45 protein-coding genes and 2 pseudogenes (2 of these 47 running past the window's edge) are annotated in these 57671 nt (G+C 70.1%); 21 read left to right on the forward strand and 26 right to left on the reverse strand.

Going from position 1 to position 57671, the window contains the following annotated elements:
- A protein-coding gene (locus tag ACFY1U_RS10865) for a TerD family protein (protein WP_390693781.1) crosses the window boundary here: on the reverse strand, window positions 1-117 show its 5' portion. The gene continues 459 nt to the left of window position 1, outside the view; the window shows 117 of its 576 coding nt (coding positions 1-117); its start codon is at window positions 115-117; its stop codon lies off the left edge, out of view.
- 154 nt (window positions 118-271) lie between these two features.
- Between ACFY1U_RS10865 and ACFY1U_RS10870 the strand changes: the two genes are divergently transcribed.
- From ACFY1U_RS10870 to ACFY1U_RS10880, 3 genes are all read left to right on the forward strand, one after another.
- On the forward strand, window positions 272-685 hold the full coding sequence (locus ACFY1U_RS10870; RefSeq protein WP_390693782.1) for a sec-independent translocase: 414 nt from the start codon (window positions 272-274) through the stop codon (window positions 683-685).
- A gap of 10 nt (window positions 686-695) precedes the next feature.
- Window positions 696-926 carry a hypothetical protein gene (locus ACFY1U_RS10875; RefSeq protein ID WP_390693783.1) on the forward strand — a complete coding sequence of 77 codons (231 nt, stop codon included), beginning with the start codon at window positions 696-698 and terminating at the stop codon, window positions 924-926.
- Between the two features lie 217 nt (window positions 927-1143).
- A complete protein-coding gene (locus tag ACFY1U_RS10880) occupies window positions 1144-1803 on the forward strand; it encodes a zinc ribbon domain-containing protein (protein ID WP_390693784.1) in 660 nt (219 codons plus the stop codon).
- Window positions 1804-1860: 57 nt separating this feature from the next.
- On the opposite strand, the gene ACFY1U_RS10885 is transcribed toward ACFY1U_RS10880, so the two are convergent.
- The 5 genes from ACFY1U_RS10885 to ACFY1U_RS10905 form a co-directional block, all read right to left on the reverse strand.
- Window positions 1861-3567: an LCP family protein gene (locus ACFY1U_RS10885; protein ID WP_390693785.1), complete on the reverse strand. Its 1707-nt coding sequence runs from the start codon at window positions 3565-3567 to the stop codon at window positions 1861-1863.
- An 89-nt stretch (window positions 3568-3656) separates the two neighbouring features.
- Window positions 3657-3848: a hypothetical protein gene (locus ACFY1U_RS10890; protein WP_390693786.1), complete on the reverse strand. Its 192-nt coding sequence runs from the start codon at window positions 3846-3848 to the stop codon at window positions 3657-3659.
- A gap of 154 nt (window positions 3849-4002) precedes the next feature.
- The gene (locus tag ACFY1U_RS10895; protein WP_390693787.1) at window positions 4003-4674 is read right to left on the reverse strand and encodes a transglycosylase SLT domain-containing protein; all 672 of its coding nucleotides are present in this window, start codon (window positions 4672-4674) and stop codon (window positions 4003-4005) included.
- A 136-nt stretch (window positions 4675-4810) separates the two neighbouring features.
- Complete coding sequence (locus ACFY1U_RS10900) at window positions 4811-5173, reverse strand: ArsR/SmtB family transcription factor (protein WP_390693788.1); 363 nt, start codon at window positions 5171-5173, stop codon at window positions 4811-4813.
- 135 nt (window positions 5174-5308) lie between these two features.
- Window positions 5309-6403 (reverse strand): TerD family protein, encoded by a 1095-nt coding sequence (locus ACFY1U_RS10905; RefSeq protein ID WP_390693789.1) that lies wholly within the window; start codon window positions 6401-6403, stop codon window positions 5309-5311.
- Between the two features lie 246 nt (window positions 6404-6649).
- Here ACFY1U_RS10905 and ACFY1U_RS10910 point away from each other — a divergent pair, with 246 nt between their 5' ends.
- The 8 genes from ACFY1U_RS10910 to pstB all read left to right on the forward strand — a co-directional run bounded on the left by ACFY1U_RS10910 (window position 6650) and on the right by pstB (window position 17538).
- Window positions 6650-6916, forward strand: coding sequence for a GlsB/YeaQ/YmgE family stress response membrane protein (locus ACFY1U_RS10910; protein ID WP_390693790.1), 267 nt, complete (start codon window positions 6650-6652; stop codon window positions 6914-6916).
- A gap of 187 nt (window positions 6917-7103) precedes the next feature.
- On the forward strand, window positions 7104-8153 hold the full coding sequence (gene pstC, locus ACFY1U_RS10915) for a phosphate ABC transporter permease subunit PstC (protein WP_390693791.1): 1050 nt from the start codon (window positions 7104-7106) through the stop codon (window positions 8151-8153).
- 1 nt (window position 8154) lies between these two features.
- Window positions 8155-9387 carry a phosphate ABC transporter permease PstA gene (gene pstA, locus ACFY1U_RS10920; RefSeq protein ID WP_390693792.1) on the forward strand — a complete coding sequence of 411 codons (1233 nt, stop codon included), beginning with the start codon at window positions 8155-8157 and terminating at the stop codon, window positions 9385-9387.
- Entirely contained in the window at window positions 9387-11039 is a 1653-nt protein-coding gene (gene pstS / locus ACFY1U_RS10925) for a phosphate ABC transporter substrate-binding protein PstS (RefSeq protein ID WP_390693793.1), read from the forward strand. Before pstA ends, pstS begins: the two co-directional genes overlap by 1 nt.
- A complete protein-coding gene (locus tag ACFY1U_RS10930; RefSeq protein ID WP_390693794.1) occupies window positions 11036-13642 on the forward strand; it encodes a hypothetical protein in 2607 nt (868 codons plus the stop codon). The genes pstS and ACFY1U_RS10930 overlap by 4 nt, the downstream gene beginning before the upstream one ends.
- Window positions 13643-13758: 116 nt before the next feature.
- A complete protein-coding gene (locus ACFY1U_RS10935) occupies window positions 13759-15741 on the forward strand; it encodes an Ig-like domain repeat protein (RefSeq protein WP_390693795.1) in 1983 nt (660 codons plus the stop codon).
- 80 nt (window positions 15742-15821) lie between these two features.
- Window positions 15822-16712 carry a sortase gene (locus ACFY1U_RS10940; protein ID WP_390693796.1) on the forward strand — a complete coding sequence of 297 codons (891 nt, stop codon included), beginning with the start codon at window positions 15822-15824 and terminating at the stop codon, window positions 16710-16712.
- Window positions 16713-16749: 37 nt separating this feature from the next.
- On the forward strand, window positions 16750-17538 hold the full coding sequence (gene pstB, locus ACFY1U_RS10945) for a phosphate ABC transporter ATP-binding protein PstB (protein ID WP_390694505.1): 789 nt from the start codon (window positions 16750-16752) through the stop codon (window positions 17536-17538).
- Between the two features lie 77 nt (window positions 17539-17615).
- Here the strand turns inward: pstB and ACFY1U_RS10950 are convergent, their stop codons facing one another.
- The 3 genes from ACFY1U_RS10950 to ACFY1U_RS10960 form a co-directional block, all read right to left on the reverse strand.
- The gene (locus ACFY1U_RS10950) at window positions 17616-19406 is read right to left on the reverse strand and encodes an ABC transporter ATP-binding protein (protein WP_390693797.1); all 1791 of its coding nucleotides are present in this window, start codon (window positions 19404-19406) and stop codon (window positions 17616-17618) included.
- Between the two features lie 79 nt (window positions 19407-19485).
- Window positions 19486-19659 carry a hypothetical protein gene (locus ACFY1U_RS10955; protein WP_365844067.1) on the reverse strand — a complete coding sequence of 58 codons (174 nt, stop codon included), beginning with the start codon at window positions 19657-19659 and terminating at the stop codon, window positions 19486-19488.
- 45 nt (window positions 19660-19704) lie between these two features.
- The gene (locus ACFY1U_RS10960; RefSeq protein WP_390693798.1) at window positions 19705-20937 is read right to left on the reverse strand and encodes a cupin domain-containing protein; all 1233 of its coding nucleotides are present in this window, start codon (window positions 20935-20937) and stop codon (window positions 19705-19707) included.
- A 235-nt stretch (window positions 20938-21172) separates the two neighbouring features.
- Here ACFY1U_RS10960 and ACFY1U_RS10965 point away from each other — a divergent pair, with 235 nt between their 5' ends.
- Window positions 21173-23065: a propionyl-CoA synthetase gene (locus ACFY1U_RS10965; RefSeq protein WP_390693799.1), complete on the forward strand. Its 1893-nt coding sequence runs from the start codon at window positions 21173-21175 to the stop codon at window positions 23063-23065.
- Between the two features lie 69 nt (window positions 23066-23134).
- On the opposite strand, the gene ACFY1U_RS10970 is transcribed toward ACFY1U_RS10965, so the two are convergent.
- The 4 genes from ACFY1U_RS10970 to ACFY1U_RS10985 all read right to left on the reverse strand — a co-directional run bounded on the left by ACFY1U_RS10970 (window position 23135) and on the right by ACFY1U_RS10985 (window position 28751).
- Window positions 23135-24031: an intradiol ring-cleavage dioxygenase gene (locus ACFY1U_RS10970; protein ID WP_390693800.1), complete on the reverse strand. Its 897-nt coding sequence runs from the start codon at window positions 24029-24031 to the stop codon at window positions 23135-23137.
- The gene (locus ACFY1U_RS10975; RefSeq protein ID WP_390693801.1) at window positions 24028-25083 is read right to left on the reverse strand and encodes a maleylacetate reductase; all 1056 of its coding nucleotides are present in this window, start codon (window positions 25081-25083) and stop codon (window positions 24028-24030) included. The genes ACFY1U_RS10970 and ACFY1U_RS10975 overlap by 4 nt, the downstream gene beginning before the upstream one ends.
- A 2-nt stretch (window positions 25084-25085) precedes the next feature.
- Entirely contained in the window at window positions 25086-26876 is a 1791-nt protein-coding gene (locus ACFY1U_RS10980) for an FAD-dependent oxidoreductase (RefSeq protein WP_390693802.1), read from the reverse strand.
- 924 nt (window positions 26877-27800) lie between these two features.
- The gene (locus tag ACFY1U_RS10985; protein ID WP_390693803.1) at window positions 27801-28751 is read right to left on the reverse strand and encodes a helix-turn-helix domain-containing protein; all 951 of its coding nucleotides are present in this window, start codon (window positions 28749-28751) and stop codon (window positions 27801-27803) included.
- Between the two features lie 344 nt (window positions 28752-29095).
- Here ACFY1U_RS10985 and ACFY1U_RS10990 point away from each other — a divergent pair, with 344 nt between their 5' ends.
- Window positions 29096-31756: an RICIN domain-containing protein gene (locus tag ACFY1U_RS10990; protein WP_390693804.1), complete on the forward strand. Its 2661-nt coding sequence runs from the start codon at window positions 29096-29098 to the stop codon at window positions 31754-31756.
- 194 nt (window positions 31757-31950) lie between these two features.
- Here the strand turns inward: ACFY1U_RS10990 and ACFY1U_RS10995 are convergent, their stop codons facing one another.
- On the reverse strand, window positions 31951-32352 hold the full coding sequence (locus ACFY1U_RS10995; protein WP_390693805.1) for a hypothetical protein: 402 nt from the start codon (window positions 32350-32352) through the stop codon (window positions 31951-31953).
- A gap of 254 nt (window positions 32353-32606) precedes the next feature.
- On the opposite strand from ACFY1U_RS10995, the gene ACFY1U_RS11000 reads away from it, so the two are divergent.
- Window positions 32607-35060: a SpoIIE family protein phosphatase gene (locus tag ACFY1U_RS11000; RefSeq protein ID WP_390694506.1), complete on the forward strand. Its 2454-nt coding sequence runs from the start codon at window positions 32607-32609 to the stop codon at window positions 35058-35060.
- Window positions 35061-35127: 67 nt separating this feature from the next.
- Here ACFY1U_RS11000 and ACFY1U_RS11005 read toward each other — a convergent pair whose 3' ends face one another.
- Both ACFY1U_RS11005 and ACFY1U_RS11010 read right to left on the reverse strand, forming a co-directional pair.
- Window positions 35128-35403: a hypothetical protein gene (locus ACFY1U_RS11005; protein ID WP_390693806.1), complete on the reverse strand. Its 276-nt coding sequence runs from the start codon at window positions 35401-35403 to the stop codon at window positions 35128-35130.
- Window positions 35400-36221 carry a phytanoyl-CoA dioxygenase family protein gene (locus ACFY1U_RS11010; RefSeq protein WP_390693807.1) on the reverse strand — a complete coding sequence of 274 codons (822 nt, stop codon included), beginning with the start codon at window positions 36219-36221 and terminating at the stop codon, window positions 35400-35402. Before ACFY1U_RS11010 ends, ACFY1U_RS11005 begins: the two co-directional genes overlap by 4 nt.
- An 82-nt stretch (window positions 36222-36303) precedes the next feature.
- Between ACFY1U_RS11010 and ACFY1U_RS11015 the strand changes: the two genes are divergently transcribed.
- A complete protein-coding gene (locus tag ACFY1U_RS11015; RefSeq protein ID WP_390693808.1) occupies window positions 36304-37119 on the forward strand; it encodes a helix-turn-helix domain-containing protein in 816 nt (271 codons plus the stop codon).
- Here the strand turns inward: ACFY1U_RS11015 and ACFY1U_RS11020 are convergent.
- Window positions 37103-38844: pseudogene (locus tag ACFY1U_RS11020) on the reverse strand (alpha-L-fucosidase). The gene ACFY1U_RS11015 and the pseudogene ACFY1U_RS11020 sit on opposite strands and share 17 nt — an antisense overlap.
- 515 nt (window positions 38845-39359) lie before the next feature.
- Between ACFY1U_RS11020 and ACFY1U_RS11025 the strand changes: the two are divergent.
- The gene (locus ACFY1U_RS11025) at window positions 39360-40580 is read left to right on the forward strand and encodes a peptidase S8 (protein WP_390693809.1); all 1221 of its coding nucleotides are present in this window, start codon (window positions 39360-39362) and stop codon (window positions 40578-40580) included.
- Between the two features lie 339 nt (window positions 40581-40919).
- On the opposite strand, the pseudogene ACFY1U_RS11030 reads toward ACFY1U_RS11025, so the two are convergent.
- A pseudogene (locus tag ACFY1U_RS11030) lies at window positions 40920-41317 on the reverse strand (Lrp/AsnC family transcriptional regulator); the annotation flags it as partial.
- A 724-nt stretch (window positions 41318-42041) separates the two neighbouring features.
- On the opposite strand from ACFY1U_RS11030, the gene ACFY1U_RS11035 reads away from it, so the two are divergent.
- The gene (locus ACFY1U_RS11035; RefSeq protein ID WP_390693810.1) at window positions 42042-43031 is read left to right on the forward strand and encodes a LysR substrate-binding domain-containing protein; all 990 of its coding nucleotides are present in this window, start codon (window positions 42042-42044) and stop codon (window positions 43029-43031) included.
- 181 nt (window positions 43032-43212) lie between these two features.
- Entirely contained in the window at window positions 43213-44391 is a 1179-nt protein-coding gene (locus ACFY1U_RS11040; protein WP_390693811.1) for a S1 family peptidase, read from the forward strand.
- Between the two features lie 554 nt (window positions 44392-44945).
- Here the strand turns inward: ACFY1U_RS11040 and ACFY1U_RS11045 are convergent.
- The 6 genes from ACFY1U_RS11045 to ACFY1U_RS11070 all read right to left on the reverse strand — a co-directional run bounded on the left by ACFY1U_RS11045 (window position 44946) and on the right by ACFY1U_RS11070 (window position 51310).
- The gene (locus ACFY1U_RS11045) at window positions 44946-45119 is read right to left on the reverse strand and encodes a hypothetical protein (protein WP_390693812.1); all 174 of its coding nucleotides are present in this window, start codon (window positions 45117-45119) and stop codon (window positions 44946-44948) included.
- 395 nt (window positions 45120-45514) lie between these two features.
- Window positions 45515-46273, reverse strand: coding sequence for an NDP-sugar synthase (locus ACFY1U_RS11050; RefSeq protein WP_390693813.1), 759 nt, complete (start codon window positions 46271-46273; stop codon window positions 45515-45517).
- Window positions 46274-46309: 36 nt separating this feature from the next.
- Window positions 46310-47200: a polysaccharide lyase gene (locus tag ACFY1U_RS11055; RefSeq protein WP_390693814.1), complete on the reverse strand. Its 891-nt coding sequence runs from the start codon at window positions 47198-47200 to the stop codon at window positions 46310-46312.
- 27 nt (window positions 47201-47227) lie between these two features.
- Window positions 47228-49006 (reverse strand): right-handed parallel beta-helix repeat-containing protein, encoded by a 1779-nt coding sequence (locus ACFY1U_RS11060; RefSeq protein WP_390693815.1) that lies wholly within the window; start codon window positions 49004-49006, stop codon window positions 47228-47230.
- Complete coding sequence (locus tag ACFY1U_RS11065; protein ID WP_390693816.1) at window positions 49003-50244, reverse strand: glycosyltransferase; 1242 nt, start codon at window positions 50242-50244, stop codon at window positions 49003-49005. The genes ACFY1U_RS11060 and ACFY1U_RS11065 overlap by 4 nt, the downstream gene beginning before the upstream one ends.
- A 169-nt stretch (window positions 50245-50413) precedes the next feature.
- A complete protein-coding gene (locus tag ACFY1U_RS11070; RefSeq protein ID WP_390693817.1) occupies window positions 50414-51310 on the reverse strand; it encodes a nucleotide sugar dehydrogenase in 897 nt (298 codons plus the stop codon).
- Window positions 51311-51727: 417 nt separating this feature from the next.
- Here ACFY1U_RS11070 and ACFY1U_RS11075 point away from each other — a divergent pair, with 417 nt between their 5' ends.
- Both ACFY1U_RS11075 and ACFY1U_RS11080 read left to right on the forward strand, forming a co-directional pair.
- Window positions 51728-52402 (forward strand): response regulator transcription factor, encoded by a 675-nt coding sequence (locus tag ACFY1U_RS11075; protein ID WP_390693818.1) that lies wholly within the window; start codon window positions 51728-51730, stop codon window positions 52400-52402.
- Entirely contained in the window at window positions 52399-53676 is a 1278-nt protein-coding gene (locus ACFY1U_RS11080; protein WP_390693819.1) for a sensor histidine kinase, read from the forward strand. Before ACFY1U_RS11075 ends, ACFY1U_RS11080 begins: the two co-directional genes overlap by 4 nt.
- Before the next feature lie 334 nt (window positions 53677-54010).
- Here ACFY1U_RS11080 and ACFY1U_RS11085 read toward each other — a convergent pair whose 3' ends face one another.
- Entirely contained in the window at window positions 54011-55480 is a 1470-nt protein-coding gene (locus tag ACFY1U_RS11085; RefSeq protein ID WP_390693820.1) for a multicopper oxidase family protein, read from the reverse strand.
- Between the two features lie 190 nt (window positions 55481-55670).
- Window positions 55671-56462, reverse strand: a complete 792-nt coding sequence (locus ACFY1U_RS11090) for a DUF4158 domain-containing protein (RefSeq protein WP_390693821.1) — start codon at window positions 56460-56462, stop codon at window positions 55671-55673.
- Between ACFY1U_RS11090 and ACFY1U_RS11095 the strand changes: the two genes are divergently transcribed.
- Window positions 56401-57671, forward strand: partial view of an amidase gene (locus tag ACFY1U_RS11095; protein WP_390693822.1) — the 5' portion only. 154 nt of this gene lie beyond the right edge of the window; the window shows 1271 of its 1425 coding nt (coding positions 1-1271); the start codon lies at window positions 56401-56403; the stop codon falls past the right edge of the window. The genes ACFY1U_RS11090 and ACFY1U_RS11095 overlap by 62 nt on opposite strands.

A 57671-nucleotide genomic window follows, 5' to 3' on the forward strand; every position in this document is an offset into this window, starting at 1 on the left:
GTAGTCGGCGCCCGTCGTCGTCCGTACGTCCCAGCCCAGACCGACCAGCACCGCGCTCAGGCCCGGCGCCTCCTTGCTCAGCGACACGTTGCCGCCCTTGCCCAGGCTTACTCCCACGGCTCTTCCTCCCGACTGCGGACTGTTTTCCCCGTCACTGGGCTTCAACGCCGACACCACCGCGACGGTTCCCATGCTTGCGCAAGCACTAAAGTATCGACGCCACAGGGTCCCGCGCCGGGCGGGCCGGCCCGGCGAAGGCGAAGGGTGCCTGATGTTCTCCGATGTGGGCCCGATGGAACTGGTCACGCTGGCTGTCCTCGCCGTCCTGCTGTTCGGTCCGGACAGACTCCCGGAGATCATCCAGAACGTGACCGGGTTCCTGCGCAAGGTGCGGGAGCTCTCCGAGAGCGCCAAGGACGAGATCCGCTCCGAACTGGGGCCGGAGTTCAAGGACTTCGAGTTCGAGGACCTGCACCCGAGGACGTTCGTACGCAAGCACGTCCTCCACGGCGACGGCGAAGGCCTGGGCGACGGCTTCGGGCTCGACGAGATCCGCGGCGCCCTCGACCCGAGGGCGGAACTGACGCAGGTCGCCGAAGCGGTGCGCGAAGCGGCCGACGAGATGCCGCGGGAGGATGCGGCACCAGGGGGCGCGGCGACATATGTCGACTTGCGCAAGCCTTAAACTGACGGCTGTGGAAACGATCGGCGTAACGGGATGGGAGACCGCGGTGCTCAGCGGAGGGCCTGCGGACGGACTGCGGATGAAGGTCTCCGACCGGCCGCGTGTGATCCAAGTGACGTATCCGTGCCAGGTGGAAGCCGGACCGCAGGGCCTGCGCGCGGAAGCGGTGTACCTCTACCGCCGCGACTACGGCGTCACGAGCGAACCTCTGCGGTACGGCTTCGACATAGCCAGCCCCTGATGGACCGGGCTCGCGGAGATCGGCGCGGCGGGCTCCGCAGCGGTGCTCTCGCAGGCCCCGTGCTCCAACTTGCCCCAGCGACAAGGCAGTCGATGCCCTTGGCGTACTCATGCCGGGCGCAGGGGCGACGGGGTGACTTTCCGGCCATCGAGAACCAGTACTCTTCCGCCTGCGTCGTACGGCAGTGTGCCGACGGCCCGACCTGTGGGGGGACCACATGAGCAGCGAGATCTACTTCAGCAACAACTACCGTGACCTGTGTGAACGCAACGGCACCGGGGCCGGCTTCCAGTTCGAGTTCTCCTGCTCCCGCTGCTACGACACCTGGCGGTCGCCCTTCGAGGCATACGTCGGCGAGCGGGCCGCCAGCTGGCTCCAGAAAGGGGCCGACGTCGCCTGGAGCCTGCTCGGCAACACGGGCAGGGGCGTGACGTCGGCGGCCGACGGGCTTGCGGGGGCCGGCTGGGGACAGGCCCGCGACCACGCCTTCCAGCGGGCGATCAGCAATGCGCAGGGGCACTTCAACCGCTGCGCCCGCTGCACCCATTACGTCTGCGGACGCTGCTGGAACGCCGCGCAGGGACTGTGCCTGAATTGTGCCCCCGACACCGCGGCCGAGGCCATGGCGGCCCAGCAGCGTGGTCTGAACGACATGGCCTCGCAGCGGTCCTACGCCGCGGGGCAGGTGGCGGGGCAGACCTACGACCCGTCCGCGCCCCGGCAGTTGGTCTGTCCTCAGTGCCGTACCGAGGCCCATGGAGCCGCCTTCTGCTCCGGCTGCGGCTACCACCTCGCCCAGGCCAACCAGTGCGCCTCCTGCTCCGGCGTCGTACCGAACGGGGCGGCCTTCTGCCCGGGTTGCGGCACACGCCAGTAGCCGGCGGCCGATGTCAACTCTCGCGCGTGGCGGCGGGCGCAACGGCGCCCGCCTGCTTCACGCGTCGGAGTCGGGCTTGGCGGCGGCAGCCGCGTACGCCTGCGCCGGGGTCATCGGCACGCCGTTGATCTGCACGGTCTTGTAGGGGCTGACCTCGGCACAGGTCTTGGCCTGGTCGGCGGTGGAGGCGTGCGCGTGGGAGACCGCGGCCTGGGTGTCGGCGGGCGTGGTCGAGGAGGTGCCGCCCGGGTAGCTGTGACCGCTCGGCCAGTCGCTGCCGATGACCAGGGTCAGGCGCGTGCCGTTGCCCTGCTGCAGGCGGGAGGAGGCCAGCCCCAGCGCCTTCGCGACCGTCTGGGCCTCGGCCTTCTGGCCCGTGCCGTAGGTCAGCGTGGTGGTGGTCGCGGCACTCGGCGCGTTCGCCGTGGTCGTGTCGGAGCTGAAGCCCTGGTCGGTCAGGGCCGTAGCGATCGTCGAGGCTCGGCCGGTGATCGTTGTCCCGTTCTCCACCGTCACGGCGATCTGCGACGCGGGCACGGCCGAGGCGGTCGCGGTGGCTTTCGCCGTCGCGGAGGCCGCCGCGGACTTCCTGCCGGCGCCGGTGGTCAGCGACTGGTCGCCCGCGATGGTGGAGAACAGGCTCCTGGCGCCCGCGCCCACCACTACATGGTCGCTGTTGGCCGGGTCGGGAGCGGTCTGCATGGTGGTGAAGGTCATCCGCTTGGCGGGGACCTTGTCCACGTCGGCCGCGAGCGAGATCAGCTTCTTGACGCTGCCGAGGCCGTCGTCGACAGTCAGCGCCTTGGTGGCGGCGTCCGCGAGGTCGTAGACCTTGGTGGGGTCGGTGAGTGTGCCCGCGCTCTTGAAGTTGCGGATCAGCGCACTCAGGAAGATGTGCTGGGAAACGGTACGGCCGAGGTCGCTGCCGTCCCCGAAGCCGTGCCGGGAGCGGACGAACTCCAGGGCCGCGACGCCCTTCAGGGTGTGGGTGCCCCTGGACAGCTTCAGGTGCGAGTAGGTGTCGTAGACGTTGTCGCTGACGCAGACGTCGACACCGCCGACCGCGTCGGACATCTTGACCACGCCGGAGAAGTCGAGCTCGACGAAGTGGTCGATGGGGATGCCGGTGAGCTGGTGCACGGTGGCCACCTGACACGCGGGGCCGTACTGGAGCGCACTGTTGATCTGGCCGTAGTAGCCGACCGTGGACTGGCCGGTCGCGCTGTCCCTGCAGGCCGGGACGTGGGTCATGGTGTCCCGGGGGATGCTCATCACGGTGGCGTTGGAGCGGTCCGCGGAGACGTGCACCACCATCTGCACGTCCGCGTTCCCGTGGCCGGTCTGCACCCCGGTCTTCGAACAGCCGCCGCCGAGCCTGCAGTCCACCGCGCTGGTGCGGCCGTCGGAGCCCATCACCAGGATGTTGATCGGGGTGCGGCCGAAGGCGTCCGCCTTCTCGGTGCCGCCCTTGCCGTCGAGCGAGACGCTGTTGATGTTGCCGTTCAGATGCTGGTAGAACCACCAGCCGGCGCCCGCGGTGGCCAGGATGAGGACGGACAGGCAGATCGTGGCGATCTTCAGCACCCGCCTGCCGCGGCCCGTCAGCCGGACCCGGCGCCGCGAGTCCGTACGGCCGGGCGCGCGGGAGGCCTCCGGTTCGCCCGGTGGGCGCACCCCGTCCGGACCGGACCTGCGCTGCCCGGGCACCGGGCCGGTGCGGCTGCGCGTGGCCCGACCGCCCTGGCCGTCCCACCGGTCACTCATCTTCCACTCCCATGAACAGTCGGGCCCGGCAGGCGGGGCCATCGGGCTACGGACGGACGTGCACGGCGGGGTACGGCAGACCCGTGCCCTCAGCTCTTGCCGCCCTGATACCGGTTGATCCACGCGGCGCCGGCGGCCAGTGCGGCGAGACGGCCGGCAGCATGCGCCAGTTCCGCCCGCAGCCGTCGGCGCCGCCGGGAAGAACTCGCCCTCAACAAAGCCGCACAGAGCCCTTCGACCTCGGCCAGGGCGGCGGCCGGCCGCAGATGCGCAGCCCGCACTCGCTGAATCTCCCCGCGCGGCATGCACGCACTCCTCCCCCGACACCGGGCTCGACCCCGATCACTTCTATTATTGCGCAATGCTGCAATTAACCCGGCTCATATCGGGAAGATCGGGCGACGGCCGCCGTCTGCACCGGTGTCCCTCGCGGCTTCAGCCGGCTCCGACAGCGCTTCCCGCCTTGGCCCAGTTGGCGTTCAACTTGTCCAGGTAGCACTGCGCCTGACTCCCCGGGGTCGCGCCGCGTGCGAAGGCGAGCATGTTGCCCGCGCCCGTGTTGTAGCCGAGGGCCAGCAGCTCGTTCCTGGTGTACGCGCCGTGCCAGGTAGCGGGCAGTCGGGCCGCCAGGTCGTGCAGGTACCAGGCTTCGGCCTCGATCGCGAGGTCCCGGTCGTCGGGCAGTTCCTCCCACCGTCGGTCGGCGAAGTCCCGGCCCTTCCTGACCTCGTCGAAGGTGGCGCGGTGCATGTTCGCGATCCCGAAGGCGGCGTCCGGCTTGTACTTCTGCCAGGCCCGCTCGAGGGACGGGTCGTGGGGCTTGTACGACTCGTTGTAGAGGATCGCCATCAGCAACTGGGCGCTGACGCCCGTCTGTCGAGCCCGGGTGCGAACCTGGGAGGCGTAGTCGGCCGGGTCGTACGAGGAGGCCGTCGCCGCCGACGTCGAGGGAGCCGCTGGCGCGGCCGGAGCCGAGACGGATGCTCGTGTCCGGGGTTGCGGGTCGCCCTGTGGGGTGCCGGCCACGCGCACAATGACGTACAGCGCCACGGCGAAGACCACCACGGGGAGCCACCGCCAGCGCTTCGGCGCCTGTGACTCGGACATGTCTCGCCCCCTCTCGCGCCCCGCCCCGTCGGCCGGCACCCTTCAACAACAGGCGCATCAAGTACTGCGTGAGGCGCCGCCGTGTCCGTTCCGCAGCAAGGTCCGGCTCAGCGCCGCCGTAACGGCCGCGGCGGTCTCAGGCACCTGCCGCGTGCAGTCGGCGCACCGGTGCGGCGGGCTCGCGCGTACGGGCGGTCAGCTGCCGGACCATCACGCGGACCACGGTCACGACGTCGGGGTCGTCGACGTAGTAGACCTGCCGACGGCCGTCACGTCGGGCGCGGACGAGCCCGGCGAGCTTCAGCTTCGCCAGGTGCTGGCTGACCGCGGGCAGCGCGCCGCCGACCCGGTCGGCGAGATGCGTGACGTCGCTCTCGCCCTGGGACAGCGCCCACATGATGTGCAGCCGGGCCGAGGAGGCGAGCAGTCCGAACGCCGCGGCCGCCTCCGCCAGGAGCTCGGCGGACGGATCCTCATAGCCACCGACGTTCTGCGCCACAGTCGTCTCCCGCCCCACTCTCGTCACAGCGCCCGCACACGCGCGCACCCAGTGTAGGCGTACGGCCCCGGTGTGCCGGCGGCACCGGAGGCCCGGCCGTTCCCGTCGGAGGCCGGGCAGGCCGCAGTCCGCCGGTCATTCCTCGTAGTAGTTGTTGACGATCACGTCCGGTTCGTCGTCGTCGAACGCCTCGTTCAGCAGCGCTCCGCCGACCAGACCGGCCGCACCGGCGCCGATGAGCGCTCCGGCGCCGAAGCGGCGGCCGCCGCCCTGCTGCTGGTGGTCGTGGTGGTCCCCGTACGGCTGCCCGTATCCCTGCTGGGGATAGCCCTGCGGCGCGGGCTGCGGGTAGCCCTGCTGGGGCGGCGTGTAGAACGGCGGCGGCGCGCTCTGTACGCGCTGCGCGCAGCCGCCGCACGTCTGGATCGGCCGGGGCACGCCCCACTGCGGGGACCAGGTCACGGTCGTCGTGCCGGGGCCGTGGTTGGGGTCGAAGAAACACGTCACGGGGGAACTCCCGGTGGGTTGCGGGGTGGGGGCGAACGCCGGTGGCGGCGGGGAGACTACGGTCGGAGTGGGGGGCGCGGGCGGCACGTACGCAGGAGTGCTGGCCGGCGCCGAGGCACTCGGGGCCGAGGCACTCGGGGCCGGGCTCGGAGGCGTGTCGCGCAGGACGTCCACGCCGTAGTCGGTAGCAATGCCGGCCAGTCCCGAGGCGTACCCCTGGCCCACCGCGCGGAACTTCCACTCCGCCCCGTGCCGGTACAACTCGCCGAAAACCAGGGCGGTTTCCTTCGACAGGCTGCCGGAGGCGAGGTCGTAGCGGGCCAGTTCGGTGCCCGCTTCCCGGTCGAGGACACGGACGTGGGCACGGTGCACCTGTCCGAAGCTCTGGCCTCGGGAGGCGGCCTCATAGAGGGAGACAAGGAACACGATCTTCGTGACGTGGTCCGGGACCAGGGCGAGGTCGACCTGGATCTGCTGGTCGTCCCCGCCGGCCGGGCTGCCGCCACCGGAGTGGCGGACCGAACCGTCGGGGCTGGTCAGATTGTTGAAGAAGACGAAGTGCCGGTCGGAGAGCACCTTCCCGGACTGGTCGCACAGCAGTGCGCTGGCATCCAGGTCGTAGCCGGTGTTCGCCTGCCAGCCCAGCCCGACCGTGACCGCAGTCAGGCCCGGGGCCTGCTTGCCCAGCGACACGTTGCCGCCCTTGGTCAGGGACACACTCATGCACGTCCTCCGCAGTTGCCTCTTCCGCTTTCCGCGGTTTTCCTGGTCAGCTCGACTCTAGCCCTTCACTTGCCGGCTTGCGCAAATGTCTTGATCAGGTGACAGAACCTCAACGGCTCATCTGCACCGGCCGGCAGAGTCTCGTCAACGCACCGCGACTGTTCCTAGTCTTGCGCAACCAAGCAACGCACAGCATCGGGCACTCGGCGGACCCCGCCCGGCCCGACCCGACTGGAGGACAACACCTTGGGCATCATCAGCTGGATCATCCTCGGCCTGCTCGCCGGAGCGATCGCGAAGATCCTGCTGCCCGGCCGCGACCCGGGCGGCCTGATCGGCACCACCCTCATCGGCATCGCGGGTGCCTTCGTCGGCGGCTGGCTCTCGGCGCGCTTCCTCCACCGCCCGGTGGAGAAGAACTTCTTCGACCTCTACACCTGGGGCGCGGCCATCGGCGGCTCCCTGGTCCTACTCATCGCCTACCGGATCCTGTTCGGCAACTCGCGCGACTGACCCTTTCGCGACGCATATCGCGTCCTCCGTGCGGCGATTTCCACAGCAGCCCCACCGAAGTGACATGAACCGTTCACTGATCATCCACATTTCACGCCTCGCAGCGACAGGATTCGGCCATTGACTCTCACCGCACGGCGCCCGCTCGGAGCCGTGCGGGGCCATTCGTTTCCCTCTGGAGGCGCACGTGCTGTCCGCTCAGGAGGACTCCGGCAGAACGGGGTCCGACGGATCGGAGTCCGGTAGACCGGAGTCCGACAGACCCGTACCGCGCAGGCCGCACACGGCCCGCGGGTTCGGAGACCGGGTCTTCCGCTTCCAGTTGACGGCCACCGGGGTCGTCGTCCTCGGCATCATGGCGGCCGTCGGACTCTTCCTCCTGTTGAGGGCCGCCCAGGCGCTGCGTGCCACCGGGCCCTCCTTTCTCACCACCGCCCAATGGCAGCCGGACGTGCACCACTTCGGCATCGCGGCCGTGCTGACCGGTACCGTGCTGATCGCCGCCGTCGCCGTCACGATCTCGGTGCCACTGGCCGTCGGGACCGCTCTCTTCATCTCCGATGTGGCACCGCGCAGCCTGCGTCGCACGTTGGTCACGTTGGTCGACCTGATGGCGGCGGTGCCCTCGGTGGTGTACGGGCTGTGGGGGCTGTTCTTCCTCCAGCAGCACGTCATCGGCCTGTCGCGGTGGCTGTCGGACTGGTTTGGCTGGATACCGCTGTTCACGGTGGACGGCACTCAGCCGGGAGAACCGCTCGCCTCCGAGAGCGTGTACACCGCGTCGGCCTTCGTCGCCGGAATCGTCGTCGCGCTGATGGTGGCGCCGATCCAGTGCTCGGTGATGCGCGAGGTGTTCGCGCAGGCGCCCGCGGGCGAGCGCGAGGGGGCGTACGCGCTGGGCGCGACCCGTTGGGGCATGATCCGCGCGGTCGTCCTGCCGTACGCCAAGGGCGGCATGATCGGCGGCACGATGCTCGGGCTCGGGCGGGCGCTGGGCGAGACCATCGCCGTGTACCTGATCATCTCGCCGGTCTTCGTGATCCAGCCGCACATCCTGCAGACCGGTTCGAACTCGGTCTCCTCGCTCATCGCCCTGCACTACGGCGACGCCTCCGCCTTCGGCATGTCGGCGCTCATGGCGGCGGGCCTTGCGCTGTTCCTGCTCACCCTGGCGGTCAACTTCACCGCTTCCTCCATCGCGGCCCGCTCCCGGTCCGGCGCGCAGAGCGAGGCATGAGATGACCGTCGACACCGTCGTGGAAGAGACCGCGCCCGCCGTCGAGGCGACTTCCGCGGACCTCATCGACCGCCCTCGCCGCATCGGCGGCGCCACCCGTTCCGGCGTCCTCTCCCTCTGCGGAGCCGCCGCCTCCGGCCTCTGCATCACCCTGCTCCTCTTCGGCCGACTCGCCCCGTTCTCCGGCGCGTTGGGCTTCGTCGTCACCGCCTACGTCGCCTTCCTCGCCGTCTACGCCGTACTCACCGGCCTGGAGGAGGATGCTCAGGCGGTACGGGACCGGGTGATGACGGTCGTGCTGTGGACGGCGGCCGTGCTGCTGTTCTCGGGCCTCGCCCTGGTCGTCGGCTTCACGGCCTGGCGGGGGCGCGAGGCGCTGCCGCACGGCAACTTCTTCACCCAGGACATGCAGGCGGCGGGCCCGCTGGACCCGCTCACCGACGGCGGCATCGCCCACGCGATGCTCGGCACCCTCATCATGATCACGATCGCGCTGGCGATCACGGTGCCGCTCGGGCTGGCCTGCGCGGTCTACCTCACCCAGATACCGGGTCGCTTCTCCCGGTTCGTCCGGACGATCGTCGAGGCGATGACCGCGCTGCCGTCGATCGTCGCGGGTCTGATGGTGTACGCGATCTGGATCCTCGGACTCGGCATGCAGAAGTCGGGGCTCGCGGCCGGGTTCGCGATCAGCGTGATGATGCTGCCGATCGTGATCCGGGCGGCAGACGTGGTGCTGCGCCTGGTACCCGGCACGCTGACGGAGGCCGCCGAGGCGCTGGGCGCCCCGCGCTGGCGGACGGTGTGGCACGTGGTCCTGCCGACCGCCCGCTCCGGCCTCGCGACCGCCGTCATCCTCGGCACCGCACGCGGTATCGGCGAGACGTCACCGGTGCTGCTCACCGCCGGCTTCACCGCCGCGCTCAACGCCGACCCGACGAGCGGCCCGATGATCTCGCTCCCCCTGGCCGTCTTCAACTTCGTCAAGTCCCCGCAGCCCACGATGATCGCGCGCGGCTTCGGCGCGGCGGCGGTGCTGATGGCCCTGGTCCTGGTCCTCTTCGTGATCGCCCGGGTGATCGGCGGCCGCGGACCGGGCCACCAGAGCAGGCGCCAGGCCCGCCGAACGGCCCGCGCCTCACGCCGGGACCTGGAGCGGTTCGCCGAACTGCACGCTCCGGCCCCGCAGTTGTTCGCCACCGAGCAGACCGACGACCCCGGAGACAGCCACTGATGTCCAGCCCCGTCATCAACGCCCTGCGCCGGCTGGGCATCCTGGCCGTGCTCCTGAGCACCCTCACCGGCATCCTCGTCACCCCCGCCGCCGCCGACAGCTACACCCCCATCGCGGGAGCCGGCTCCACCTGGGCGGAGAACGCCGTCGACGAGTGGCGCCGGGCCGTCAACCAGTACGGCATGCGCATCTCGTACGCCGGTACGGGCTCCTCCGACGGCCGCCGCCAGTTCCTCAGCGGCACCGTCGACTTCGCGGTCTCGGACATCCCGTTCCAGACCCACCCCACCGACGGCAGCGCGGCAGAGCGCCCCGGCGCGGGCTCGTACGCCTACATGCCCATCGTGGCGGGCGGCACCGTCTTCATGTACCACCTGACGGTCAACGGCCAGCGGGTCACCAACCTGCGTCTGTCCGGAGACGTCGTCACAAAGATCTTCACGGGGGTCATCAAGACCTGGGACGACCCGGCCGTCAAGGCCGACAACCCCGGCCTCCAGCTGCCCCATCGCCAGATCGTGCCCGTCGTCCGCTCGGACGGCTCGGGCTCCACCGCCCAGTTCACGATGTGGATGGCCAACCAGCACAAGGCGCTGTGGCAGGCGTACTGCGGGCGGGTCGGCCGTTCGGGGGCGTGCGGGCAGACCTCGTACTACCCGACCGTCTCCGGCATGATCGCCCAGTCCGGCGACCTGGGTGTGGCCGGTTATGTCGCACAGAACTACGGCGAGGGCGCGATCGGTTACGTCAACTACTCCTACGCCCTCAACGCGCACTATCCGGTCGCCAAGGTCCTCAACCACGCCGGCTACTACACCGAGCCGACCCCGCAGAACGTGGCCGTCTCGCTGCTCAAGGCGAAGATCAACACCGACAAGAGCTCCCCGGACTACCTCACCCAGCAGCTCGACGGCGTCTACAACGACAGCGACCGGCGCAACTACCCGCTGTCCAGCTACTCGTACATGATCCTGCCGCTGAAGGTGCAGGGCACCTTCACCCAGGCCAAGGGCAAGACGCTCGGCGCGTTCTCCTACTACTTCATGTGCCAGGGCCAGCAGCAGGCGCCCGACCTCGGCTACTCGCCGCTGCCGATCAACCTGGTGCGGGCCGGCTTCGACCAGATCCGCCGTATCCCGGGTGTGCGGACGCAGAACATCAACATCAAGGGCTGCAACAACCCGACCTTCACCGCCGACGGCCGCAACAAGCTCGCCGAGACCGCCCCCTACCCGGCGGCCTGCGACAAGCAGGGCGCCGCGCCCTGCACGACGGGCAGCGGGGGCGCCAAGTCCGGTAGTGGCAGCGGAGGTTCGGGCGGCGGCGCGGGCGGGTCCTCCGGCGGCAGTGCGGCGGGCGGCGGCTCCGCCGCGGGTGGTACGGCAGCGGGCGGCGGTTCCGGCGCGGGCGGGCAGCCGTCCGTCGACCCCGACACCGGCCAGACCCTCACGGCCGACGGCACCGGGGGCGGCTCCGCCACCGCGGGCGGCACCGTCGCCCTGGCCCAGCCCGTCGCGGTCGCCGGACGCAGCGGCTGGACAAGCACACAGACGCTGATGGTGCTCGCCGCGTTCCTGGTCCTCGGCCTGGTCCTGCTGCCCTCGGTGGTCTCCCGGATGATCCGGCGCGCCTCGGACGGGGGCTCCCGATGAACCGCCTACGACGTCTGCTCCTGCGTGTCGTCGCCGGCACCGCCGTCGGCGCGCTCGCCGGGTTCGCGGTCGCCCAGTCCGCGCCGCCCGCGACGGCCGCGGACGCCGGATCCGCCGTCACCGTGTCGGGGCGCGGCGAGTTCAAGGACATGAAGTTCACCGTCGGCCAGACCAGGCACCTCACCAGCCAGGCCGTCACGGTCTCCTGGACGGGCGGCACCCCGACCACGTTCGCGGGCACGCTGTTCAACACCGACTTCGTGCAGATCATGCAGTGCTGGGGAGACGACGACGGCACGGTCCCGTCCAACCCCGGGCCGCCCCGCACCCAGTGCCAGTACGGTGCCTCCCCGACCACCGGCCGGGGCAGCTGGCCCGGCAACGACTACGACGACACCCGCCAGGTCTTCTACAGCGCCGAACCCACCAACTACGGCCAGGACGACCGGTACGGGGCGACCAACCCCAACGCTCCGGGCGAGGTCCCCTTCAAGCCGGTCAGCGGCGCCACCGTCACCAGCAACACCCAGAACAACCCCTACTTCAGCCGCAACACCACCAACGAGGTCGACTTCGCCCGCACCGGCGCCGACGGCAGCGGCACGGAGAACTTCGAGGTGCAGACCGCCAACGAGGCCCCCCATCTCGGCTGCGGCGAGCCGGTGAAGACGAACGGCGTCACCAGGCCCCGCTCCTGCTGGCTGGTGATCGTGCCGCAGGGCCACCTCGACCTGGACGGCAAGCCGTACGCCGACCACAGCCAGGTCAACGCGGGCTCCCCGGTCTCCTCCACCAACTGGAAGAACCGCGTCGCCATCCCCCTGGACTTCAACTCGGTCGGCACCAACTGCGCCCTCGGCGCGAAGGAACGCCCCACCGCGGGCAGCGAGCTGGCCGCCGACGCGATGACCAGCTGGCAGACGGCCCTGTGCCCGACCGGACGGGTGTACGGCTACACCGAGCTGGGCGAGCCCGACACCCGCGCCCGGCTGGGCAACGACGGCTCCTCCGGACTGGCCTTCACCACCCGGGCGTTGGGCGCCGACGCGGGCACGACCGCCCCAAGTGACAGCACCGTGTACGCGCCCACCGCACTCTCGGGCACCGTCATCGGCTTCACCATCGAACGCCGGCCCAGGGCCGGCGCCTCCGCGGCGACGCAGCGGCTCGCCGGAAGCAAGGTCACCTCCCTCGACCTCAACCCCCGGCTGGTCGCCAAACTGCTCACCGAGTCCTACCGGAACTCCCCCTGGGGAGCGGTCGTCGGCTCCACCGCCGCCAAGGGCTACGGCTGGGCGAAGAACAACCCGGCGGGCCTGGCGAGCGACCCCGAGTTCATCGCGCTCAACCCCGAGTTCGCCGAGCTGTCGGTCGCCGAGACCCCGGCCACCGACACCGACCTGCTCACCTCGCTCGGCCACAGCGACTCGGCCCGCGCCGTCTGGCAGTGGATCGTCGCCGACAAGGACGCCCGCAACTTCCTCGCGGGGGTGTCCGACGACTGGGGCATGCGGGTCAACCCGTACTTCTCCACCAACGCGGACCTGAACCCGACCGGTTTCGCCTTCACCCCGGCCGGCACCGACACCTACCCGAAGAGCGACCCCTGGTGCACGATCCCGCCGGGCACGGGGGCCACCGAGAAGCAGTGCATGATCGACTTCCATCCGTACGTGCCGGACATGCACGCCGGCGCACTGCACACCCTGCGCGCCGACAGCCTGTGGAAGGCGAACTGGGACCCGCTGTCGAGCCCGCCCGCGTTCAAGACCCCCGGCCCGCAGACCGTGGGCTCCCGGTTCATGATCACGATCACGGACGCGGCCTCGGCCGCCCGGTACGGCCTGCAGACCGCACGACTGCTCAACGCGGCGGGCAGGTTCGTGGCGCCGACGACCGCCTCCCTGACCACCGCCGCGAAGAGCGCCTCCGGCAAGGACGTCGCCGAGATCACCCCGTCGAACACCAAGGCGAAGGGCGCCTACCCGCTGGCCCAGCTGGTCTACGCGGCCCTCCGTCCGGCCAAGCTCGAGGCCGACGCCCGCAAGGACTACGCGGCCCTGCTCACCTACGCGGCCGGCAGCGGACAGATCAGCGGCGCCGACCCTGGCCGCCTGCCCGCCGGGTACGCCCCGCTGTCCAAGGCCCTGCGCACCCGCACGGCCCACGCGGCCGCCGCGCTGCTGCACTACACCGGTCCCTCCGCCGGCGCCGGGGGAGCCGCCGGGCACGGCGGGACCGGCGGCTCCGGCACCATCGGCACGGGCGCGAGCGGAAGCGGCTCCGCCGGTACGGCGGCAGGCGGTACGGGCGCCGGTTCGGGCGGCGCGAGTGCCACGCCGAGCGCGCAGGCGTCGTACGGCGGCGGGAAGGCCGTACAGACCACGGCCGCAGGCCAGACGCCCGCCGACCCGGCCAACCCCCTGCGCTACGCCGTTCCCGTCGGTGCCGCCCTCGGCGCCGTGGCCGGCGCGGGCGCCCCCTTCGCCGGCGGAAGCCGGCTGCGGCTGCCGCTGCGGGTGCCGCTCCCGGGCGGCCGCACGGTGACCGTCGTACCCGGGCTCGCCCTGCCGGAGCGGCTGCGCAGGCTGCTGCGGCCTTGAGAACGGGCGCCGAAGTGCGCCCCCACAGACGGCCGTCCGCCCCGAAAGGCAGTCGGGGCGGACGGCCGGTACCACCTTGCCAGATCCTCCCCTTCGCACAGTCACGGAGACTCTCGATGCGCAGAACGCGCTCCACGGCGACGCTGGTCGCCGCCGCGGTGGTGGCCGGCGGCCTGGCTCTCGCGAGCCCGGCGTACGCCGACCCGACCCCCGCCGGGACCTTCCGCCAGCTCGTCGGCGTGGGCTCCGACACCACCCAGGACGTGCTCAACGCCCTCGCCGGCGACACGGTCAACGGCAAGGGCTACGCCGCGACCGCCGTGAAATCGGCGTCCGGCGCGGGCGTCGCCTCCTACGACGCGATCGGCTCCGCCACGATCCAGACCCGCACGGCCGGGCCGTCCTTCACCCGGCCCAACGGCTCCGGCGCGGGCCGGCAGGCGCTCAGCGCGTCGCTGGACGGTGACAAGTTCCCCAACGGCGACGGTGTCGCCATCACCGGCCAGGTCGACTTCGCCCGCTCCTCCAGCGGCCCGACCAACTCCGGCACCGCACTGACCTACATCCCCTTCGCGCGGGACGCGGTCGGTGTCGCCGTGCGCGGCTCGGGCCTGGACACCCTGTCCGCCGACCAGCTGCACGACATCTACAAGGCCGGCGGCGTGCGCACGCTGAACGGCCAGACCCTGCACCCGGTCCTCCCGCAGGCCAACTCCGGTACCCGCAAGTTCTTCCTCGCGGCGATCGGCCTGGACAGCAACACCGTCGACACGTCCCTGCCGACCGTCCAGGAGAACCAGGCGAACGCCGCCCTCACCCAGGACGGCACCCTCGTCCCGTTCTCCGTGGGCAGCTGGATCGCGCAGATCAACGGCATCGCCCCGGACTACAGCAAGGACGCGGTCGCCGCCGGCGCCCACCTGGCCAGTATCCAGCTGCCGGGCGACACGGGCGCCACCAGCCCGGTCACCACGGTGAACGGCAAGCTGGTCCCGGTCTCCGGCTACTACGAGAACGCCACCTTCGGCCGCGACGTCTACAACGTCGTCCCGACCCGGGCCATCGACACCACCAGCGTCTTCTTCGACAAGGACCTCTACGACGTCTTCGTCACCAGCGGCGGCCACACCGCGGACGTGGCCTCCGACAGCGCCGAGCAGGTCATCTCGGACTTCGGCTTCCTGAACGAGTCGTACAACGGCTCGGTCAACCTGGCCAAGCACGCCAAGCAGGGCGGCCTGGAGAACGCGGGCGCCAACCTGGCCACTCCGGGCGCGCCCACCCTGAAGGCGACCCCGGGCGACACGAGCCTCAAGCTCAGCTGGACCGCACCGAACCCGGCCCCGGCCAACCCGGTCACCGACTACCGCGTCACGCTGAAGGACGCGGACGGCGCCGTCGTCGCCACCAAGGACGTCCCGGCGGCCACGACGACGTACAGCTTCACGGGGCTGGCACTCGGCAACTACACCGCCACCGTGACCGCCGCGAACGTCAACGGCCTGGGCACGGACGCCACGTGGACCGGCTCGGTCAAGTACACCAGCACCACGAGCGCCGCCGTCGCCACGACCCCGTACGGCAAGGCCCCGAAGGTCGCCGTCACCGTCACCGACAGCCACGGGGTCGTCCCCAGCGGAACGGTGACCGTGAAGGAGGGCACCACGGTCCTCGGCACCGGCACCCTGAACACCTCCGGCAAGGTCACCATCGCCCTGTCGAACCACCTCAAGGTCGCCACGCACACGCTGACCGTCTCCTACGCGGGCAACGGCAAGCTGTACTCGTCCTCGGCGACGGCCACCCTGAAGGTCACCAAGGCGACCGCGTCCATCACCACCACGGCGCCCACCTCGGTGAGCCACACCTCGCAGGCCAAGGTCACCGTCAAGGTCACCGCGACCGGCACCACGCCGGGCGGCACCGTGAAGATCTACGAGGGCACCAAGGTGATCGCCACCGGCACCCTGAGCGGCGGCAAGGTGACCCTCACCCTGCCGAAGCTGAGCCGCGGCACGCACACCCTGCACGCCTTCTACGCGGGCTCCTCGACGGTCGCCGCCAAGTCCGGCGCCACCTTCACCATCAAGTCCACCTGATCCACCTCCCACCGGGCTGCCGGGGAGGGCCCCTCCTCCCCGGCAGCCCCCTTCCAACCTCGCAAAGGAGGCGGGCCGCCGTGACGGTCGCCGTACCCCTCACGCTCACGCGCGTCCGGAGCGTCACCGTGGTCCGCCACCTCGCCCGGGGCAGCCTGCTCAGCCTGGCCGCCCTGCTGCTCGGCATCACCGCACAGCTGCTGCTGGTCAGCGGCATCCAGGAACACTCCGCGCAGCACGCCGCGTTCGACGAGCTGCGCGGTCAACTCGCCCTGGGCACCGCCCCGGTGGCCCAGACCGACCAGCAGGGCAGACTGCTCGCCCCCGGCACTCCCGTGGCGATCGTCGACGTCCCCCGGCTGGGGATGACCCAGGTCGTCCTCGAAGGCACCGACTCCTCGGTCCTGACCGACGGCCCGGGCCACCGCCGGGACACCCCGATGCCCGGCCAGTCCGGCACCAGTGTCCTGATGGGCCGTGCCGCGGCCTACGGCGGCCCCTTCGGGAGGCTCGGCTCGCTCACCGCGGGCGACAGGGTCACGGTGATCACCGGGCAGGGCAGGGCGACGTACCAGGTCCTCGACGTACGACGGGCCGGTGACCCGGCGCCCGCCGCCGCGCCCGCCGGCAAGGGCCGCCTGGTCCTGGTCACCGCCACCGGTGCCCGCTTCGTGCCGGCCGGCGTCCTGCGCATCGACGCCGACCTGGTCTCCGCGCCCTTCCAGACCCCGCCGGCGGTGATCCGCTCCGGCACCCTCCCCGACTCCGAGGAGCCGCTGGCCCGTCCCTCCGGGGTGCCGTGGCCGCTGGTGATGTGGCTTCAGGCGCTGCTGCTCGCCGCGGTGGCCGCCGTATGGGCCTGGCACCGCTGGGGCCGCCACCAGACATGGATCGTCTTCACCCCGGTCGTCGCGGTGCTGGGCCTCCAGGTCGCCACACGTATGACCGAACTCCTGCCCAACCTGTTGTGAGGTGACCGACGTGACCGACACGATCGTCCTGCCGGCGGTGCAGACCGCCGCCCCCGCCACTCTCGAAGCCCGGGCCGTCTCGGCCTGGTTCGGCAGCCACCAGGTGCTCAGCCGGGTGTCGCTGACCATGCCCGCGGGCCGGGTGACCGCGCTGATCGGCCCGTCCGGCTGCGGCAAGTCGACCTTCCTGCGCACGCTCAACCGCATGCACGAGCTGATCCCGGCGGCGCAGTTCGGCGGCGAGGTGCTCTTCGAGGGCGAGGACATCTACGACCCGTCCTGGCGCCTGACGGACGCCCGCCGCCGCATCGGCATGGTCTTCCAGAAGCCCAACCCCTTCCCCGCCATGTCGATCTACGACAACGTGGTGGCGGGCCTGCGCCTGACCGGCCGCCGTGCGGGGCGCCGCGAGAAGGACGAGCTGGTCGAGGAGTCCCTGTCCCGGGCCGGCCTGTGGAAGGAGGTCCACGACCGGCTCCGCAAGCCCGGCGGCGCGCTCTCCGGCGGCCAGCAGCAACGCCTGTGCATCGCAAGGGCATTGGCGGTACGCCCCCGAGTCCTTCTGATGGACGAGCCGTGCTCGGCCCTCGACCCCACCTCCACCCGCCGCGTCGAGGAGACGATCCAGGAACTCGCCGGCGAGGTGACGGTCGTCATCGTCACCCACAACATGCAGCAGGCCGCCCGCGTCTCCCAGCAGTGCGCCTTCTTCCTCGCCGAACAGGGCACCCCCGGCGGAATCGTGGAGGCGGGCCCCACGGAGGACATCTTCGGCACCCCACAGGACCAGCGCACGGCGGACTATGTGTCGGGCCGCTTCGGCTGACGTCCTTCTCCGACATGGGCTCCTAGTCACGTCACGGCACACCGTTCGCGAACCGGAGTTCTGCGGCTCGTTGCGTCCTACACCAAGGTGTCCGACGCGGCGTCTTGATCGCGTGCGGACCGAGCCAGTGCGGCGTAACGTCCGCCGAGGGCGAGGAGTTCGGGGTGGGTGCCGCGTTCGACGATGCGGCCCTGGTCGAGGACGACGATCTGGTCGGCGTGGCGCACGGTCGAGAGGCGGTGCGCGATGGTGATGGTCGTGCGTCCGGCGGCCAGGCGGTCCAGCGCCTCCTGGACCGCCCGCTCGGTGCGGGTGTCCAGCGCGCTGGTGGCCTCGTCGAGCACCAGCACCCGGGGGTCGCGCAGCAGCACGCGGGCGATGGCCAGCCGCTGCTTCTCGCCGCCGGAGAATCGGTACCCCTGCTCGCCCACGACGGTGTCGTAGCCCTCCGGCAGGCTTTCCACCAGGTCGTGGAGCTGCGCCGCGCGCGCCGCGGCGGCCAGTTCCCCGTCGGTGGCGCCCGGGCGTGCGGCGCGCAGATTGTCCGCGATGCTCGCGTGGTAGAGGAAGGTGTGCTGGGTGACCACGCCGACGGTGGCGGTGAGGGTGGCCAGGCTCAGCTCGCGGACGTCGACGCCGTCGATGCTGACCCGGCCGGCGACCGCGTCGTACAGGCGCGGCACGAGGTGGCCGAGAGTGGTCTTTCCGGCGCCCGTGGCGCCCACGACCCCCAGGTGGGTGCCGGGCGGGAGATCCAGATCGATGTCGCGCAGCACCGTGCGCTCCCCGTAGGCGAAGCGGACGCCCTCAAGGCGGACATGACCGAGCGGGCGAGGCAGCGGCACCGGCCGCGCGGGCTCCGGGACGTCCACCGGCAGGTCCAGGTATTCGAAGACGCGCTCGAAGAGGGAGAGGGAGCTCTGCACGGCAACTCCGGTCTGGAGCAGCTGCACCGAGGGCGCGAAGAGCGACTGCTGCAGGGAGGTGAAGGCCACCAGTGTGCCGACGGAGAGCGCGGGCACCCCGTGTGACGCGGTGAGACCGGCCAGCCAGTAGATGGTGATCGGCATGGCGAACATGATCAGTTGGATCACCGACTGCCGCCACCGCCCAGCCATGCTGGAGCGGATGGTCAGATCGGTGAGGCGCTCCGACTCGAGCGAGAACTGCTCGGTGAGTGCTGCCCGGCGGCCCAGCACCCGGCCGAGCAGGAAGCCGTCGACCGAGAGCGACTCCTGGACCAGCGAGGAGAGCGTGGCGAGCTGCCCCTGGCGGCGGCGGGTGATCGCCCGCCGTTCCGCACCGACCGATCGGCTGATCCAGACGAAGACGGGCAGCATGGCCAGCGATGCGCAGCTCAGACGCCAGTCAAGGACGACCATCGCCACGAGCGCCGAGACCAGAGTGGTGACCGAGCCGACGGTGCTCACGGCCACGGTGGTCACGGTCTGGCTCATGCCACCCACGTCGTTGGCGATCCGGGACTGGATCTCACCGGTGCGGGTGCGGGTGTAGAAGGCCAGGGACATGCGTTGCAGGTGGGTGTAGACGGCCCCGCGCAGGTCGTTCATCAAGCGCTGGCCGACCGTCAGCGTCAGATAGGACTGGACGACGCCTGCCGCGGATCCGAGGGCGGCGAGGACGAGCATCCCGCCCGCCAGAGCCGTCAGAAGCCCCGTCCGCCCCTGCGGCAGGGCCACGTCCAGCAACTCGCGGAGCATCAGCGGTGGTGCCAGCGCCAGCACCGAGGACCCGGTGACGATCAGCAGGACCACGGTGAGCCGCCCGGTGTACGGGCGGAAGAGCCCGGCAACGCGGCGCGCCGAGACGCGCGGCGCCGGCTCTGCCGGCGGTGTCCGAGTCTGCATGGTCCCCCTTCCTGTCCGGCGTGCGCGGAGCCGGGGCCGCGCGGGTTGCGCGGCCCCGGCCCTCACCCGTACGACCAGGTCACTTCTTGTGGTCCCACAGGTCCCAGTCGTCGTCGTCCCCTATGTCGCCGTCGAAGTTCCCGTCGGGGTGGTCACTGTTGCCGGGGGTCCCTGACCCTCCGTCGTTGAACGGCCGGACGACCGTGCCCGCGTGCAGCACCCGGATGTCTTCGGGATCGAGCGATGTCGCCATGGTTTTTCACCTCCTCTCACAAGGCCATGACAGTGCGTCACTGTCTTAGGCGAGGGTGAGGAATCCCTCGCGGACCAGGGTCCGCACCAGCAGAAGGCGCCCCGGTCCGTCCAACTCACCGCGGATGTCGGCCGCGGTGAACCCCGCTCCGCCGCTCTGCGCCACGTAGCGCACTTCGGGCTCCACATGCGCGGGCAGCTGCACGGTCTTGCCGTGGAAGTCCAGGTTGACCAGCTCGCCGTCGACGCCCAGCCGGAACGGCAGCCCGGCCCGCCGGCGCACCTTCGTGTCGGTCTCCACCTCGGCCTGGTGCTCCAGGTCGGCCAGATGACCGAGCAGGTCCGGCGGGCTCAGCACCAGCGAACGCGCCAGGGACGCCTCCACCAGCTCCTGAGGCCGCAGCCGCTCGGCCAGCGCCGCGACCAGGTGGGCCGCGGTCTCCTGCGCCGTGCGCTGTGCCTCCTCGTCCCAGCCGAAGCCGAGCGGCAGCCCGTGGCGGAAGCGGACATCGGCGTGGGCCGCGCCGCGCATCGCCTCCTCCAACACGTCGTGCCACAGGATCGGGTGCACGCCCAGCGTCATGTGGACAGAGGTCCGGTCGTTCGAGGTGCCCGCGTGCAGGGTGCCCCGCGGCAGATAGAGCACGTCGCCGTCGCACAGGTCGAACTCCTGGAGCGGCTCCGTCGGCTCGGGCAGCGACTTGTTGTGCGGCTGGCTGCCCAGCGGCAGGTCCAGCGGGGCCCCGAAGAGCTGCCACCGCTTGCTGCCGTGCACCTGACAGATGAAGACGTCGTGCGTGTCGTAGTGCGGCTTGAAGCCGCGGTTCCCCGCGGGCGTCACATAGATGTTGGCCTGGATGCGCGCGGTGATCTCGGTGCCCAGTGCGTAGGCCAGCTGACGCAGTGGCGCGAAGCGCCGCTCGAGCGCATTGACGACCACGGTGGAGCCCTCCCGGTAATGCTGGTAGAGGACCTCCAGGCCGTGCGCGCCGCCCTCACCCCGGCGGGAGTTGAGCTGGTTGACGGGCGTCTCCTTGCCGTCCCGTACGACCCGGAAGTCGCCGTCGCGGACATTGGAGAGCGACAGGACCCGGTCCATGTCGGCCAGAGTCAGCAACTCCGCGAAGTAGCCCGGCGCACCCCGGCTGACGAGGAGCGGCTGCCGGGCCCAGTACTCCTGCCGGAAGGTCTCCTCATCCACCGGATCGATCAGTCGCGCGAGCGTGAACCCGTCCCGTACCGCGGAGGTCCCGTCCACACCGTCACCGTGCAGTGCCATCAGCCCATCCCCCTCACTTCTCGGCAGTACCAGGACCGTAGGTGCGGCGTTCGCAGGGCAGTACCTGAGAGTTCTCAGGGTCCGTGCCCACCTCGGCGCGTGGGCCGAACCGAATGTGGAGGCAAGGCGGGTTCTGCTGGCCGCGCGGGACATGCTGACGATAGAAAAAACCTGCGCCGACAGCAGTTCCGCACGCCGTTGCCCACCTGCCCCCGATGCCACCAAGGAGTGCGCAATGGGAACGTACGAGGATCTCTTCCGCTCCAGTACCGAAGACCCGGAGGGCTTCTGGCTGAGGGCCGCGGAGGGCATCGACTGGGATGTCGCTCCGCAACGCGCCCTGGACTCCTCCGGTGCACCCTTCCACCGGTGGTTTCCCGACGGGCGGCTCAATGTCTGCTTCAACGCGCTCGACCGGCACGTCGAGGCCGGCCTGGGCGATCAGCCCGCGCTCGTCCACGACTCCCCCGTGACCGGCACGCGGCGCACCTACACGTACGCGCAGTTGAGGGACGAGGTGGCGGCCTTCGCCGGAGGGCTCTCGCGGCTCGGCGTGGGGCACGGCGACCGGGTGGTCATCTATATGCCGATGATCCCGGAGGCGGCCATCGCGATGCTGGCCTGCGCCCGCATCGGTGCCATTCACTCGGTCGTCTTCGGCGGGTTCGCGCCGCCCGAACTCGCCGTCCGCATCGACGACGCCGCCCCGAAGGTGGTCGTCACCGCCTCCTGCGGCATCGAGGGCAAGCGGGTCATCCCGTACAAGCCGCTGCTGGACCGCGCGATCGAACTCGCCGGACACCGGCCGGAGAAGTGTGTGATCGTGCAACGGCCTCAGGAGCGGGCCGAGTTGGGGCCGGACGATCTCGACTGGGCCGACGTGGTCGCCACCGCGACGCCTGCCGGCTGCGTACCGGTGGCCGCGACGGACCCGCTCTACATCCTCTACACGTCCGGAACGACCGGGAAGCCGAAGGGAGTTGTCCGCGACTGCGGCGGCTACGCGGTGGCCCTGCACTGGTCGATGGGCGCCGTGTACGACATCGGGCGGGGCGAGACCATGTTCACCGGCTCAGACGTGGGCTGGGTGGTCGGGCACTCGTACATCGTCTACGGGCCGCTGCTGGCCGGCGCCACGACCGTGCTGTACGAGGGCAAGCCGGTCGGCACTCCGGACGCGGGCCAGTTCTGGCGCGTCGCCGCCGAGTACGGCGTCAAGACGATGTTCACCGCGCCGACTGCCTTCCGGGCGATCAGGAAGGAGGACCCCAAGGGGGCCCTCGCCGCGGAGTACGACCTCTCCCGCCTGCGCTGCCTCTTCCTCGCCGGCGAGCGGCTCGACCCCGAGACCTACCACTGGGCGAGCGCCCTCCTCGGCATCCCGGTGATCGACCACTGGTGGCAGACGGAGACCGGCTGGCCCATCGTCGCCAACCCGGTCGGCATCGAGGCCGCCCCGGTCAAACCCGGCTCGCCCACCCGTCCGCTGCCGGGCTGGGACGTCCGCGTCCTGGACCCCTCGGGGCAGCCCGCGCCGCCCGGCGTCGACGGCGCGATCGTCGTCAAACTGCCCCTGCCGCCCGGAGCGTTGCCCACCCTCTGGAACGACGACGAGCGCTTCATCGGCTCCTATCTCTCCGCCTTCGACGGCTACTACCTCACCGGCGACAGCGGGCACATCGACGCCGACGGCTATGTGTTCGTCATGGGCCGCACCGACGACGTCATCAACGTCGCCGGACACCGGCTGTCCACCGGCAGCATGGAAGAGGTCCTGGCCACCCATCCCGACGTCGCCGAATGCGCCGTCATCGGTGTCGCCGACCCCCTCAAGGGTCAGATCCCGCGCGGCCTCGTCGTCCTGAAGGCGGGCGCCGTCCGCGAACCGGCCGAGGTCGAGGCCGAACTCGTGCAGCTCGTGCGCGAACAGATCGGCGCCGTCGCCTCCCTCAAGGACGTCGCCGTCGTACCGGCCCTGCCCAAGACCCGCTCCGGAAAGATCCTGCGCAAGACCATGCGTGGCATCGCCGACGGCCTGGACGAGCCCATCCCCTCCACGGTGGACGACCCCAACGTCATCGAGGACCTGCGCCCTGTGCTGCGCCGCGACCCCGGTCATGGCTCTTGAACGACCCCGCAGCCTGGCGGCGGCGGGGTCGTCGTGGCCAGGCGGCGAGGAGGTCGTCGCGGACCCGGGTCATCCGCGCCCGTCGGCAGGGGCGAGGACGATGTCGAAGCGGACCTGTGTCCAGGTGCCGTCGACGACCCGTCCGTCCGGTGTCGGCGTGCCCGCCGGACGCCGGTCGAAGTCCTTGACCAGGGACTCCTTGACGCCGAAGACCGTGTCGGAGTCGAGCAGTTCGTCGCCCCGGACGAAGATGTGTGTGACGAGGGTTCGGCACTCGGGCGCCTCGACCATGAAGTGCAGATGCGAGGCCCGCATCGGCGAGCGGCCGGTCGCCGCCAGCATCGCGCCCACGGGTCCGTCGTGCGGGATCGGGTACGGCGTCGGTGTGACGCCCCAGAAGCGGTAGCTCCCGTCGGCCTCCGTGAACAGGTGCGCGCGGGCGGCCACCCGGTCGTCGTCGTACTGGACGTCGTAGAACCCGTCCTCGTCCGCCTCCCACACCTCGATCTTCGCCCCGGCGATCGGGTTGCCGTCGGCGTCGGAGACGGTCCCCTCGACCCAGCAGGGCTCGCCGGCGGCCCCGAAGGACATGTCCCCGCCCGGCTCGATCCCCGGAGAGCCCTCGACGAAGAAGGGGCCGAAGACGGTGGCCTCGGTGGCGTCGCCGTAGGCCTCGTTGTTGATGGCGATCGTCTGCATCGACGCCCCGAGCGTGTCGGAGAGCAGGATGAACTCCTGGCGCTTGTCGTCGGTCAGATGGCCGACGGCGGTGAGGAACTCGATGCCCTTGTTCCACTCCTCCTCGGTGAGGCGGACGTCGCGCAGGAAGGCGTGCAAATGCTTGACGATGGCCTGCATCAGCTCCTTCAGACGGGGGTCCTGGCAGGCGTCGAAGGAGCGTTGGACGCGCGCGATCAGGTCTTCCTCCCGGGCCGCCTGCTCGGAAGACACATCGTGGAGCGTCATACGGGGTCACTTCCTTCCCAGGCCGCGCGCAACAGCGCGGTGAGGTTCTCCTCGGTGACAGCAGTGGGGTTGCCGGCCGGGACGGCGGCCAGGACGGGGGCGACCGCGCGGGCGATGCCGTCCTCGGGCATGCCGTAGTCGCGCAGTGCGCGCGGGGCGTGGAGCGTCTCGCGCAGTGCGGCGAGTCCCGCCACCGCCGTCGGGCTGCCGAAGGCCTCGGCGACGCGCCGCTCGGTCTCCGGTACGGCCGGGGCGTTGAAGGCGAGCACATGCGGCAGCACCACCGCATGGGTCTGGGCGTGCGGGAGGTTGAACATGCCGCCCAGCACATGGCAGATCTTGTGGTGCAGACCCGAGCCGGCCGAGGCGAAGGCGACGGCGGCCAAATAGGCGCCGTACAAGGTCTGTTCGCGCCCTTCCAGACCGGTGGGGTCGGCGGTCACGGCGGGCAGACCCTGGGCCAGCGCGTGGATGCCCTCGGCGGCCAGGGCCCGGTCGATCGGGTCGGCGCGCGGCCCCCACATGGAGTCGACGCAGTGGGCCAGGGCGTTGAGTCCGCTGGCCACGGACATCTCCACCGGCAGGCTCGACAGCAGCGAGGCGTCGTAGACGATCGAGCGCGGCAGGACCCGCGGGTCGACCCCGGTCGTCTTCACCTCGCCCTCGGTCAGGCCCCAGACGTTCGTCGCCTCGGAACCGGCGTACGTGGTGGGGACGGCCACGATCGGCAGGCCGGTCGTCAGTGCCACCGCCTTGGCCAGGCCGGTCGTCGAGCCGCCGCCGACACACACCAGCGCGTCCACGGCACCCTCCGTGGCGGCCTTGCGGGCGCGCTCGGCGACGTCGACCGGGACATGCATGACGACCTCGTCGTGGCGCACCGCCACCGGCAGGTCCGCGGCGAGGCGGTCGGCGAGGGCCGCCTCCGCCGGTGCGGCGACGAGCATCACCCTCGTCGCCTTCAGCGCGGCCACCTCGGCGGCCACGGCGGCCGGCGCCGCGCCGGGGGCGAAGACGACCCGCTGCGGCAGGGTCTCGTGGATGAACCGCACGGTCACGCCTTTCCGAGGAGCTGGGCGAGGGCGCCGCGCAGGGTCGCCTCGGGGTCGTCGGCGAGGCTCATCGAGCGCCAGGCGACGTGTTTGTCGGGGCGCACCAGAATCGCGCCGGACTCCTCGACCTCGCGCAGCTTGGCCCAGTCGTAGTAGAGGTCCGTCACCTCGCGGCCGGGGCCGATCACCACGGTGTCGAGCGGGATGCCGAGGTCCTGCGCGACCTTCTCGGCGGCAGGGGCCCAGTCCTCACCGGCGATGCCCGTGAGCAGGGTCCAGCGGGTGTACGGCGCCAGGTCCATCAGGGCGAGCTTGGTGACGTTGTCGCCGACCCAGGCGTGCGGGAGGTGCGCACCGGGGCTGGTCGACATGACGTGGTACAGGTCCTCGTCCCTGCTCGGGGCGGGGCGGGTGCCGTCGGAGACGACGGCGGCGGACTCGTAGAACTGGCCGAGTTCGACGCCGTGCGCGTTGAACTCGTAGTTCTTGGTCTCCATCGCCGCCACCAGTGCGGCCCGCTTGGCCGCGCCCTCGGGGGTGTTGGCCTTGCGCTCCTCGATCAGGGCCCGCATCTCGTCCTCGTCCTTGGCTTCGAGGACGCCGAGGGCCTGGAAGAGGTCGACGAACTCGCGGCTGGACTTGTTGGCGCGGGTGACGATCCGCTTCGCGACGGGCGCACGCTCCGCCGAGTACGTCTCCAGCAGCGACGGGTCGGCCTGTCCGCGCAGCACGGCCGCGAGCTTCCAGGCCAGGTTGTAGGAGTCCTGGACGCTGGTGTTCGAGCCCAGGCCGTTGCTCGGCGGGTGGCGGTGGATGGCGTCGCCCGCGCAGAAGACACGGCCCTTGTGCAGGTGGGTGGCGTACATCTCGTTGTTGCCCCAGAGGCTGGTGCCGGTGATCTCGACCTCCAGGTCCGGGATGCCGAGCAGCTGGCGCACGATGCGGATCGCCTCGGTCTCGTCGACCACGGGGGGCTCGGAGTCGATGTCGTAGCCCCACACGATGAGCCACTCGTTCCACGGGCGGACCATCCGGACCAGGCCGGCGCCGATGCCGCCGACGTTGGCGCCCGGCTGGATCACCCAGTACAGGACCGAGGGCCGGTGGCCGACGTAGGACGCGATGTCGGCCTTGAAGGTGATGTTCATCGAACCGGCGATGTCCATCGCGCCCTCGTAGGGCAGGCCGATGTCCTCGGCGACCCGGGAGCGGGCACCGTCGGCGCCGATGAGGTACTTCGCCCGGATGCCGTACTCCTGGCCGGTGAGCCGGTCACGGACCCGGACGGTGACGCCCGTGCCGTCCTGCGTGTGCGAGAGGTACTCCGTGGAGAAGCGGGTCTGGGTGCCGCGGACGGTGGCGTTCTTGACGAGGATCGGTTCGAGATAGGTCTGCGGGATGTCGACGGTGAGGCAGGGCGAGGCCAGCCGGTAGTCCGCCTCCCGGTCGGGCCGGGTGCCCCAGGTGTGGATACGGCCGATCTCCTCGCCCGCGATGGAGGTGCAGAAGACGGTGTCGCCGACGAGGTCATGGGCGGTGGCGTCGGCCAGCACCTGGTCCTCGATCCCCATGTCGCGGAAGATCTCCATCGCCCGCTGGTTGGTGATGTGCGCCCGGGGCGTGTTAGCGGTCCACCGGTATTTGGTGATCACGATGTTGTCGATCCCCAGGGTCGACAGGAACAGCGCCGCCGAGGCACCGGCCGGGCCGGAGCCGACGATCAGCACATCGGTCTCGACGTGCGCCGATGTCGGGAGTTCGGTCTCTCGCTGACCGTCGTTGAACTCGGGCATGGGCCCTCTCGCCTTCTTCTCGCGGTGCTTTGAAGGCAGCCTGCCCCCGGCCGCGACCGCAACGGCCGGGACGGGGTGGAGGACGGCCGAAATCCGTATGCCGCGGCGTTTCGAGGGCGCCGGCGGGCGAGCGACGGACTGCTCTTGCGGTGGCGGTGTCGTGGTCCGCGGTGACGCGGGCGAGGGTGTGGCCGCGGCCGGTCGGATGGACGGCGAGGGCCTCGACCGCTCGGCGGAGAGTGGGATGAGGGTCAGCCGGCGGGTCGGCGGGCGGTAGAAGATCGCTTGGGTCTCCCCCGCCGGCTCCGGTAGGCCGAAGAGGACGGCTCCTGGGATGAAGGCGCCCGGTCGGGTTCGCCACTTCTCCAGCGTGGTGAGCGGCGTGTTGTGCAGTGCGGGGCGCGAGCGGAGAAGGTCTCCGGCGCGGGCGAGGAAGTCGTCGATGTCCGTCGACGTCTTGGGTGAGGTGCCAGGCGTCCGGGCGCATGGTTCGTGATCCCGGATGTACTCGGCTCGGGGCAGCGCTCTGCTCGGAGATGCACCGTCACCACCACTGGCGCACGGGCGACTTGCACGATCAGCTCCTCCGGCCCGGCCACCACGACGTGACCGGTCAAGGGGCGCCGGCCCCGGTCACCGTCCACCGTGACGCGCGCGCGACACACTGGGGCAGGGCGTGAGCCAGGGCCGCTCGAAGTGCACGGCCCTCACCCACCGCCGGCGGCAGGCGCGCACCCGGCAACGGTCCGAGCAGTACACCGCAGCCTTCGACCGCTCCGCCCTCACCGTCCACGAGTGCCCGCACACCGGGCACTCCGCCTGCGCTCCCCGCTCTCGGCAATACCGCCGACCCGTCCCTCCGACCCCCACAACCCAGATCATCCATCTGTGCCCACGTCACGGTCAGCGATCAAAAACACCTCCTCACTCCCGCTGTGCAGCCGTACGGCGCAACTCGCCCGCGGTGATGCCGAAGCGGGCGTGGAAGGTCTGCGAGAAGTGGGCGAGCGAGCTGAATCCGCAGCTGGTCGCCACGGTCGCCGTGCGCAGCTCGGTGGCGTCCGGCCCGGTCAGCAGGCCGTGGGCGGCTTCGAGACGCCGGCCGAGCACATAGCGCGGGAACGTCGTGCCCGCGTCGGCGAAGACGCGGGTGAGCTGACGGACGCTGATGCCGACCGCGTCTGCGACCTCGGGGGCCGACAGGCGAGGATCGTGCAGTCGGTCCTCGACGAGGGCGCAGGCTAGCGCGCGATGGACGACGGGCGGGCGCGTGGCCCCGTCGCTCACGAGCACGGACGCGAGGTCGACGAGTGCCTGCTCGTCGGGCCGGGTCGCGCCCTCGACACGGACGGCGCGTCCGACGAGGCGGGCGAGGGCGCGGCCGTACGGGTTGCTCTCGTCACGCCGGACGATGAGCGGTTCCCCGACGTGTACACCGTCCGGCAGCGCACCGCGGTCCACGCGCACCGCCAGTTCGTCCAGGCCCTGCGCGAACCCGCGGACGAAGCTGCCGTCCGCGTCGCAGACCAGGACGTCGCCGGGGCGGACGACCTGCCGCCGGCCGCCCTGCTGGAACAGGGCCTCCCCGCGCAGGGAGACGTAGATCGCGACGGACCCCGTGGGCCGCCGTTCGATGAGGTCGGCGGGACGCTCGACCACGTGCGCCGTGGTGCGCACCCGCGCCAGATGCACCCGCCCCAGGTCGAGGTTGTCCTCACGCGCCCGGAAGTCCGTGCCGTCCTGTGTGCGGCACATCACGGCGATCAGGGCGTCGGCGTTGTGTTCCTCCCAGGCCCGCAGCCGCTCCGCAGGCGCGAGGCGTGCCGTCGAGAACGCCTGCGCCGGGCGGGGCGTCGCTGCGGGTGCCGGGTGCATGGTTCAGAGCGTAGGACCGCGATCCCGGGTTCCCAACCCGTCTGGCCAGGAAGGTGAGGAAACGAGCCTCGATGCCGCACCGCACGGAGTGATCACCTGCGCTCGGCTCCGGGCCCGACCGAACCGACCCCCGTTGATGCCGGCGGCCCCTTCGCCGCGGCCGGGGTCGTCCCTCTCAGCGCCTCCGCCTACCGGATCCGCTCCACGAAGTGATCCGAAAAAAATCCCGACTCACGGCAACCCTGGGCAAGGCCTGTGACAACAAGGAAGCAGATCCGGCCAGTTCCGATGCCCCGGTATCCGATTTTCCGCTCATGAACGGCATGCAAGGAGAACAGTCCTCCATGAACAACCCCACGAACGGCGGGCGCCGCGGGCGTCACCGCCGCCGCTGGACCGCTACCGGTCTGCTGCTCGGCGTGCCCGCCGTCCTCGTGCCGTATCTCCTGTACGCGCAGGAGGACTCGCAGGCCGCGACGGTCGACGGCGACGCCTACTACCGGCTGGTCTCGGTGCGCAGCAACAAGGTGCTGGACGTCAACGCCTTCTCCACCGCCGATGGCACGCGCATCCAGCAGTGGGCCGACCAGAACACCGCCAACCAGCAGTGGAAGCTGAAGTCCACCGGGGACGGCTACTACGAGCTGGTGAACCGCAACAGCGGCAAAGTGCTCGGCATAGCAGGCAATTCCACCGCGCAGGGGGCCGCCGCCGAGCAGCAGACCGACCGTTCCTCCACCTCCCAGGAGTGGCAGATCAAGGAGGTGAGCGGTTCCGACGCCGTCACCCTCACCTCCCGCAGGAGCGGCCAGGTCCTGGACGTCTTTGGAGGCTCCACGGCCCAGGGCGCGCCGGTCATCCAGTATCCCAGCAGGGGCAGCACCAACCAGCAGTGGAAGCTGGTGAAGACGGCCGAGACCCAGACGACCGGGACCGGCGGTGCGCAGACCACGGCGGCGGCCGGACCGTACGTATGGAAGAACGCCCAGGTGGTGGGCGGGGGTTACGTCACCGGGTTGGTGTTCAACCCGAAGGAGAAGGGCCTGCTGTACGCGCGCACCGACATGGGCGGCGCCTACCGCTGGGACACCGCTGCCGAGCAGTGGATCCCGCTGACCGACTGGCTCGGCGAGAAGGACTGGAACCTGCTCGGCATCGACTCGCTGGCCACCGACCCCGTCGACCCCGCCCGGCTCTACCTCGCGACGGGCACCTACACCAACGAGTGGGCCGGCAACGGCGCGATCCTGCGGTCCACCGACCGGGGCCGCACCTTCAAGCGCACCGATCTGCCGTTCAAGCTGGGCGGCAACGAACCCGGCCGCGGGGCGGGCGAACGGCTCGTGATCGACCCCGCGAACCACGCCAACCTGCTGCTGGGCACCCGCAAGAACGGCCTGTGGCGCAGCACCGACTACGGCGCGACATGGAGTCAGGTCTCCTCGTTCCCCGTCAAGGGCGGGGCGAGCAGCGGTGCGGGCATCTCCTTCGTGACGTACGGCCCGGCCGGTAGCAACACGGTGTACGTCGGCGTCAACGACACGTCCACGCCCCTGTACCGCTCCACCGACGGCGGCAGCAGCTGGCAGGCCGTTTCCGGGCAGCCCACCGGCCAGATGCCGCAGCACGGTGTGGTCACCAGTGACGGGTCGCTGTACCTGTCCTACAGCAACAGCATCGGCCCCATGGACGCGACGACGGGCTCGGTGTGGAAGTACACCCCGGCCGGCGGCGCGTGGAAGAACATCTCTCCGCCGCAGGGCTCCTACGGGTTCTCCGGTCTCGCCGTCGACGCGCAGAAGCCGTCCACGGTGATGGTCACCACCCTGGACCGGTGGTGGCCCGAGGACGAGATCTACCGGACCACCGACGGCGGCACGACCTGGAAGGCGCTGGCGGACAAGTCGCAGCGCGATGCCTCCGGCGCTCCGTACGTCGGCACCCACACCGGGCACTGGATGACCGCGCTGGCCATCGACCCGTTCGACTCCGGGCACGTGCTGTACGGCACCGGCAACGGCATCTGGAGCAGCAAGGACGCCAACGCCTCCGACAGCGGTGGCACCAGCCACTGGATCTCCGGGGCCCGCGGGCTGGAGGAGACCTCGCTGGCCGACGCGATCGCCCCGCCCGGCGGCGCCACCCTCATCACCTCCATGGGCGACCAGGGCGGCTTCCGCTACGACTCCGACGACTCCCTCACCCAGGTGCCGTCCGGCCGGATCGCGAACCCGCTGATGAGCAGCAGCAGCGACATCGACTTCGCCCAGTCCAACCCCTCGGTGATGGTCCGCGTCGGCCGTGGCGGCGACCAGGACGGCGCCTACTCCACCGACGGCGGCCTCCACTGGAACGGCTTCACCGCCGAACCCGTCCCCAGCGCGAACATGGGCCACGTCGCCCTCTCCGCGGACGGCTCCACCATCATCTGGGCCGAGGACGGCCAGGCCCCCTACCGCTCCACCGACAAGGGAGCCCACTGGACCAAGGTCAACGGCCTGGGTACCGACGCCGTCATCGTCGCCGACCGCTCCACCGCCAACACCTTCTACTCCCTCACCAACGGCACCCTCAGCGCCAGCACCGACGGCGGCGCGACCTTCACCACCCGCACCACCAACCTCCCCTCCGGCCACCTCACCGCCGTCCCCGGCATCAGCGGCGACCTCTGGATCTCCGGCGGCGACAGAGGACTGCTCCACTCCACCGACGGCGGCCGCACCTTCACCACCCTCACCACGGTGAAGTCCGCCTCCGCCCTCGGCTTCGGCAAGGCCAAGACCGGCACCGACTACCAGGCCCTCTACCTGATCGGCACCGTCGACAACGTCACCGGAGTCTTCCGCTCCACCGACAAGGGCACCACCTGGACCCGCATCAACGACGATGCCCACCAGTGGGGCGCCATCGGCAGCCTCGGCGTCATCACCGGCGACCCCGACACCTACGGACGCGTCTACATCGGCACCAACGGACGCGGCCTCCTGTACGGCGACCCGTCCTGACCCCGACGCCCGAGCGGGGCCGCAGCCGCCACGGTCTGCGGCCCCGCCGGGGCTGAGGACCCACCAGCCATTCGCCCGCTCCGGCTCCGCGGCCCGGACGGCGGCTCGGCCCCACCCGGTCACCGCGCACCTGTTCAAGGCCTCCGCGGCGAAGCCGAACGGGCCGCCCGCGACACCGGCCTACCCCTCAAATTCTACTGACTACCCGTCAGCCCACGTCGCCCGTACGGTACTTGGACGCGAAGCAGACCGCCGCGGCGCCGGCCGCCACGACCGCGAGACCGGGACTCGCCCGCACCGGGCACGTCGTCCTCGGCGAGCACCGCCGCGGCCATGAGCGCGTACAGCTGAAGCACGACGACCCGGTACGGCGTCAGGTCGTGCTCAGGCTGCGCGACGGTGATGAGGTCCGCCTGCCTGAGGGCCCGGTGCCCGGAGCGCGCTACGTTCGGGTGGTCCGCCCTGGTGGGCAGGCAGCCGTCCATGGTGGCCGACCCACCAGGCATGCCAGTCGTGCGGGACCCCATGTCCGCGGTGCTGTGCCGACCGGTCGCCTCGGCGGCGATCCGGTCCAGGTGCGCGCCGAGCGGTGTCACCTCCTGGTACGCGCGGCCCTCCCCCGGCGTGGGTGACCATGCCGGAGTGGAACTTCTCGGCGCGCTGCCGGGACCTCCGCCGCTGGAAGCAGCAGACGGCGTCGGAGCCGGGCCACGGCCTGGAAGGACGCTCCTGTCAACCCGAGCGCACCGGCCGGAGCGCCGTGGAGCGGCGGACGATCTAGGCTGGAAGCAGCCGCTGGAAACCAGCCCTCATGGGCACGGATGTCCGCACGGAGGCATGGCGCGTGGAGATGGCCGGCAGTCAGGACGCCCCCACTGCCGTTGCCGTCGTGGGCCCCGACGGCGTGGTGAGCGGCTGGAGCGAGGGGGCCCGGCTGCTGCTGGGCTGGACGGCGCAGGACACCGTCGGCCGCCCCGTGACCGATCTGCTGGTCGATCGCCCACCGGCCGGCTTCCCCGAGGGGTGGGGCGCGGACCCCGACGCCACAGAGTTGATCCCCTTGCGCCACCGGGACGGTTCCACCGTGGACGCCGTGGTGGCTGCTCACCCGCTGTTCGGCAGCGAAGGCCGGGTGCTGGGTCACGTGGTGACCGCCCAGCGCTGGGGACGCCGCCCCGTGATCGCCGATCGGGCCTTCGAGCAGTGCCCTTTCGCTCTCGGCGTCTACGACCCTGAGCTGCGGTTCCTGTGGATCAACGCCTCCTCAGGCCGGGTGATCGCGCACTCCGAGGAGCAAGTGCTCGGCAAGAAGTACCGCGAGCTGTTTCCCGAATTCGACCGCACGCTGTTTCCCGAACGGGACGACAAGCCCTACACCGACAAGCTGGCCGAAGTGGCGAGGACGGGTGAGCCCGCGCGCCTGATCACCGTCTTCCGCCCTCTCGGCAGCAACTACGCCAACGCCTGGGCCACCAGCATCTGGCCCGTCCGGGATGCCCGGGGCAGGGTCCGCGCGATCGCCAACTGGGGATTCGACATGAGCGCCGAGTACTGGGCTCGGCAGCGCCTGCTCCTCCTCAACAAGGCCAGCGGCGGCATCGGCCGGACACTCGACGTGATCGGCACCGCCCAGGAACTGGCCGACACTTCCGTGCCGGGATTCACCGACCTCGTCACCGTGGATCTCTTCGACGAGGTGCTGCGCGGGGAGGAGCCACCTTCCGTGCCCGCGTTCGGCCCCGGCGAGACGATCGTGCTCAGCCGTGCCGGTCAGCGCAGCGCGAACGAGGACACCGACCGCGCTCCCGGCCCCACGACGCCGGTGGTCCACACTTCCGGTTCTGTCGCCGCCCGCTGCATGGCCACGGGCAGGTCCACGGTCGAACTCGCCGCCGAGCCCGGCGAGGGCGGCGAATGGGCCTTCGGGCCCGGGCTCGCCGCCGACCCGGCCCACTGGCCGCCGGACAACCCGGTGATCGACGAGTCCCTTGCCGCGGACGGGCTGACCGGCCGGATCACCGTGCCGCTGCGGGCCCGCGGCGCGCTGCTCGGCGTCGTCGCGTTCTCCCGCCTCGACCGGCCCGAGGCCTTCACCGCCGACGACCTGATCCTCGCCGAGGAGCTGACCGCCAAGGCAGCCGTCGCCATCGACAACGCCCGCCGGTACTCGCGTGAGCGCACGACGGCACTGACCCTGCAGCGCAGCCTCCTGCCGCAGGGCTTGCCCAAACAGGAGGCGGTCGAGGTGGCGTCCCGCTACCTGCCCGCCGGGACCGGCGCGGAAGTGGGCGGTGACTGGTTCGACGTCATTCCGCTGTCCGGTGCCCGGGTCGCCCTGGTCGTGGGCGATGTCGTCGGTCACGGACTGCACGCCTCGGCCAGCATGGGCCGGCTGCGCACGGCGGTCCGTACCCTCGCCGACGTGGACCTGCCGCCGGACGAGCTGCTGACCCACCTGGACGACCTGGTCCTGCACCTCGCCAGCGACCTCCAGGCCACTGGCGACTTCCAGCCGACGGGAGAGTCGGGGGCCACCTGCCTGTACACCGTCTACGACCCCGTCTCCCGCCGCCTCACACTGGCCAGCGCCGGCCATCCCCTGCCGCTGATCATCTCCCGGGACGGCACCAGGAGCCCGGTACCCGCCCATGCGGGACCACCGCTCGGCATCGGTGGGCTGCCCTTCGAGGCCACCGAGCTGGAGCTGCCCGAGGGCAGCCTGCTGACCCTCTATACCGACGGACTGCTGGAAAGCCGTGAGCGCAACGTCGACGAAGGGATCGCCGAACTGCTTCGGGTCCTGAACCGGCCGACCACCTCACTGGAGGCCCTGTGCGACACGGTGATCGACGCGATGCTCCCCGAACGCCGTACGGACGACGCCGCCCTGCTCCTCGCTCGCACTCGCGCGCTGGATCCCCACCACGTCGCCGACTGGGACGTCGAGCCCGACACCGCCCAGGTGCCGCGCGTCAGGAAGTTCGCCGTCGACCAGGTGGACGCCTGGGGCCTGGAGGAGGCCGCCTTCGTCACCGAACTGGTCGTCAGCGAGCTGGTCACCAACGCCATCCGATACGGCGAGCCACCGATCAAGCTGCGGCTGATTCGCGATACCTCCCTGATCTGCGAGGTCTCCGACGCCAGCAACACCGCTCCGCACCTGCGCCGGGCCCGCGACTTCGACGAGGGCGGCCGAGGTCTGTTGCTCGTCGCCCAGCTCACTCAGGGCTGGGGTACCCGGCACACGACCAACGGCAAGACCATCTGGTGCGCGCAGACCCTTCCCGAGACCGGGCCGCACTGAGACCCGAGCGCACGGGCAGTCACCGGCCGCGCGGCAGAAGGCGTCACGGCAACGGCATCGCGCCCGGTCAAGGGCCGGAGCCGTCCTCCACCTTCTCGAAGAAGAACTCGTGCTTGAGGAAGGAGACGTCGTACTCGTGACCGGGCTGCGGCGGCAGCAATTGGGAGGCCTGGAACAGACGCCACCCGTCGTGCAGTGCGGCAAGACCTGTCGCGTAGGGCGGCTCGTCGCTGTCACCGGTCGTCGGACGGGTCCGGCCGGTCCCGTCGTACCGGGACCAGCCCACCACATGGGAGTCGAGCGCCGACGTCGCGAGATAGAGGACCAGAACGTGCTGCCTCATGCGTGACTCCTCTCCCGGTCCGGCCGGTTGCTGACGCGCGTGACCCAGTACTCGACGTCGAACGAGTCGTCACCGGTCAGGGCCCGCCACAGCAGGACGCGGTTGTAGATCTCCAGTCGGGCCGTGGCCTGCTCGTACCAGGGGAAGTACGTGTTGAGTTCCGCGGTCACCGCAGGGTCGTGCAGGTCGGAGACATCCCACAGACGCACCTGTGGGACCGTCGGGTTCAGGCGGAGCTTGTACATGTAACGGCGGCGCGCGGTGTCGTTGCGGCGGCCGCCGTGCCAGATGCCGTGGTGCACGAGAACCACCGTGCCCGCCGGGCAGGTGAGACGGGTCTGTCCCCTGAGGTTCTGGACGCGGCCGACATCCGTCTCGTTGACCCTGCGCAGATGGCTTCCGGGCACGCTGAGGGTGCCGCCCATCTCGGCGGTCACCTCGTGCGGATAGTACATGAGCTGGATGTCGAAGGCGTCCGGCCGCACGTCGATGATCGCGTCTGCGTGGAGCGGCTGCGCCTGTCCCTCGTGCGGCTCGCGCACGTGAACCGCTTGGTGGTCGACGGTGGGCTCGGGCCCGACCAGGCTCTCGACGGCGCCTGCGACGACCGGCAGGGCGAGCAGCTGGTGGACGAAGGTGCCGGGCGCGAACGCCCCGCCCAGCGGAGTGCCGTAGGACACTTCCGGCAGGCCCTCGGTCAAGGCCGCGATGGCCCGTTCATTGATCTCCTGCGGCACCACCCCGTCCAGGCGCAGGAATCCCTGCGCGACGAAGCGCGCCACCTGAACCGATGTCAGGAGTCGCTTGCTGGTTGACATGCGACGAACGTACGCGCCCGGTCCAGCTCCGTCGTGGGCTGAAATCGTCCAGTGCTGGTAGTTTTCCATCCTCGTGAAGCACGTGACGCTACGACTCGACGAGGCGCCCACCGTGGTCGCCGCCGGCATCGGGGTACACGGTGTCTCCACCTCCCACGACGTCTTCCGGCTGCCCGACCTGTGGCAGCTGCACCTCTACCACTACGAGGGTGCTCTGTCCCTCGGGCAGTCGGTCCACCCCATACGCCCCGGCCACGTCAGCCTGGTGCCGCCGAACACCGAGGTGCACTTTCACTACCGGGGCAGGTCGGAGCACTTCTACGTCCATCTGCGGCTGTACGACGGCGGAACCGCGCGAGTGGTGCCGGTGATGCAGGACGCGGCGGCCGAGAGCACACGCCTGGCCGATCTGCTGCGACACGCCGTCACGGCCATGCCGACCTCTCCCCCGCGAGCCACGGCCGAGGTCTGGACAGCCCTGTGGCGCATCGCCGAGTTGCCGAGGGGCGAGGGGGCCGGGCGCCGCCACCCCTTCGTGGCCGCCGCACAGGCCTACGTCGAGGAACACCTGGCCGGACCGCTGTCCGTGCCGGACGTCGCTCACACCGTCGGAATCTCCCACACACACCTGACGCGCGTGTTCCGTGCCGAAACCGGCCTCACGGTCGTGTCGTACATCCGGCACCGACGCCTTCAACGCGCCCGCCATCTCCTGTTGTCGTCCACCCTTTCCATCACCGCCATCGCCGCGGCCGTGGGCATCGCCGACCTCCAGGCGTTCAACAAGGCCTGCCGCCGTGAACTCGGCGCGAGCCCACGTGACGTACGTGCGCAAGCCCGCGCGGGGCTGGATGCCAGGGATGCCACCGGGGCGGTGCCGGTCAGCCGACCGGGCTGAACGTCCACAGCAGGTTGGTGCTCTGCTGCCACGTCCACTGCTTGGTCACGGACCCTTCGGCGACCAAGCCTCCGCCGTCGAGGACCAGTCCCGTGCTGCGGTTGGCGATCGAGTACCGCCCCTGGCCGCGGTGGACGATCTGCCACTGCTGGGTGTCACCGCCGTCCCAGGCCATCTGCCGGGCCGGGTCGCCGTTGCCGGTGGCGCCCCAGCCGCCGACGACCATGCCGTTGCTGCGGTTGACGAGCCGGTAGCAGCCGTTTCCGAGTTCGACTGCCTGCCACTGGAGATTGGTGCTGTCCACCGCCTCCCACTGCTTCAGGTCCGAGCCGCCGGCGACATGGCCACCGCTGTCCAGCACCAGGTGGTTGGTGACATTGGTCAGGCGGAAGTACTTGTCGGGCCTGAACGTCACCTTCAGGGATCTGACGACGTCATTGTTGCCGGTCACCCGGAGGTCGGGGGTGTTCGAGGTGAACGTTCAGGCGGTGCCGGTGAAGTTGTCGCCGGAGTAGCCCGTCACCTGGTAACCGTCGGGCACCAGGACGGACGAAGCCGTGGCGGGCGCCAGGCCGGCGGCGGACAGCTGGGAGGACGTGTAGCCACCCAACGGCAGGACGGCGCGGGCACCTTCGTAGTCGACGTCCGAGGTCACCGCCGCGGAAACGCTCACGGGCATGCCCTGGACCTGGACCCCAACGCACAGCACGGAGACATCGGCGTTCGGCGCGGTGGCCGGCACGGTGACGTCGATCTGGTCGGTGACGGTGTACGGGAGCGGGACCGAGGGGTTGTTCAGCAGGTAGACGCGGCTGATCGTGTTGTCGATCGCCGGGATCCGCAGTTGGCCGTTCGTGGGGGCCGGTTCATCGGCGCGGAGGGGATCCCGGACTCCGCGACCGCGTAGTCGCCGAGACCGTGGTCCCGCTTGACGCGTTCGTTGACGATGAGACCGGGCTTGCAGGCGCTCAGCCAGTGGTAGAGGTCGACGCCGTCCGCTTCCAGCCACCAGTCCTGCAGGGTGGGGCTGGAAGGCTCGCCGAACCAGTCGCCGTCGAACCACAGCAGCGCCGGGTCGTAGCAGTCCAGCAGTTCCTGAAGCTGCGCCTTCAAGTCGGCTATGTAGGCGGTGCGGGCGGCCTGCGAGGCCATCGTGGTGAGACCGCTTTGGTGACGGTCGGTCTGGGACGGGTGGTTCCAGTCGAGTATCGAGTAGTACAGGCAGAACTTGATCCCACGGCTCTCGCACTCCCTCTTGAGGTCCATGAGGAGGTCGGTCTGGACGCCGTTGTAGTCGTGCAGGTTGTACTGCCTCGTACCGGTGGTGTCGGTGAAGCCCGCGACGTCGGAGTCCCACATCGCGAAGCCCTCGTGGTGCTTGGAGGTGATCACGAGGTACTTCATGCCGGCGTTCTTGGCCAGTTCGGCGATGGCGGCGGCGTTGAACTGGGTCGGGTTGAACTTCTTGGTGACCTGGCTCTGGTAGTCCGCCTTGCTCCACTGCTGGCTGTCGAAAGCCCACTCGCCCTGCCCGAGCTGCGAGTAGGACCCGAAGTGGATGAACATCCCGAACCTGGCCTGGTACCACCAGTCCATCTTCGAGGGGACGGCGTACGCCTCGGCGGTGGAGGGCCACAGGATCTGCGGCAGACCGAAGGCCGCCACACCCCCGGCAAGGGCGGCGCCCTTCATCAGAGAGCGTCTGCTGAGGGAGGCAGGGGACATGGTGCGGCTCCATGGGTCGAGAGGGTTTGACAGGGCGAGCACGCAGGGAGGAGACATCGGATGGATTTACAGGAGACCGACGATGACTGCGTTCATAGCAGGGGTGAGATTGACTCAAATCGGGCATGTACAGGGAGTTTGGGTCGCACATGAGTCCCGAAGCGCCCAACCCCCCGCCAAGTGAAGCCCTAGACATAGGATCTCTTGGATCGAGACGACCGAGTTCATCACCCCCCAGGTCGACACCGGCCGAACGCGCCATCCGTGGCGTCGTCGCGCACTGGAAAGAGCCGGGTCAAGCCATGGTAGGGCCGAATTTCAGACAAGATTCATCCGGCAACGGCACATGAAAGCTTCAGGAAAAGCAAAGGAACATCCCTGATTCCATCGCCGCCTTGTTGTCGTGACCCCGACATCCATACGGTCTGCGCGATCACGGTGCACACCCCGCACCGAGGTCGTACCGCGCACCCCCCACAGCCCTTCCCGGTCACCCATTATGCGAAGGACGCACGTTGCGCAGAACCGTTTCTCTCACCGCCGTGGCCACGCTCGCCACGGCCGCCCTCGCCCTGGCCGCCCCGCTCGGTCAGGCAGCCCAGGCCACCACCTCCCCGTCCCACGGCGTCACCGTCGCCCACGCCTGCGCCAACCCGACGAAGAAGGGCGAGATGGCCTGTAACGCCCTTCAGGTCACCGCCGGCACCCCGAAATCGGCGCACGCCGAAAGTGACCTGACGGCCGCCGCCGCACCCTCCGGCTACGGCCCCGCCTCGCTGCAGTCGGCGTACAACCTGCCCTCCGCGAGCGGAGGTTCGGGGCAGACGGTGGCCATCGTCGACGCCTACGACGACCCCAACGCCGAGTCCGACCTCGCCACCTACCGCTCCCAGTACGGCCTGTCCGCCTGCACCGCCGCCAACGGCTGCTTCACGAAGGTCGGCCAGAGCGGCGGCACCAGCTACCCGCGCGGCGACTCCGGCTGGGCCGAGGAGATATCCCTCGACCTCGACATGGTCAGCGCGGCCTGCCCGAACTGCAAGATCCTGCTGGTGGAGGCCAGTTCGGCGTCCATGACCAACCTCGGCACGGCCGTCAACACCGCCGTGCGGCTGGGCGCGAAGTTCGTCTCCAACAGCTACGGCGGCTCCGAGTCCTCCAGTGACTCGACGTACGACTCCAGCTACTTCAACCACCCAGGTGTAGCCATCACCGTCTCCTCCGGCGACAACGGCTACGGGGTGGAGTACCCGGCCGCGTCCAAGTACGTGACGGCGGTGGGCGGTACGTCCCTGAAGACCGCGTCGAACTCCCGCGGCTGGACCGACACGGTGTGGAGCGGTGCGGGCTCCGGCTGCTCCACGTACGACGCCAAGCCCACCTGGCAGAAGGACACCGGCTGCGCCAACCGCACGGTTGCGGACGTGTCCGCGGTCGCCGACCCGAACACCGGTGTCGCGGTCTACGACAGCTACCGCTCGGCCACCGGCTGGATGGTCTTCGGCGGCACCAGCGCCTCCTCCCCGCTGATCGCCGCGACCTACGCGCTGGGCGGCGCCCCGTCCGCCGGTTCGTACCCCGCCTCCTTCCCGTACGCGCACACCTCGGCGCTGTACGACGTCACGAGCGGCTCCAACGGCAGCTGCGGCGGCTCCTACCTGTGCACCGGCACCACCGGGTACGACGGCCCGTCCGGACTCGGCGTCCCGAACGGGACGGCCGCGTTCACCGGCTGAACATGATGTAGACCGGTCGGAGCCGGCGGCGACGCCGGCTCCGGCTCACCCCCAAGTCGTCACCGGCACGAACGAACTGTCCTGCCGGGAACGTCCTGACGCTCCTCTGGCACGTGCCCTGGCTGTTGCCCGGTTGAGTGCGCCGCGGGGAGCCGTCAGGGTGGCGCAGGGCCGTGGCGATGCGCAGTTCCGGGCGTGCCGAGGCGATCAGGTCGGCTACCGCGTCCTGGGCTTAGATCTCCACCGCGCCGAAGGGTCGGCGATCTTCAGGATCGCCGCGCGCGTCCCGTCGTCGCGGCGTCCCGCCGGTCGAGCAGGTCCCTCTCGCGCGTACGGTCGCCAGGGGAAGTTCTCCACGGATGCGACACCCTCGACGGGCCGCACGACGTCGTTGATGAAGCCCAGAAGATCTTGAGGCTGAGGCACACCACCTCCGCGAACAGGTCGAAGCCGCCGGCCGTCAGGACCGTGTACACGACTTCGTCGTGCCGGGACCGTTCGTCGGCGACCTTCCGGGAATCGCCGTCGATGCGCAGGCCCAGGAGTGCCATCGTCTGCCGGCCCATGGTCATGGGGTCGGTCACTCCGACGACCTGGACCGCCTTGGCGTCGATCAGCCGCTGCAGCCGGAGCCTCGCGGCCGAGGGTGACAACCCCACCTTCGGACCCAGGTCGGCGTACGGGATCCGGCCGTGGACCTGCAGCTCCCGCAGGATGGCCCGGTCGATGTCGTCCATGCAGTGTTGCGTCGAGCATGTGTTCCGCCGAGCGGCTTGAGGGGTCGTTTGCCGCGAACACGTTGGTCAGATGGACGCTGCCGTCCGTCGCACCCACGTCGAGCGGCTTCCTCGCGCAGCAGGAGCCGCGCCCGACCTGAGGACAGCACCAAACATGGCTCCGCGGCCCGGCCGGATCAGGTCCTGGTGGAGCCGCACCGGATCATCCCCGGCCGCCACGGCTCGCACGCGGCTGTGAGTCACAACCCCGCCGCGTACGGGCGCACAGTCCGCCCTCATCAAATCCTCAGGGTTCCTCGGGAAGTCTCCAGGGCCGACGTGGAGTCGACCTGTGGAGGGGCACGGATCGTGCATTCGTTTGTGTACGAATGGAGCACATACGGTGGGGAGCGGCCGTGGTGAAGGCCGGTGGCCGGGGGCGACGTGCGGCACGCGCCCGCCGGATGGCCTCCTCGGTGTGGCTTCCCTCGACGGCAGGGCTGCTGTCGTTGCCGACCGTCGCCGGAAGCGCGGCTGTTCGCGGATGGCGTCTCCCGGCCGTTCCATGCGTGTTCCCGCATGGTCATTCCCCGGTTCCGTTCCTACCGCTCCGACGTAGACCAGCCTTTCCGGGGATGTCTGGTCGCTGCTTCGGCGGTCCTGCGGGACTTGGTTCACGAACCGGACTCTCGTCGAATCTTCGCCCCACGATGTATTCGCCGACTTTCTACCGTATGGGTTTGCCATGGAGCTGGAGTTTCGTCATCTGAGGATGATCCGGGCCATCGGTGATGCCGGAAGCGTGACCAAAGCGGCGGACCGTCTGGGACTCGCGCAATCGGCGCTCTCCAGCCAGCTGAAACGGATCGAAGCCGCCGTGGGCGGGAAGCTCTTCGAGCGGGGCCGGGAAGGCGTACAGCCGACCCCGCTGGGCGTTCTGGTGCTGGAGCGGAGCCGAGTTCTGCTGCCTGCGATGCGTCAACTGCAGGAGGATGCCCTGCGATTCGCGACCGCGGCGCGCGAGGACAGCGAACTGCATGTGGGGGCGACCCAGGGCCCATTGCTGGGCGCGCTGGTCGACCGACTGGCGACAGCTCGGCCCGAGCTGGCGGTGAGCACTCAATCGTCCATGTCAGCCTCAGAGCTGGTGACCCGGGTGGTCGACGGTCGGTTGGACGTCGCCCTGACCGGGTACTGCGGGCACCGCAATGCGACGGGCGACGAACGGCTGGAATGGCGGGAGATCGCCGTCGACCCGGTGTTCGCGCTGCTCAACGAGGAGCATCCGCTGGCAGGTGAGCGGGAGTTGAGGCTCGAAGAGCTCGCTGACGAGCGCTGGGCACTGCCGCCCGGCGAGAGCTGCTTCGGAGAGTGTTTCGCGGCCGCCTGCGTCCGCGCGGGCTTCCTGCCCCGGTCGGTGTACGAGGCCGATGCTGCCTCCTGCCTTCACCTCGTCCTCTCGAACCGGGCCGCCGCCCTGTGCCGGGCGACGTTCTCGCCGCCCGCCGGCACCGTGGCCGTTCCGCTGGCACCACCGCTGTTGAGCTGGCGTCAGCTGATCTGCTGGCGTCCGCCTACGCCGGCGCACCTGGCGGACGAGTTGGTCTGCTACGCCAGAGCGGCACACGCGGAGGCGGCGGCCCGCAATCCGGTGTACGCGGCATGGCTGCGACGACAGGAGGAAACAGCTGTACGGCTCGGGGTACGCGGCGCTCCGCTCTCGGCGGACCGCTGACCCCGTCCGGGCCCGGCCGACCCCGACCCGCTCAGCACCCGCGGACGCGACACCCTGACCGGCCCTCCTCCTCCCGTGTTACAGCCAGGTCCATAGCGCCGACAGAGGGGTCTTTTGACATGTCCCGGACGCTTTCCATCCTGGCTACGGTTCCGGCAACCCCCACTCGAAGGAGATCCCGATGTTCCGACGTCACACGGCGGTTGCCGCCGGCTCCCTGGCCATCGCCGCGCTGGTCGCCACGGTCGCACCGGCGGGCGCCAGCACGAACGAGACCGCGGTCGCCAGGGCCATGACGGCCCATCAAGAGGGTGCGGCCCCGGTACCCGCCGCCCTGCTCCCGGCGCTCCGGCGCGACCTCGGCCTCACTCCGCAGGCCGCCGCGACCCGCCTGGCCGGTGAAGCCCGGGCCGCCGCGACGCAGGAAGCACTCAAGCGGACGCTCGGCGACCGCTGGGCCGGCGCCTGGCTCAGCGACTCCGACACCACCCTGACGGTCGCCACCACCGACCCCGCCGCCGCCCGGACCATAGTCGCGGGCGGTGGCCGAGCCCGGGTCGTCCGGAACTCCCTCGCCGCGCTCGACCGGGCCAAGGCCACGCTCGACAGGGCGGCCCGCACCGCCACCCCGAAGAACACGCCGCTGTGGTACGTCGACCAAGCGGCCAACACCGTCGTCGTCCAGTCCACCGACACCGAACGCACCAAGGACTTCCTCGCCAGGTCCGGAGTGGACCACGTCCTCGTCCGGGTCGTCCGCGCGTCGGACGCCCCCCGGCCGCTGGCCGACCTCCGCGGCGGTGACGCCTACTTCATCAACAGCGCCGCCCGCTGCTCGATCGGCTTCCCGGTCACCCAGAACGGCCAGCCCGGCTTCGTCAGCGCCGGCCACTGCGGACAAGCGGGCTCCAGCGCCGCGGCTCCGGACGGCACCTCCATAGGAACCTTCCAGGGCTCGACCTTCCCCGGCAACGACTACTCGTGGGTGCAGGCCGATTCGAGCTGGACGGCCCAGCCCCAGGTCAACAACTACGCCGGCGGCACGGTGACGGTCTCCGGCTCCGCCGTCGCCCCCATCGGCTCCTCGGTCTGCCGTTCCGGTTCCACCACAGGCTGGCACTGCGGCAGGGTCCGGGAGTTCAACGCCACCGTCAACTACGCGCAGGGCAGCGTGTTCGGCCTCACCCGTACCAGCGTGTGCGCCGAGCCCGGCGACTCCGGCGGCTCGTTCATCTCCGGCAACCAGGCCCAGGGCGTCACCTCCGGCGGCTCCGGCAACTGCACCGTCGGCGGAACCACCTACTTCCAGCCCGTCAACCCGATCCTCCAGGCCTACGGCCTGACCCTGGCCACCGGTTGATCCAGGACCGGCTGATACTCCAGCAGGAATTCTCCGTCTGACCTGCGGGTTTCTCAGTCGTCAGGGCTAAGGGCCGCGAAGCGGTCAGGGGCGGCCTTCTGCAGGCCGCCCCTCGATCGGGCCACAGCGTCGCAGGAGTGACAGCGGCATGCGACCGCTTGGTGTGGTCGGCGCCGGTTGACCAGCTCAGGGCGTGGTGTCGTCCTCGGCAGCCACGAAGGTGAGGCGGCCGGGGACGACAAGCTGCCAGGAGCCGCCGAACCTCCGCAACTATGAACTCGATTGCACCGGCTGCCCAACGGCATACAGGAGTCCCGGCAGAAAGGCCGGGCGGCTCTTCCCGTGCTGCCTGCCCTTCACGGGGTTCGGCGCCGCACGACTGCGACGGTCTCCCGCGAGACGGTCGCAAGGGCCACCAACGGCAGGAGCAGGTAGAAGACGAAGAGCTTGCGGAGGTCGTCGAGGAAGTACCAGATCGACGCGGTGGCACTGAACCAGAACGCGACCAGTGAGCCGGCGCCGCTCTGCCGGCTGCGTACCGCGCTGACGAGGCATCAGAGAGCGGTCAACGCCAGCAGGGCAAAGACGGCGACGTACGAGTGACTCCAGCCGAACTCGGCGCGCCGCAGTTGGGAGTTGACCGCCACGGCCTCGGCCTGTGAGGAGAGCAGCTTGACGGCCACGATGCGACGCAGCTGCCGGTCCACCCCACGATGGACCGTTCCCATGCCACCCTGCCCGAGCTTCTCGACCAGCTCGTAGCGGCCGCTGAGGACTATTTCGCGCCCCGCACACGCCTCCCCTGAATTCGGACCGCGGAGTGGCTTACGGCGCGACATCGACGGACCGACCGCGGCGCGGTGACGGACAAGCAGCCGCGCTCCGGAGGAAGCGGATCTTCCTCCCTCGTCGCGCGTCCTCACGGCCGAGGTCATGCATCAGCTGGGCGACCGTGCAGCGGGCCACCGATACGCCTTCGCGATACCGCTGTCGCGAGACCTTCCGCACTCGGTAGACGTCGAATCTGTCCGTGTGGACGCGGCTGATCTGCGTCTTCGACTCCGCGTAGCGTGACCGGTCTCGGGCCCGGGAGTCGGTCCGCAGGGTGTCGGCTGTCCGCCGGTCATGCCGCTTCGGTCGTGGAGAGCCAGCCGAACGCGGTGATCTCCGCGGACGCGGTCCTGAGGTCCTTGGCATTGTCCACGCCGCGCCAGTAGCCGTTGATGCGGTAGGCCGTCAGCCGGTCCTGCTGTGCCAGGGCGGGGAAGGTGGTGTCCTCGTGGTCTCCGAGATCCGGCAGCAGGTCGGTGATCTCGGGCTCGAAGAGATAGACACCGGCGTTGATCCAGTGCGGCAGCACCGGCGCCTCGGCGAACCGGGTGACCCGGTCGCCGCTCAACTCCACGACGCCGTAGGGCGACTTGAGTGGGGTGACCGCCACCGTGGCCGATGCGCAGCGCACCACGTGGCTGCCCGCCAGGTCGCGCAGTGAGAAACGGGTCAGGATGTCACCGTTCAGGCCCACCCAGCGCTCTTCAGGGTAGGGCAGCTGACGCGCCGCGTGCTTGAGGCCGCCGCCGCGTCCGAGGGGTTCGTCCTCCACGGCGATGCAGACGCGCAACGGCAGCCGGTTGGCAGCGACATACGCCTTGAGGACCTCGGCGAGATAGCCGCAGGAGATGACGACTTCCTCTATGCCTTCAGCCGCCAGCCAGTGTGCCTGGTGTTGGAGGATGGGCCGGCCGGCGACCTCGACGAGTACCTTGGGGAGGCGGTCGGTGTACGGCCGCAGACGGCTGGCCTGGCCGCCGGCGAGGATCACGGCCTGACGGACCAGTACGGTCCCGGAGTCGGCCGCGACGGATTCGGGGCTGCTGGACATGGTGAACGTCCTCCTGAACAGGGTGAACGGGGTGGATCAGGCTCCGCGCAGCGGGCCGATGGGACGGGTGGAGACGGCGAAGCCGGCGAAGTCGACGTACTGACCGCGGGGGGTGGCCCAACTGGGGTCGGAGCCACCGAAGAAGGTGGAGAAGAAGATCCCGTCGATGCCGAGCCGGCCTGCGCTGCGGAACTCCAGGCCGCCGGAGTGCAGCGCCTTCCTGCCGTCGATGCTCACGTCGATCGTGCCGTCGGAGCGGCTCGGGGTGTTGAGCCGGACGGCCTGCTCCACACACGCCCAGCGGCCTGTGGGCCAGCGCCACGCGCCTCGGCCCAGCGACGTACCGTGTTCCACCGAGGTGGGCAGGTAGGCGTACACCTCGGCGTCACCGCCGCGGCGCCACATGTACCGGGTGGACAGCCCGTCCTCGCCGTTGGGGATACGTCGGCCGCTGGTGACGGTGCCGCCGTACAGACCGGGCAGTTTGCCGCCCTTGACGAAGTCGAACCCGCGCGGGAACCGCACGTAGTAGCGCAGATACAGCATGTCGGTGGGCCCGGCTGTCAAAGGCAGGTACAGCTGTGCCCCGCCCTCCGGCCGGTCGAACTCTCGGGACACGGTGGGACTGGCCGACCCGGCCGGGTACTCCACCCGTACCACGCGTCCCAGGCGGCTGTCAGGCCGTGGCAGGAACACCGCTCGCGACAGCCCGAACGAACCCCGCTCCGCGGGCCGCACCTGGGACCCGAAGAACTGCCGCACGCCGGCCATGTCGTCGCTGAGCCTGATGTCGGCCGGAGGGCTCGGCGGTACGTTGCGCCCGCGGTGCTCGGGGGTGTCGTCACCGGCGGCGAACGAAACCAGGAAGGTGACGAGCAGGGCGAGCGCCGCTGCCCCGCCGGAGACGATGAGCCGCCTCGCATGCATGAACGCGCTCCTTTTCTTTTCTTGCCGTCACGCGGTATTGCGTACGTGGCGCGGGACTTGAGGCCGGGGAGTGTGGCGATGGCGCACCTGGTGGACGGTCTGCAGCGCGATCGCCGTGAGGAGGGCGAGAATGGCCGCGCCGCCGAGCCAGGGGAACGGCGGCAGAGTGACCACCGTGCGGCCGTGGCTCAGGATTCGGCCTGCGCCACCCAGGGCGAGCGGAGCGCGTATTCGGGAGTCGGTGATGTCGATGACGGCACCCCGGTCGGCTTCGATGCCCTTGCGCTCGGCCAGGACGTCCAACGCTGTCCCGGTCGCCCGGACTCCTGGGGTGAGGTGTATGCCCCGGTGGGCTCCGGTGACGGTCACTTTGTCGAGGAGGGCCGGCGCTGCCAGGTCGATGGCCGTGCTCGCCCCCGACACATGGCCATCTGTGACCCGCAGCCCCGGTGAGGCGGACGTCAGACCCTTCCCGGAGGCGTTGGTCACCCGCACCCCGGTCAGTGACACATCGGTGGTGGTGGAGCCGGCCGTCATCCCGGTCCTGCAGTCGTCGATCCTCACGTCGTGCACGACCGCATGCCGGGCCTTGCCGTTCAAGGAGATTCCGGTGAGGCCGTTCTCGATCCGCGTCCCGGTGACGGTCGCCTTGGGCCCGGAGATCGCAATGCCGCGCTGGAAGCCGCTCACCGTGCCGCCGGTGACGGTGGCCGATTCGATGTCCTCGTCCAACGAGATCCCGGTGCGGCTGCCGGTCAGGCGGGGCGCCTTGACGACCGCCCTGCTGCCGGGGCCGGTGACGGCCACCGCGACCTGCGTGCCTTGCACGGCCGCGCCGGTGATGGTGCACTCCGCGCAGGACTGCAGCCGTATGCCACCTCCTCGGTCGGAACGGGACTGGATGCCGTTGAGGACGAGGCCGTTCTGCGGGGTCGCCCGGATTCCGATGCCCGAGCTGTCCTGGGTGGTGATGCCGGACAGGGTTCGGTTCGCGGTGCCGCCGACGACGACGCCGTTGCGGCCGCTGGACCGCGAGGTGAGCCCGGCAACGGAGGTGCCGGTGTCGCCGCTCAGCACGACCCCGTCCTGCAGGGAGTGTTCGACCGTGACGTTGTTCAGACGGACACCGGTGGAACCCTCCAGCCGCAGGCCGGTGCGGTTGCCTTCGAACCTGGCGCCGACGGCGGATCCAGCACTGCCCTTCCCCCAGGTGACACCGGAGAAGCGCGATGAGGCCCGACCAGTGAGCCCGAAACCGGAAATGGTGCTGTCGGTGATGTCGAGCCGGCCTCCGGATCCCATGGAGATGTACGGCCGCACCATGGTGCCGCCGGAGGGGCCGGTGGCGGCCAGGGTGGTGTCGCGGATGTCGAGCGTCGCCCTGCTGCCCCGTATCCATGTCGCCGAGGCCGTGGAGTCGCCAGTGGTGAACAGCACCTTCTTGGTCACCGCTCCGATCCGCAGGCCGGACCCCGGGCTGAGCAGAACGGCGGCCCTGATCTGTACAACGGAGAGGTCGTCGCCATGCCGGTCGATCCACTCCGACCCCGTGTTGGTGACCAGCCAGCTCAGGGGGACAGCGCCGGCCCCGGAAATACGGCGGGACTCCAGCACGCCGTGGCGCACCAGATCCACCATCCCCGGGCGGATCACCAGGAGCCGGTCAGGTTGCCCGGTTCGCTGCCAGGCGGCGAGATCCGACGCCGCGGGATCGGACGCCTGTGCCGGGGACGCCGCACCGAAGACCGCCGCCAAGGCGGTGAACACCGTCACGGCCGTGTACCCGCTGCTGAACACGCGGCTCACGCGCCTGCCTCGCTCTCCATGGCCAGGGGCCGACTGTTTCCGGTGCGTACGACGACGCCGTTCTCCACGGAGACCTGACGGGTGAGCCAGCGCTGCTTGCGGATCGTGGCCAGGGCACACAGCTTGACCACGGCCATCACGAACGACAGGAGGACGAAGCCGGGGACCAGGAAGAACGAGGACGGCTTGCGGACCAGATGGGGAAGGATCTTCATGGCCCGGCTGATCCACCACCACGCGGCCAGGCAGGCGACGAAGAACCAGTCCTGGCGGACCACCGCGAGCGTCATGAACACCGGGGCGAACAGCAGCGTGAAACTGCTGACCGCTTTGTCGATCAGGGTGAAAGCGAGGAACGGGTGGCGCCAGACCCAGCGCCGCGACAGCGCCCGCAGATCCGACCGCCAGGTGTTGCGCGCCCAGCGCAAACGCTGCTTGAGGAAGATCCGCAGGGTGCCCGGGAACGTCGACCAGACCCGCGCGGAGCGCTGCATGAAGGCCAGGTGCCCCCGCTCCAGGATCAGCGTGGTCAGCCGCTTGTCGTCACCGGACATACACGGCACGCCCATGAAGGTCTCGGCCATGAAGTCGTCGGATATCTCCAGCAGCAACTCCCGGCGGTAGACGGCCGTGCGCCCCGACAGGCAGGACACGGCCCGGCCCATCACGCTCTGCGCGGCGTTCTCGTCGAAGTACCGGTAGTCCAGGTACATGTCGTTGACCCGCTGGAGGAAACCCTTGGGGTTGTAGACGTTCTGGCGGGTGCCCACCCCGCCGATCCTCGGGTCGGCGAAGGGCTTGCATGCCTCGGCCGCCACGTCATCCGCCCAGATGGTGTCGGAGTCGACAAGGGCGACCAGGTCCGTACGGGCCGCCTCCCAGCCGCGCACCAGTGCGTCCCGCTTTCCGGGCACGTCGGTGATGACGACGCTCACCGGGTACCGGAAGGCGATGTCCTGGCACGCCCGGTCGGTCGCATCGATGACGAGGATGACCTCCTCCACATCGTTGGCCAGCCAGGACTCGATCGCCCGGGCGAAGATCACCGGATCTTCCTGGTAGACCGGGACGACGACGCTCATCGGAAGCCGGAAGTCGTTCTGGACCGGCTTGTACAGCGCGGCCGGTGCTCGACGTACCAGCCAGCAGCTCCAGCGCACCAGGCCGAGGACGCCCAGCGGCAGGTAGACGAGGTAGTACCGGAGATTCACCAGGGTGCCGTCGAAAAGTCCGTTCATGGGGCCTGTTCTCGTGGGTTCCGTACAGATGACGGGCAGCGCCGGCCACGGGTATGGGGCCGCAGCGAGCGCTCAGCGGGACGGGCGGGAAGCCGGGGCCCGAATGGGCAGGCGAGGGGGGCCTGGGGGGACCACACCCGGGCCCCGGCAGTCTTGGGAAGGCGGCGAGCTACGCGGCGTTCGGGCTCAGCGCACCGGCCTGTCCGCCGGCCTCCCGGGCCATCTGGTCATTGACCTCGATCACTGCCCTGAGCAGCGGCATGCGCAGACCGACGGACTCGGCCACGCCCAGGAAGCCCTGGGTGTCCTTGGGCAGACACACCCCGCCGTACGGGGCACCGCCGCGGATTCCGTACAGAGGGTTGATGGAGCCTTCCGCGGAGCGGGCCACGGTCTGGGCGATGGGGTCCAGCTCCAGGCCCAGTTCCCTGCTCACCCGCCACATCTCGTTCCAGAAACTGATCTTCGTGGCGTTGTAGATGTTGTGGGCGCACTTGATCAGTTCGGCCTCTGCCGGATTGGCGAAGAGGCGGATGTCACCGCCGAACGGCCGGAGCAGCTCACCGAGCCGTTCCCGGGTCCGGGCGCTGCGGGACGCCACCACCGTCATCCAGGGATGCCGGAAGTCCTCCACTGCCGAGGCGGCACGCAGGAACTCCGGGTTGCTCGCGACCGTGAACCCCTCACCCGGGTTCTTGCCCGAGTACTCCTGCAGCGTCGGCTCCACGAACCCCTCCGCCGTGCCCGGCGGAACCGTCGACCGCACCACCACTACATGGGACTCGATGGCCTTTCGCAGCGCCCTGCCGACAGAAGCCGCACCCGATTCGAAGGCCGACATGTCATAGGTGTGACCCACGTTGGGCGTCGGCAGCGTGAGGAAGATGAAGGAGCTCGGCTCGGCCATCAGGTCGAGGTCACTGTGCGCGTCAAGGCCCTGCGAGCGCAATGCCTCCAGCCGCTGCTCGTCGACGTCGATGAACGTCACCTTGTGACCGGCGTGGAGGAACCCTTTTCCCGTAGCGGTCCCCACGACACCAGAACCGACGATGAAGATACGTGCCATATGAAGTGGACTCCTGTGCTGTGTTGCGAAGACGAAGACACATGTCTGCTCGGAATGAGCGTCATATCCCGCCTCGGTCAGGCCGTTCCGGCCGGAGGTCAGGAGATGGACGTTGCGGTACCGCCCGTACTGCTCGCGGAATCCTTCGGCCGACGTCGGCGGCTCGCGAAGTCGTCAGCGAGCGACAGCCCGTCGGCCGCAGCGGGCGGCGCACGCACTGCTTCCGCGTCCACGACGCCTGTTGCCTGCTCTCCGACGACGCGGTCGGTACGGTCCGGTGCTCCCCCGGACAGAAACGCCCGCCTCAACTCTTCACCGCCTCTCCTCAACTCTCCGGCGATGCTGGAGACTTGCTGAGTGATGATGAGGATTTGATGAGAGACTTCCGGCCATTCGCGGCGTGGCTATCCTGGCCGCGTGCGACTACTGGTAGTTGAGGACGACCCTGATCTGCGATTCGCCATCGCCGCGGCACTGCGCGGCGCCGGATTGGCGGTCGACGTCGCTGCGGACCTTCCCGCCGCTGACGAGGCGCTCTTCGTGACCCGGTACGACTGCGTGATCTTCGACCGGATGCTGCCCGCCGGCGATGCCCTCGGATTTGTCGGCGACCTGCGCCGCAGCGGACAGACGGTGCCGATACTGTTTCTCACCGGCAGGGACTCCGTCACAGACCGGGTCGACGGCTTTGCCGGGGGCGGCGACGACTACCTCGTCAAACCTTTCGCACTGCCCGAACTCGTGGCCCGCGTTCACGCCCTGTGCCGCCGCACCGGACAACTCCGGCCTCCCGTGCATGTGCTGGGCGACCTCGAGATCGACACCGCGCGGCGTCAGGTCCGTCGCGCCGGCGTGCGGCTCATGCTCACCGGCAAGGAGTTCGCCGTCCTGGAAATCCTCGCGGCCCACGCCGACCAGGCCGTGCAGCGGACCGTCCTGATCGAGAAATGCTGGGACGAGATGGCCGAACCGAACTCCAACGTCGTCGAGGTCCTGGTCTCCCAACTGCGCCGCAAACTGGGCGATCCACCGCTGATCCACACCGTCCGCGGCGTGGGCTACCGGCTCGAGGCAGCAGACCCGGCCGGATGACCGCCACCACCCGGATCCGCAGGCTGCGGTGGTGGCTCACCACCGTCTTCGCCCTCACCAGCGCGATCGGCCTGGTCAGCCTGACCCTCTTCGCGATCCACAACACCGACACCGCCTGGCGCGCCGGCACCGACGACGACCTCAGCGTGCAGACGGCCGAGGTCATCTCCGTGATCGGGTTCCGCGACCCCACCCGGCCCGACCTCGGCGACCTGGTCGACGGGTTCGACGCCTCCTGCCCACAGGTGACGGTGTTCTCCCGGGCAGGCGCCAAACTCGCCGTCACGCGCGCCGCGGGCGTCCACTGCTCCCGTGTGCGGGAGGCGGACCTGCGGGCCGTCGCCGTCGCCGCAATCAAGGACGGTGACTCCGCACAGGCTGACGGGCAGACCGAAGACGGCCATCATGTACGCCTGCGCGCCGAGGCCTTCCCCGGCCTCGACGGTGACGAGCCCGTCGGCACGGTCGTGGCCGCAGCCGACACCACCACCGACGAAGCCGAACACCGCAGGTTCTCATTCCTGCTCAGCGTCGGCTGCGCCCTGCTCGTTCTTCTGTCCGCACCCATCGGCCACCTGCTGTCCGGCCGGGCCACCCGGCCCGCACTCACCGCTCTCCAGCAGCAGGAGGCCTTCCTCGCCGAGGCCGCCCACGACCTGCGTACCCCGGCCGCCTCCCTGCGCACCCTCGCCGAGATCGCCCTTCATCAGGACGGCGAGGACCGCGACGTCGCCCTGCGCCGAACTGTCCGGCTGGCGACCCGCATGGGCGACCTCCTCGACGCCCTCCTCACCCGCGCCCGGCTCGAGGCCGGCGTCGCCCAAGTGTGCCGCGAACCCTTGCGCCTCGACCAACTGGTCGAGGCCGTCGTCGACGACACCCCTGCCGACGGGCACCAGATCACGGTCCGGGCCGAAGAGACGGTGGTGGTCGGCGACCCCGAGCTCCTGCAGCGGGCCGTCGTCAACTTGCTCGGCAACGCGCTCACCCACGGACACGTCCCCAGCCGACCCGCCGAGGTCGAGATCACCGTCACTGCCGACGGCACACTCACCCTCGACGACGCAGGCCCCGGCATCCCGCCCGGACTTGCAGACTCGCTCTTCAAGCGTTACCACAGCGGCAGTGGCTCCACCGGTCTCGGCCTGTCCATAGCCTCCTGGATCGCCCACGCCCACGGCGGCACCCTGACCTCCGGCCCCAGCCCCCTCGGCGGCGCCCGATTCACCCTCCGGATCCCGGCACGCCAACGGCCGAAGCCGGGCCGGCTGTGACAGACACGCAGCAGTCGCCTGCAGCCTCAAGCGGCGAGCGGGCCGGCCTGTGACCGCGCCTTGTGTGAACGATTCCCGGGCCCCGTTCGTGCTGGTCCACTGCGGGGGCTGCTTCCCGTCGCGGTCGGCCACCGGCAGCGCGGGGCATCGATCCGGGTGGAGCTGCCCGGCACGGCGACCCCAGCCGATGTCAACGTCGCCGTGTCCGGTCAGTGGCTGGGGGTGATGGTGCGGGACACCAGCGTGCCCACCACCAACCCGGACAACCGAAACGGCCCGCCGAAAGAACCGACGGACCGTCACGAAAGTTCGAGGCTGGATCAAACACGCAGGCTCATCCAGTGCTGCCGGCAGCAATGACGTTCACGTAGCCCATCATTCCGTTGTCCTCGTGTCCAGTGATGTGGCAGTGAAACATCCATATCCCGGTGAAGTCCGTAAAACGAATTCGGATCACTACTTTGCCGGCTTTTCCATTGACTGCGTGGGGAACGCTCACGGTGTCCGTGTAGTCGGCGGGAGGCTGGGCGACGCCGTTCACACTGAGGACCTGGAACGGTGCGATATGGAGATGGAACGGATGATCGTGGCCACTCGTGTTGGTGAGCGTCCATTCTTCGACCGTTCCGAGTGTGGCCGGTTTCTTGAAGGTCGGCTTCTTCATGTCGAACAACTTGCCGTTGATCCAGAAGTTGTTGCCGCCGTCGTCACTCAGGGCCACGCTTCGGGATTGGGCGATGGGTTCTCCGGACAGATCGGGTTCGGATCCGGGAAGTGGTCCGGCGATCCGGGGCGAGGTGGCCATGCCCGACGGTCCTCCGGTGGTAGCCGGCCCCGCGCTCCCGCTGCCCTGTTGGACATTGACCTTCATGAGGGTGGTGTCGGGGTAGGAGTCGCCGTCGCCTTCCGTCCCGGTCTCGTGGGCGAGGGTTCTGAGCCAGGTTGATCCGCGGGCTCCGGCGGTCACCAGGACGTCGAAGCGTCTGCCGGGCGGAACCAGAAGGTGGGTCGCCCGGGTCGGCGCCGCGGAGGGGATCCCGTCCTGGTTGATGACGGTGAAGCTGCCGCCGTCGATTCGGAGGTCGTAGACGATGGCGTAGCCTTCATTGGCGATACGCCACAACTGGGTTTCGCCGGCTTTCACGTTCAGCGTGGGCCGGTACTGACCGTTGACCAGGCGGACCGTCGGCGATGCGGGCTCCAGGACCCCGTCCGGGTAGACGATCGAGCTGGATCCGCTGATCTGGGCGTCCTTGAGTGCCAGGGTGTGAGCGGTGATCCCGCGGTAGGCCGGCGGCAACGACTGGCGACTGTCCCCGACGATGATTGTTCCCGACAGCCCCGCCCCGATCTGGCTCTCGGTTCCATTGCAGCGAGCCTTCGCTGAGGCAGAGGACATCTCCGTCCCCGGCATCGACTCGCCGTCCCTGGAACACATTTCATGGTCGTGGTACCAGTACGTCCCGGGTGCCTGGTTTGCGGGAATGTCGAGATGGTAGGTCAGAGTCTGACCAGGCTGAGCGGACAGCATGATGTTGTCCGCGCTTCCCTTCGGGGACAGGTGCATCCCGTGGAAGTGCAAGTTGGTTGCCGTGCCAAGTTTGTTGGTCAGTTTCAAGGTGACACGCTGGCCGGGAACCACATGAAGGGTCGGCCCGACGAGGCTTCCGTTGTAGGTCTCCGCGAGCACCTTCTTGCCCGAGATCATCACCTCTCTCTCAACCGCCGTCAGTTCAACCGTCAAATCCTCGGGGGTTGCCCTGTTGAGTTCGGGCGGTTCCACCAGCGCAGCGCCGGAAACCATGCCAGCCGCCTGCTTTTCGGTAGTCGGAAGTGGCTTTCCAGTAGCCGCCGAGTTTGGCCCGCTAGCCGCCGAGTTCGGTTTTGCACTCACGCGACCTGGAAGGCAGGAAAACAGGAGAGCGGCCCCGGCAGCGAGAACTCCGAGGCGGGCGATGCGTGATCGACTCGCGGTCGAGCGTGCGGTCAACAAACTATTCCTCTCTGGGCGCAAATGCTGAATGGGGAGTAAAAACTCCAAGACGGACCACCTGGTCCACGCCACGCCCCGGGGCCGGGGCGGCCAATGCGCGGGGGATGACTCGGCCACCCTGGGGACGTCCCCACGTCCCCACGTCCCCTCGGGGCCGGGTCAGTCTCCAGCACCCGCCTTCCGCCAGTCTTGCTGCTGCCGGCCGTCCAGCCCCATCCCCCGACCGGCGGAGGTTTCCCCGCCAAGTGGCGGCCGGCAGGCCTGCCACAGAGCAGCCCAGACGCTCGCTGGTCCGTGCACAAAACGTCTTCTCCGCCCGGGTCTGGGCCGCCCTGACGATGCGGTCGATTCGGCCCGGCGGCTCGATCGTCCTGGCCCGGCACTGCACCAGCAGGGCCTCGCGCAGCCGGTCCTCCACCAGCTCAACCGGGCACACCTCCGCGGCCAGCCATGCCATCGGCTTCTCCCCGTCGGCCCGGGTGGCGGGCCGGAACTTCAGCGCCTCGCGGATCTGCTTGCGGTGGTTCGTCGCCGACCGGCTGGTCAGGTCGTACTTCGCGAACTCGACCGCCGGCACCTTCACCAACCCGGCAACGCAGTCCACCGCGGGCTGCGGGAACCCCCTCCAGCAGAATCGCCACCAAAGGAAGGGATGTTCGAGATGCCGTACCGCTTCGGCCCGAAGGACGTTACCGTTCAGTAGACGAAGCCGTCCCGGAGAGGTGTCCCGTATGACGCTCGACCGTGCCGCAGGCCTGGCGGAGTCCGCCCGAGCTCTCGCCGAGGGGGACATCACCTCCCGGGCGCTCGTCGAGCAGGCCCTCGCACGGATCGAGGCGACGCAGTCCACCCTCAACGCCTTCCGGATCGTGCGTGCCGAGGCCGCACTCGCCGAGGCCGACGCGGCGGACGAACAGCTGGCCGCCGGGGTGCGCAAACCGCTGCTGGGCGTGCCCGTCGCCGTCAAGGACGACATGGACGTGGCCGGGGAGCCGACCGCCTTCGGCTGCGACGGGGAGTTCCCGCCGGTCGCCGAGGACGGCGAGGCCGTACGGCGGTTGCGCGCGGCCGGAGCCGTCGTCGTCGGCAAGACCAACACCTGCGAGTTCGGGCAGTGGCCCTTCACCGAGGGACCGGCCTTCGGCGCGACACGCAATCCGTGGGATCCGGAGCACACGCCCGGCGGCTCGTCGGGCGGGTCGGCCGCGGCCGTCGCCGCCGGTCTGGTGCCCGCCGCGCTCGGCTCCGACGGCGCCGGATCCGTGCGCATCCCCGCCTCCTGGACCCACCTCGTCGGCATCAAGCCGCAGCGCGGCCGTATCTCCACCTGGCCGCGCGGCGAATCGTTCCAGGGCATCACCGTCAACGGCACCCTCGCCCGTACGGTCGCGGACGCGGCCCTGCTGCTCGACGCCGCGAGCGGCAACCACGAGCGCGATCCGCACCGGCCGGCCGCCATCAACGCCCTGGAGGCGGTGGGCCGCGAGCCCGGGCGGCTGCGCATCGCGCTCTCCCTCAAGCCGCCGTTCACAGCCGTGCCCGCCCGCCTGCAGCCGGAGGTACGCGCCCGGGTGCTCCAACTCGCCGAGCGGCTCAGCACGTTGGGGCATGCCGTGGAGGAGGCCGACCCGCCGTACGGCCAGATCGGGCTCACCTTCGTCCCCCGCGCCACCGCCGGCATCGCGGAGCGCGTGGCCGAGACACCGTTCCCCGCCCTCCTGGACCGGCGCACCCGCGAGGCCGCCCGGCTGGGCCGGCTGCTCGGCGGGGTACCGCTGAAGGCGGCCCGGCGTGCGGAGGCGGTGCTGCAGCGCCGTATCGGCACCTTCTTCGAGTCCTACGACGTCGTCCTCGCGCCCACGACCGCCGCTCCCCCGCCGCGCATCGGCGCGATGCTGCGGCTCAGCGGTTTCGCCACCGACCGGGCGATGATCGCCGCCTGTCCGTACGCCTGGCCGTGGAACGTGCTGGGCTGGCCCGGGGTCAACGTGCCCGCCGGGTT

Origin of the sequence: Streptomyces sp. NPDC001351 (assembly GCF_042896045.1) — a bacterium.
Taxonomy (GTDB): domain Bacteria; phylum Actinomycetota; class Actinomycetes; order Streptomycetales; family Streptomycetaceae; genus Streptomyces.

What these genes read in the sequence shown, in the direction of transcription:
- ACFY1U_RS11005 (WP_390693806.1), bottom strand. Translation starts at nt 35,403, where the DNA reads ATGAGGCAGCACGTTCTGGTCCTCTATCTCGCGACGTCGGCGCTCGAC.
- ACFY1U_RS11000 (WP_390694506.1), top strand. Translation starts at nt 32,607, where the DNA reads ATGGCCGGCAGTCAGGACGCCCCCACTGCCGTTGCCGTCGTGGGCCCC.
- ACFY1U_RS11085 (WP_390693820.1), bottom strand. Translation starts at nt 55,480, where the DNA reads ATGGTTTCCGGCGCTGCGCTGGTGGAACCGCCCGAACTCAACAGGGCA.
- ACFY1U_RS10985 (WP_390693803.1), bottom strand. Translation starts at nt 28,751, where the DNA reads ATGCACCCGGCACCCGCAGCGACGCCCCGCCCGGCGCAGGCGTTCTCG.
- ACFY1U_RS10980 (WP_390693802.1), bottom strand. Translation starts at nt 26,876, where the DNA reads ATGCCCGAGTTCAACGACGGTCAGCGAGAGACCGAACTCCCGACATCG.
- pstS (WP_390693793.1), top strand. Translation starts at nt 9,387, where the DNA reads ATGTCCAGCCCCGTCATCAACGCCCTGCGCCGGCTGGGCATCCTGGCC.
- ACFY1U_RS10955 (WP_365844067.1), bottom strand. Translation starts at nt 19,659, where the DNA reads ATGGCGACATCGCTCGATCCCGAAGACATCCGGGTGCTGCACGCGGGC.
- pstA (WP_390693792.1), top strand. Translation starts at nt 8,155, where the DNA reads ATGACCGTCGACACCGTCGTGGAAGAGACCGCGCCCGCCGTCGAGGCG.
- ACFY1U_RS10885 (WP_390693785.1), bottom strand. Translation starts at nt 3,567, where the DNA reads ATGAGTGACCGGTGGGACGGCCAGGGCGGTCGGGCCACGCGCAGCCGC.
- ACFY1U_RS10880 (WP_390693784.1), top strand. Translation starts at nt 1,144, where the DNA reads ATGAGCAGCGAGATCTACTTCAGCAACAACTACCGTGACCTGTGTGAA.
- ACFY1U_RS11065 (WP_390693816.1), bottom strand. Translation starts at nt 50,244, where the DNA reads ATGAACGGACTTTTCGACGGCACCCTGGTGAATCTCCGGTACTACCTC.
- ACFY1U_RS11040 (WP_390693811.1), top strand. Translation starts at nt 43,213, where the DNA reads ATGTTCCGACGTCACACGGCGGTTGCCGCCGGCTCCCTGGCCATCGCC.
- ACFY1U_RS11010 (WP_390693807.1), bottom strand. Translation starts at nt 36,221, where the DNA reads ATGTCAACCAGCAAGCGACTCCTGACATCGGTTCAGGTGGCGCGCTTC.
- ACFY1U_RS10905 (WP_390693789.1), bottom strand. Translation starts at nt 6,403, where the DNA reads ATGAGTGTGTCCCTGACCAAGGGCGGCAACGTGTCGCTGGGCAAGCAG.
- ACFY1U_RS11070 (WP_390693817.1), bottom strand. Translation starts at nt 51,310, where the DNA reads ATGGCACGTATCTTCATCGTCGGTTCTGGTGTCGTGGGGACCGCTACG.
- ACFY1U_RS11055 (WP_390693814.1), bottom strand. Translation starts at nt 47,200, where the DNA reads ATGCATGCGAGGCGGCTCATCGTCTCCGGCGGGGCAGCGGCGCTCGCC.
- ACFY1U_RS11080 (WP_390693819.1), top strand. Translation starts at nt 52,399, where the DNA reads ATGACCGCCACCACCCGGATCCGCAGGCTGCGGTGGTGGCTCACCACC.
- ACFY1U_RS10935 (WP_390693795.1), top strand. Translation starts at nt 13,759, where the DNA reads ATGCGCAGAACGCGCTCCACGGCGACGCTGGTCGCCGCCGCGGTGGTG.
- ACFY1U_RS11090 (WP_390693821.1), bottom strand. Translation starts at nt 56,462, where the DNA reads ATGTCCCCCTCGGCGAGAGCTCGGGCGGACTCCGCCAGGCCTGCGGCA.
- ACFY1U_RS11035 (WP_390693810.1), top strand. Translation starts at nt 42,042, where the DNA reads ATGGAGCTGGAGTTTCGTCATCTGAGGATGATCCGGGCCATCGGTGAT.
- ACFY1U_RS11045 (WP_390693812.1), bottom strand. Translation starts at nt 45,119, where the DNA reads ATGGGAACGGTCCATCGTGGGGTGGACCGGCAGCTGCGTCGCATCGTG.
- ACFY1U_RS10970 (WP_390693800.1), bottom strand. Translation starts at nt 24,031, where the DNA reads ATGACGCTCCACGATGTGTCTTCCGAGCAGGCGGCCCGGGAGGAAGAC.
- ACFY1U_RS11050 (WP_390693813.1), bottom strand. Translation starts at nt 46,273, where the DNA reads ATGTCCAGCAGCCCCGAATCCGTCGCGGCCGACTCCGGGACCGTACTG.
- ACFY1U_RS10960 (WP_390693798.1), bottom strand. Translation starts at nt 20,937, where the DNA reads ATGGCACTGCACGGTGACGGTGTGGACGGGACCTCCGCGGTACGGGAC.
- ACFY1U_RS10870 (WP_390693782.1), top strand. Translation starts at nt 272, where the DNA reads ATGTTCTCCGATGTGGGCCCGATGGAACTGGTCACGCTGGCTGTCCTC.
- ACFY1U_RS10895 (WP_390693787.1), bottom strand. Translation starts at nt 4,674, where the DNA reads ATGTCCGAGTCACAGGCGCCGAAGCGCTGGCGGTGGCTCCCCGTGGTG.
- ACFY1U_RS10965 (WP_390693799.1), top strand. Translation starts at nt 21,173, where the DNA reads ATGGGAACGTACGAGGATCTCTTCCGCTCCAGTACCGAAGACCCGGAG.
- ACFY1U_RS10950 (WP_390693797.1), bottom strand. Translation starts at nt 19,406, where the DNA reads ATGCAGACTCGGACACCGCCGGCAGAGCCGGCGCCGCGCGTCTCGGCG.
- ACFY1U_RS10990 (WP_390693804.1), top strand. Translation starts at nt 29,096, where the DNA reads ATGAACAACCCCACGAACGGCGGGCGCCGCGGGCGTCACCGCCGCCGC.
- ACFY1U_RS10930 (WP_390693794.1), top strand. Translation starts at nt 11,036, where the DNA reads ATGAACCGCCTACGACGTCTGCTCCTGCGTGTCGTCGCCGGCACCGCC.